The organism is Streptomyces sp. NPDC046122 (assembly GCF_056429965.1).
This window is the reverse complement of record NZ_JBWKLQ010000001.1, coordinates 884,280-941,950: the sequence shown is the minus strand read 5'-3', so window position 1 is coordinate 941,950 and position 57,671 is coordinate 884,280. Positions and strand designations below refer to the sequence as shown.

Below are 57,671 nucleotides of genomic sequence, written 5' to 3'. Positions count from 1 at the left end.
GCCGGCCTCGGCCCCGACACCGAGCTGCCCCCGCTGGTCACCGATCACCACCAGGCCGCGAGCCCCGAGCACGACGTGACCGACGCCTGCCGGCCGGTCGCGCTGCTGCCCGACCACGCGGCCTACATCATCTACACCTCCGGCTCCACCGGTCTGCCCAAGGGCGTCACCGTTCTGCACCGCGCCCTGACCAATCTGTGGACGTACCACGCCGACATCACGTTCCCGCCGCCGGCCGCCCCCGCCGACCGGGTGCGGGTGGCCCTGTCCGCCTCCCTGGCCTTCGACACCTCCTGGGAAGGCGTCCTGGCCATGGTCGCCGGCCACGAGCTGCACCTCCTGGACGAGCTGACGCGCCGCGACCCGCGCCTGCTCGTGGACTACGTCACCAGCCGCGGCATCGGCCAGCTCGACGTCACGCCGAGCTTCGCCGCCCAACTCCTCGCCGAAGGCGTCCTGGACGGCGACCGGGCCCCGCGCACCCTCATGCTGGGCGGCGAAGCCGTCAGCGAGACCCTCTGGAACGACCTGCGCAAGGCCCCCCACACCACCGTCTACAACTACTACGGGCCCAGCGAGTTCTGCGTCGAGGCCTCGGGCTGCGCCCTGCCCGAGTACCCGGCGGCCACCATCGGTCGACCCGTGTACAACAGCGCTGTCCACATCCTCGACGAGCACCTCCACCCCGTGCCTCCGGGCGTGCTGGGCGAGATCTACCTGGCGGGCGCCAACCTCGGCCGCGGCTACCTGGGCCGGGCCGCCCAGACCGCAGGCCGGTTCGTGGCCAACCCCTTCGGCGAGCCGGGGGAGAGGATGTACCGCAGCGGCGACCTGGGCCGCTGGACCTCGGACGGTTACCTGATCTTCGCCGGCCGCTCCGACGACCAGGTCAAACTGCGGGGTATCCGTATCGAGCTCGGTGAGATCCAGACCGCTGTCGCCTCGTACGCCGACGTGGCCGACGCGGCGGTCGTCGTCCGCGAGGACACCCCCGGAGACAAGCGGCTGGTCGCCTACCTGGTGCCGGGCAAGGGCGCCACCGTCGATGTGACCGAACTCCGGTCGGCCCTCGGCACGCGGCTGCCCGAGTACATGATCCCGTCCGCGTTCGTGCTGCTGGACGAACTGCCGCTGACCCGCAACGCCAAGCTGGACCGCCGGGCGCTGCCGGTGCCGGACTACGGCTCCCGCTCCGGCGGCCGGGCCCCGGAGACCGAGCGCGAGAAGCAGGTCGCCGCGCTCTTCGCGGAGATACTCAAGGTCGACTCGGTGTCGCTGGACGACAACTTCTTCGAACTCGGCGGGCATTCGCTCCTGGCCACCCGGCTGGTGAACCGCATCCGCAGCGTCATGGGCGTCGAGGTCAACCTGATGAAGCTGTTCGGCAGCCCCACCGTGGCCGGCGTCGTCGGCAGCCTCGGCGACGACGCGCCGGCCGCCGCCGCGGCCCGCCCGCAGCTGGTACGTCGCGGCGTCTGAGCCCCGGCCGTTCCCGAGCCCCCGCGGTCCGTCCAGGACCGGTCCCAGCCCGTACCGAACTCCCCGGGGGTGCCGCGCACCGCCACTCGCCGCGTCACCCCCGGACCCCCGCCCCAGGAGAGCTCACGCCATGACCCCCGAGATCGACGACTGCTTCGCCCGGCTGAAGGCCGAGCACGGCGCCGATTCCCTCGCCCGCGTCGAGGAGATGCTGGAACCCAAGCGCCGCAGCGACCAGCGCCACCCGCTCCAGCAGGCCGCCAAGTGGGTGCTCCCCGGCATCCCGCAGGTTGCCTGGCACGACCCGTACGCCTATCCCGAACTGCTGCCCCTGGTCACGTCACTGGAGGCCAACCACGCGCAGATCAAGGCCGAGCAGGAGCTCGCCTGGGAGCAGCGCCGGGCCGAGTTCTCGGACTACGAGCACTACCTGGTCCGCCAGCGCGACTGGCAGGCCCTGTACCTCTACCGGGACGGCGCCCTCAACGGCGAGGCCCAGGCCCTGGCCCCCACCGCGTACAAGGTGCTCGGGGAGCACGCCGTCGACACCGGCGTGATCTGCCCGCTCCTGGAGTCCCACTTCTCCACCCTGCTGCCGGGCGCCGCGATCAAGCCGCACTGCGACCTGTGGAACTTCAGCATCAACCTCCACCTGGCCATCGACATCCCCGAGGGCGCCGCGATCCGTGTCGCCGAGGAGACGCGGCAGTGGGAGGAGGGCAAGTGCCTGCTCTTCGACTACTCCTTCGAGCACGAGGCATGGAACGGCGGCGACCGCGCCCGGACCTGTCTGCTGGCCGACCTGTGGCACCCGGACACCACCCTGCCGGAGCGGGCCGCGCTCACCACGCTGATGAACGAGATCCAGAAGATGATGGCCGGCTGACCCGTCCCGCCGCCCCGCCCGTTCCCGCCCCGCGCTCCCGCCGCGCCCAGCCCGAAGAGGTCACGTTGCCCGCCGCCACCGCCGTCAAGAGCGCTCTCGACCACATCGATCTCGCCGACCCGCAGGTCTTCACCGACCCCGGCCACCACCGGGTCTTCCGCTACCTGCGCGACCACGCCCCGCTGCACTGGAACCCCGAGGGCACCGAACCGGGCTTCTGGTCGGTCACCCGCTACCAGGACTGCCTCGCCGTCCAGAAGGACGGAGCCACGTTCAGCTCGGCCGGCACCAACACCCTCGGAGCCCAGCGCTGGACCGGCGACGAGGGCTCGGGCCGCATGCTCACCCACGTGGACGGCCCCCGGCACACCGAGCTCCGCCAGCTGGTGAACCGCTCCTTCACGCCACGGGCCATCGGCCGCCTCGAGCCCTACATCCGCTCGGTCGTCACGGAGTCCCTCGACGAGGCCCTCCAGCAGGGCGAGGTCGACTTCGTCGACACGGTCGCCCTCCTGCCCGTCGCCTCCATCGCCGCACTCCTCGGCGTGCCCAAGGAGGACTGGACCCTGCTGCTGAGCCTGACCACCGCCGCCTTCGGCTCCGCCGACCAGGACCTCCAGCTCTCCCCGAGCGCCCGCGCCGCCGCCGCGGCCGCCCACGCGCAACTCCTGCTCTACTGCCAGGACCTGATGGACCAGCGGCGGATGGCGCCCCGGGACGACATCGTGACCCGCCTCGTCGAGGCCCAGCGCACCGGCAAGCTCACCGAAGAGGACGCGATGCTCTTCTTCGACCTGCTCCTCCTCGGCGGCAACGAGACCACCCGGCACGGCGCCGTCGGCGCCCTCCTCGCCCTCATGGACCACCCCGGCCAGTGGGCCGTGCTGCGTGCCGACCGCGGCCTGCTCACCCCGGCCGTCGGCGAAGTTCTCCGCCACGTCTCGCCGAGCAAGCACGTACTGCGCCGCGCCGAGCGGGACGTGGAACTCCACGGGCAGACCATCAAGGCCGGCCAGGACGTCGCCATCTGGCACTTCTCCGCCAACCGCGACCACCGGGCCTTTCCCGACCCCGACCTCTTCGACGTCGCCCGTACCAGCGATGTCCCGCACCTCGCGCTCGGCTCCGGACCGCACTACTGCATCGGCGCCGCCCTCGCCTCGCTGGAGCTGCGGCTCTTCCTCGACGAACTGTGCAACCGCGTCGGCTCCGCCGAGCTGTTGGACGAGCCGGTCCGCCTCGCCTCCACTGTCATCAGCGGCTTCAAGCAGGCTCGCGTCCGTCTCCTGCCCGCCTGAACGACCGCCCCCTCGTACCTCGCCTCCCAGAACAGGTGACCCCACCGATGCAAGAGACCACCCTGGCCCCGCAACCCGGCACGACGGCCGCGGACACCGAGGCGGCCGCGCCCCCCGTCCCGCCCGCGGGCCCCGCCCCGGCAGCCCTCGCGGGCCAGGACGGCCCCGCGGCAGGCGCTCAGGACCGTCCCTCCCTGTGGAGCAGCCGCAACTTCCTGCTGCTGTGGACCGGCCAGACCGTCGGTGAACTGGGGGCGCAGATCTCCGCGGTCGCCGTCCCGCTGCTCGCCGCCACCGTTCTCCGGGCGAGCGTCTTCGAGATCTCGCTGCTCACCTTCCTCGCCTGGCTGCCCTACCTGCTGTTCTCGCTGCCGGCCGGAGTGATCGCGGACCGGGTCGACCAGCGCCGGCTGATGATCTGGTGCGACCTGGGGCGGATGGTCCTGATGGGCTCGCTGCCGGTGGTCGCCGTGCTCTCCGACCTCACGCTGTGGCACCTGTACACGGTGGTCGGTCTGACCGGCGTGCTGACCGTCCTGTTCAACGTCGCCTACAAGGCGAAACTGCCCCGCATGGTCGAGGCGCACCAGCTCGTCGACGGCAACGCCAAGCTCTCCATGAGCAAGGACTTCGCCGAACTCATCGGCCCCACCCTCAGCGGCGTACTCATCGGACTCGTCGGCGCCACCCGCACCTTCCTGGGCAACGGCCTCGCCTTCCTGATCAGTGCCGTCACCCTGCTCCTCATCAAGGAGCCGCCCGTCACCGGCCCGGTGGAGGAGAAGGAGACCGACCGGGCTCCGCTGCGCGCCCAGATGACCGAGGGTCTCGCCTTCATCCGCGAGCAGCCCATCCTGCGCAAGATCCTCGCCTGCACCACCACCTCCAACTTCTTCGTCATGGCGGCCGGTTCCATCGAAGTGACCTTCATGGTCCGCGAACTCCATGCACCGTCCTGGATGGTCGGCCTGGTGTTCAGCGTCAGCGCGATCGGCGGCCTGGTCGTGGGCGCTCTCACCCAGCGCATCTCGCAGCGTGTGGGCACCGCCCGGATCATCTGGCTCTCCATGGCCGTCCCCGGCCCGCTGTACCTGCTGATGCCGCTGGCCCAGCCCGGCTGGGGCGTGCTCCTCTACGGCCTCGGCCTCGCCGCGTTCTCCGCCAACGCCGTGCTGTACAACGTCGCGGCCACCTCGTACCAGCAGTCCATCACCCCCACCCACCTGCTGGGCCGGGTCAACGCCTCCTTCCTGTGGATCTGCTACGGCGCCATCCCCCTCGGCGCCCTCACCGGTGGTGCGCTGGCCAGTCTGCTCGGCCTGCGTACGGCCCTGCTGATCTGCGTGCTCGGCACCTGGAGCGCGGCGCTCTTCGTCTACTTCTCGCCCCTGCGCCGCATGCGGGACATGCCGCAGACCCCGTCCCGGACCGACGGCTGATCCGGGCGTGTCCGGTGACGCCGACCACATCACCCTCTACGGCAGGGAGCGCGAGACGGCGGAGCTGTGCGCGGCCCTGACCGCAGGCGGGACGCGCACCGCGGAGGTCACCGGGTTCGCCGGCGTGGGCAAGACCGCGCTGGCCCGGTCGGTGGCCGGGCGGGTGGAGCGGGAGACGGGTCTGCCCGTGCACTGGGTCTCCGCCGGGCACCCCGCCCCGCCCGGGCGCCGGGGCGGGGACGACCCCGGCGCCCGGCCCGCCCTCGTCGTAATCGACGGCCGCCCGGCGACGGTGCCGGACACCGGGGACGGAGCGGTTCGGGCGGACAGGGGGGACACCGCCCGGCGGGCGCGTGCGGCAGAGCCCGCCGAGGCAGCCGCCGAACGCTGGCCCCGGGCCCGGATACTCGTCACCGGCCGCGCGCCCGGCCGTTTTCGCGCCGACCACCGCCTGAGTCTGGCCCCCCTCGGGCCGGCCGCCGACGGCGCTGATCCGGCATACGAGCTGCTGCTGGCGGCCGTGTGCCGGATCGACCCGTCTCTACCCGCCACCACCGCCGACGCGCCGCGCGTCGCCGAGATCGCCCGTCTCCTCGACGGCCTGCCACGGTCGTTGGAGTCCGCCGCCCACTGGTTCCCGCTCGCCCGGCCCGCCGACCTGCTGGCCGCCGCCCGCACCGATCCGCTGCTGCTGACCTCGCCCCCCTGGGCGCGGGGCGGCCGGCCCGACTGCGTCGAGGCCGCCGCCGCCGCGGTCGCCGCGCTGTCCCCGGCCCAGGAACGGCTACTGTCCTGGGCCGCCGTACGCACCGAGCCCTGGTCGGCCGCCGATGCCGAGGGTCTGGCCGTCCCCGGTGGCCGCGCGCTCTCCCGCTGGGAAGCAGGCCGAGTCGTCCGGGACCTGCTCGCCCGTGGCCTCGTCCGCCGGTCCGGTCCGTCCCGCGTCCGGCTGCTCAGCGCCGTATCGGCCGCGGTAACGGAATTCATGGAACGATAACTGCCGCAAATGTGCCCCCTCATATGCCTTACCGGTTCTGATGCTCTGAATAATCTCTGTGACGGCAGTGATTGATGGATGAGTAACAAGGAGAAACCGAGATGGTGAACCCCTTCGACAACGAGGACGGGACTTTCCTGGTGCTGGTGAACGGGGAGAACCAGCACTCGCTGTGGCCCGCCGCCCACCCCGTCCCGGCCGGTTGGAAGCAGGTTGTTTCCACTGGTACGCGCCAGAGTTGCGTCGACTACATCGAGCGGAACTGGACCGACCTGCGCCCCGAGCACCTGATCGCGCACGCCGCCGGCGCCCGCGTCGCCTGAATCCCCCGGGCGCATCCCAGAAACAGGAGTGAGAAGTGTCCGAATCGGTTGTCGACGCCCCCGTGTCGGCCCAGCTCATATTCGAGAGATCGCGTACGACCAAGCGCGACCAGACGGTATTCATTGGCAAACTGGCGCTTGTGGTGGGGTTGGGGGCGGCCGGTGTCGCGCTGGTCCTCGCCGGCCACCCGCTGACCCTCGTCGCCGGCATCTTCCTGCTCGGCGCCCTCTACACGCACATGGTGGAACTCCAGCACCAGTGCCTGCACCATTCCGCTTTCGTCAAGGGCCCGCCGCACCGCACCGCAGGTGTCCTGCTGGGCCTGCCCATGCTGGTCTCTTACAGCCACTACCGCGTCCGGCATCTCCAGCACCACCGGTTCCTCGGCACCGACCAGGACACTGAGTTCTTCGGCTTCGACACCCGCCAGCCGCTCACCGTGGGCGTGATGGCCCGGGGCATGTTCGACTACGCGCGGCTCGGCTCAGTCGCCCGTGACAGCTACCGCAGCTGGCGCGGTACCTGGGAGTACGACGCGGGCAAGATCTCCGACAGGATGCGCGCCGACGCCGTCGCCGAGCACCGGCTGATGGGCGTCGCCGTGGCGGCCGCGGCGGCCCTGTCGGTGTGCGGCTTCGGCGAGTACGTCCTGACCCTGTGGCTGCTGCCGATGCTGCTGGTGTCCACGCCCCTTCACTTCCTGGTCGAGCTGCCCGAGCACATCCGCTGCGACAACGACACCACCGACGTGCTGCGCAACACCCGCTCCATCAGCGGGAGCTGGTTCAGCACCTGGTACACCAACGGCAACAACCTGCACGTGGAGCATCACGCCGCGATGACCGTGCCGATCAACCGACTGCCCGAGCGGCACGGCGAAGTCCTCCGCCTCGCCAAGCACACTGACCGCAGCTACTGGACCTTCTACAGGGGCGTCGTGCGCGAGGTCATGGCCGGCACCCGCCGCTCCGCGCCCGCCCGTACGGAAGCCCCGTGATCACCGCCGCCGCACCCGCCGGCGCCCCGGCCGGGACACCGGTCGCCGTCCCGACGCCGGCCCGCCCCGTATCCGGCGCGGCCGGGGTCCCCGCGGGCGCCCGGCACCTCACCGACCTGGTCCACCGGCCCGGACCGGCGGAGAACGACTCCGCGCCCCCCGCCCTGCTCAGCGCGGACGGCGAGATCGGCTACGCCGAGCTGTGGCGCCGGATCGCCGCCGCCGAGGCCCTGCTCGCCACCCGCGCGGTGCGGGCCGGCGACCCGGTGGGCCTGTACTTCCACCGCTCCGCCGACTACGTCGTCGCCCTGCTCGCGACCTTCTCGCTCGGCGCCGTCGCCGTCCCCCTCGACCCGGAGTACCCGGCCGAACGGATCGACTGGATGCTCGCCTCGGCCCGTCCCGCCCTGGTGCTGCGGGGCCGGGACGCCGTACGCCACCCGGACGAGGACCTCAACCCGCACCGCTGGACGACGCTTCGGTCCTCCGCGTCCGCCGCCCCGGGGGCGACCGCGCGGCCCGAGCCCCCTGCCCGCGCCGGGCACGCCGCCGACGACGCCTGCGCGCATCCGGCGGTGATCCTGTTCACCTCCGGCTCCACCGGCCGCCCCAAGGGCGTCCGCCTGCACCACGCCGGCCTCGTGAACCGGATGCTGTGGGGCCAACGCCAGTACGCCTTCCACCCCGGCGACCGGGTCCTGCACAAGGCGTCCATCTCCTTCGACGCCTCGCTGCACGAGATCTTCGCGCCGCTCGTCGCCGGCGGCACCCTCGTCATCGCCCCGCCCGGCCTGCAGTACGACAGCCTCGGCCTGGTCCGCCTGATGCAGGAGGCCGGTGTCACCACCGCCCACTTCGTGCCCTCCCTGCTCCGCTACCTGCTCGCCGAGCCCGAACTCGCCGACTGCCTCGACCTGCGCCTGCTGTTCTGCGGGGGCGAGGCTCTGGGCATGGACCTGGTGCGGACGTTCCGTCGGACCCTCCCCGACTGCCTGCTGTTCAACCAGTACGGCCCCACCGAGGCCTCCGTCAACGTCTCCTACTGGGACGCCCGCGAGGGCCACGACGGCGCCGTCGCCCCCATCGGACGGCCCGTCGACGGCGCCGAACTCCACGTCCTGGCCCCCGACCTAACCCCTGTACCGCCGGGGGAGACGGGTGAATTGTGGGTCGGCGGCACGCCCGTCGCCCCCGGCTACCTCGACCCCGTCCTCACCGCCGAACGCTTCCTCCCCGCCCCCTGGGCCGACCCCGACGCGGGCCTCACGCTCTACCGCACCGGTGACCTGGTCCGCCTGCACCCCGCGGGGTTCCTGGAGTACCACGGCCGCACCGACGATCAGGTCAAGATCCGCGGCGTACGCGTGGAGCCCGGCGAAGTCGCTGCCGTCCTCGCCCGCCACGACCAGGTCCTCGATGTCCTCGTCCTCGCCGACCCCGACCCCGAACCGCACCTCGTCGCCTACGTGGTCCCCGCCGGACCCGACTGTGGCCTCACCGCCGACGGCCTGCGCGCCTGGGCCGCGCAGGCCCTTCCGCCGGCCCTGCGCCCCGAGCGGACGATCCTGCTGCCCGCACTGCCCCGGCTGGCCAACGGCAAGGTGGACCGCGCCGGCCTGGCCCGTTCCTCCGACCGGCCCGTGGCCACCGAGGAGACCCTCGCCGGCGCGGCCACCGGAGAGCGGCTGCGGGAGATCTGGCGCCGCACCCTCGGCGTCGCCGCCGTACGGGACGAGGACGACTTCCTGGCCCTCGGCGGCCACTCCCTCCTCGCCCTGCGCATCACCACGCGGGTACGCGAGGCCACCGGGCTGGAACTGCCGCCCAGCAGCCTGCTGCGCGCCCCCGACTTCGCCGGCTGGCTCCGCGCGGCCGGCCTGGAACCCCACTCGCCGGAGTTGTGACCCCATGACCGCCTCCCTGACCGCACCGCGCACCGTCGCAGCCGGGCACCGGAACCCGCTGTCCGACATGCAGCGGTCGATGCTCGCCCACGAGGCCCTCGAAGAGCTGCCGATCTACACCATGCCGCTCTGCTTCGAGATCACCGGCCCACTCGACCCGGGCCTCCTCGAACAGGCCCTGCACCACGTGGTCCGCCGCCATCCGGTGCTGTGCGCGCTCTACGACGGCACCGAGGCGAGCGTCCTGGGCGACGCCGCCCCGCTGCCGCCCCTGCGCCGCCCGGACACGGCCGGGGCCCCGCCCGGGACGCCCGGCATCGCCCCGGCCCTCGCCGCTCACCTCGACGTTCCGTTCGACCTGACCCGTGAGGTGCCGGTCAGGGCCGCCCTGACCGCCGCTGGACCGAACCGGAACCAGCTCGCCCTGGCCGTGCACCACGTCGCCGGCGACAGCGTGTCGCTGGCTCTCCTGCTGCGGGAACTCGGCGCGGCCTACTCCGCCCTCGTCCGCGAGGCACGGCTGCCGCAACTCCCGCCCGCCGCCGACTTCTTCAGCCACGCACGCGCCGAACTCCAGGACGCCGCAACAACCCCGGCGCCTCCGGAGACAGGCCCGACACCCGGGGCCGCGGTTCCGGCCGGGGACGCCGCATGGTGGGCCGCCCACCTGCGCGGCACCCGCCCGCAGCCCTACCCCCGGCGCGTCCCTCCGCCGGATGCGGACCGCTGCACCCGTATCTCCCTCGATCTGCGCCTGGACGCGGACGACACCGCCGGCGTGCGGGAACTGGCCCGCATCGCCCGGGTGTCACCTTCGACCGTCCTGTTCACGGCCGTCTCCCACACCGTCGCCGGCCCGGACGACCACGAGACCGTGATCGGCCTGCCCACGGCCCTGCGCGACCGGCCCGAACTCCGCTCGGCCATGGGCCCGCTGCTGAACACCCTGCCCGTCCGCACCCGCCTGCGCCCGGGCGCCGGCCCCGTAGAAGCCGCCCGCGCCCACTCCGCCGCCATGGAGCAGTCGCTGGCCCACAAGGAGCTGCCGTTCTCCCGGATCGTGCACGCGGCCGGAGTGCGACGTTCCTTCGACGCCGCCCCGCTCTTCCTGCACGTGGTCAACATCGACCAGCAGCCGCTGCGACTGCGCCTGGCCGACGCCCGGTGCACCCTTCTGCCGGTCCCGCGCAGCTGGGTGGTCTTCCCCGCCCAATGGGAGTTCGGCTGGGGCGCCGTCGGCAACATCCGCGGCGAACTGCGCCTTTCCGCCGACGCGTTCACCGCCCGCCACGCCGACGAGCTGGCCGGACGCTTCCGTCATGCCCTCACCCGGCTCCTCCAGGACATCCTCTAAGGACCCGCCATGACCACGCCCCAGTCCACCGCCCCGGCCGGAAACGTCACCGCCGCTCTCCGCTCCCTGTTCGAGGAGATCCTCGGCCGGTCGGGCATCGGCGACGACGACGACTTCTTCGACCTGGGCGGGGACTCCCTGTCCGCCATGCGCCTGGTCACCCGGTCCCGGCAGGTCCCCCACCTGAACCTGACGATCCGCACCCTCTTCCGCAACCCCTCCCCGGCCGCGCTGGCCGCAGCGCTGGACGCCGCCGCCCGGGCCGAAGCGGAGCAGACCGGCCCCGGCCGCACACCCGGCCTGCCCGCCCCCGACCTCGGTCGCATTCCGCGCCCCGAGCACACGCCGCTGTCCTTCGCCCAGGAGGGCCTGTGGTACCTCGCTCTCCTCCACGGCCCCAGCCCCACCTACAACATCCCGGTCGCCGTCCGTCTCTCCGGCACGCTCGACACCGGGGCCCTCGAAGCGGCCCTGGGCGACCTGGTCGCCCGCCACGAGTCCCTGCGTACCGTCTTCCCGGAAGTCCGCGGTGTCCCCTACCAGCACGTCCTCACCCCCGAGGAAGCACGCCCGGTCCTGCACAGCCTCAGCTGCCCCCGCGCGGGCCTCGACGAGGCCGAACGGGCCGCCGCCCGGGAGCCCTTCGACATCCTGACCGGCCCGCCGCTGCGCGCCACCCTCCTCACCGTCGAGGACGAGCCGGGCAGTTACGTCCTCATGCTCGTCGTGCACCACATCGTCGGCGACGGGTGGTCGGTCCGCCCCATGGTCCGCGACCTCTCCGACGCGTACGCGGCCCGTGTCGCCGGACGCGCTCCGCAGCTCGCCGAGCTGCCCGTCCAGTACGCCGACTTCGCCCTGTGGGAGCGCGAGACCGTAGCCCGTACGCTCGACGACCGCCTGGCCCACTGGCGCCCCGCCCTGGCCGGCCTGCCCGACGCGCTGCCGCTGCCCACCGACAGGCCCCGTCCCGCCGTCGCCTCCTCCCGGGGCGCGGCCGAGCCCGTCACCGTGGACGCCGCTCTCACCGGCCGTCTCAGGGCCCTCGCCCAGGAGACCGGCGCCACCGTCTTCATGCTGCTCCAGACGGCCTTGGCGGTGGCTCTCACCCGGGCCGGCGCGGGGGAGGACATCCCGGTCGGCACCCCGGTCAGCGGGCGCGGGCATGACGACCTCGACGACCTGGTCGGCTACTTCGTCAACATGCTGGTCCTGCGGACGGACACCTCCGGCGCCCCCACCCACCGGGAGCTCCTCGCCCGGGTGCGCGCCGCCGACCTGGCGGCCTACGCCCACCAGGACGTTCCCTTCGACAAGCTGGTCACCGCGCTCAACCCGCGCCGCAGCGCCGCTCACCACCCGCTGTTCCAGGTCGTCCTCGCCTTCGGGGGCGGCGCGCATCAGCCGGTGACGATGCCCGGCCTCCGGGGCCGGACGGATCAGGTTCCCCTGGCCGTGGCCAAGTTCGACCTGGGCCTCTACCTCGACGAGACCCCCGCCGGGGCGATCACGGGCCACCTCGCCTACGCCACCGACCTGTTCGCCCCGGCCACGGCCCGGGCTCTCGCCGGTTCCTTCCTGGCCGCCCTCACCACGCTGGCCACCGCACCGGACACCAGGATCGGCGGCTGATCGCGCACGAGCCGGCCACCGCGCGGCAGGACCGCGCTGGCGAGGCGGTGGCGCGGTCCGCTCGCCGTCGAGCGGGGTGCCCCGGCCCACGGTCGCTGTCCGGGCCGCGCGGACATGTCACCGCTCATCCCGTCCGTGTCGCTGTTGGGCCGAACGGGTGAGGCGCGGGAAGATGGTCCGATGCAGACACAGCACGTGAGCGGAGTGGTCCGGTGAGCAGGTACGACGTCACCGATGAACAGTGGGCCGGGCTCGCTCAGGTCGTGCCGCTGCGCAGCAGGAACGAGTGGCCCTCCCGGGTCGATCACCGCACCGTGCCGCAGGAGGAGGCGGCCGCCGAGCAGCGGCGGATGATCGTGCTGCGCGTGCAGGTGTTCTCCGACGCCCGTGAGGTCGCGGAGTACCTGATCGCGCACGTACCGGTGCTCCTGGACCTGACGGCGGCGGACGTCGATGTGGCCAAGCGCATCCTCGACTTCAGCAGCGGCGTAGTCTTCGGCCTCGGCAGCGGCATGCACCGGGTCGACCGGAACGTCTTCCTGCTGTCGCCGGCCGGCATGGAGGTCGAGGGGGCCGAGGCGGCCGCCGTCCCCCAAACGTAGGAAGGTGGGTCAGGCGTAACGGTTCGCCCGCCGAAGTGCTGCGTACCGTCCGGGCCATGACTGCCGTTGCCCCGGGGACGACCCCGGGACCCTCAGCGCCTCCGGCGCACTCCGCACCTCCATCGCCCGCGGCACCTCCAGGGCCCCCGGCCCGGGGCCGCGGGGCCCCGACGGTGACCGAACTGCGGCTCTCCGCCTTCCGGTCGCACCGCGGCGCCGTCGTCCCGCTCGGCCCGGTGACGCTGCTCGCGGGCCCGGCGGGCAGCGGCAAGTCGAGCGTGCTGGAGGCGTACGACGCGCTGGCCCGCCTCGGCGGGGGCGCCCAACTCGGGGAGGTGTTCCGGGACCCGGCCGGCTGCGTCCCGGAGCGGGCGGGCCCCGACGCCCAGGGGCGGCGGGGATTCCGGATCGGCTGCACGGTGGACGGGCCCGTCGGCCCGGTGCGTCTGGACCTCGCCGTACAGGCCGAGCCGGAACTGCGCGTCGTCGGTGAGCGGCTGACGTGCGACGGGCAGACGCTGCTGAGCACGGCGCTGCGCGATCCGGGGCGCAGTACGGTCCAGGCGGCCTGGTACACGGCCGGCAGCGCGCCGGTGACGAAGGCGCCGCTGCCCGACGACGTGCTGGGTACGGCGCTGCTTCCGCTGCGCGTGGCCGGCAAGACGGCGGGGCAGCTGCGGGTGCTGGCGGCGGCGGAACAGGTGGTTCTCGGGCTGCGCTCGGTGTTCGCGTGCGACCCGCAGCCCGCGCGGATGCGGGAGCCGGCGGCGCTGGGCGACGCCCGGCTGCGGCGCGGGTGCGACAACCTGGCCGAGGTGCTGTGGCGTACCCACCACCAGTGCGCGAAGCGCCACGCGCGGCTGGCGGCGACGGTCCGGTCGGGGTGCGCGGGCCCGGTGGAGGCGCTGACCGTGGAGGAGCTCGCGGACGGGCGGGTACGGGCGCTGGTGGCGCGGGGCGGGGCGTTGGCCACGCCCGTGGAACGGCTGAGCGACGGGGAACTGCGGTACCTGGCGCTCGCGCTGGTCCTGCTGACCGGACCGGGGGTGCTGGCCGTGGACACCGTGGCCGAAGTCCCCGCCGCCCTGCGGACGCTGACGGTGCTCGCGGACGGCTTCGACCGGTGCCTGGACGAGCGTCAGACGCGGGAACTGGTGGCGCTCGCGGCCTCCGTCTGCGCCGACCGGCACATCAGGCTGCTGGGGACGGTCACGGACACCTCCGCCGCGTACGCGCGTGAAGCGGGCGGGGTGGCGGTGGTAGACCTGGGCCCGTGACCGAACTCGATCTGGCGGGACTGCAACGGCGGCTGGCGGAATTCGCGTCGGCGCGGGGCTGGGAGCCGTACCACACGCCGAAGAACCTGGCCGTGGCGCTGAGCGTGGAGGCGTCCGAACTGGTGGAGATCTTCCAGTGGCTGACGCCCGAACAGTCGGCGCGGGTGATGGAGGATCCGCGCTCCGCGCACCGGGTGGCGGACGAGGTGGCCGATGTCCTGGCGTACTTGCTGCAGTTCAGTGAGGTGCTCGGGATCGATGTGCTGGAGGCGCTCGCCGCCAAGATCGACCGGAATGAGGTGCGCTTCCCGGTGCCGGAAAACAAGGATCGTCACTCTCCGGAGTGATGAAATTATCCAAATTCGCTTTTCTGTCCACAGATTTCGCCATAGCCCTGGCTTTCCGGGCCCCATGCCCTCACTCTGGGTAGTGAACGGGTGAACGGTGCGCGAAAGAAGCGGGCCATGGTGAGGACGGGGGGCGGCGCATGGACGCGGTGAGGCTCATCGGGCAGAGCCGGCACGCACTCGCGCGGAGCCGCACGGCACGGGACATCCTGGCGGAGGCGTGGCAGGCGCAGGCCCTGACCCAGGCGGTCGGCGGGCACCTGGCGCTGACCGGTCCGGCGGAGCTGAGAGGCGAGGCGCGCGGGCTCAGCGAAACGGGCGGGCGGGGCTGCGGGGCGCTCGACATCCCGGCGCTGTGGGCGGGGGCGGCGGCCGACGCCGGGGGTCCGCCGCCGGACGCTCGGCCACGGGCGGCGCAGATGACGCAGGTGGGAGACGCGCGGGGGACGTTGATCGGGCTGAGCGCGCTTCTCGGCGAGGTGGGCATCGCGCTCGTCGGCGTCGCGTGCGCCACCGACGAGGAGGCGCTCTACTGGCAGTGCATCGAGGGCATCGACGCCGCCGACGAGTCGAGTGACCGGGTGCGCGGGATATTACGCCGCCTCGCGGTGCGGGAGCAGGACAGGCGGCGCAGCGCTGCCTGGGACTCGGCGGCGGAGCCGTCGTGACGCCGTCAGCCGTCGGCGGCACTCGGGTCGGTGGCGTGCTGGTCGGCGGCGGACCGGCGATCGGCTGTGCACTGGAGTTCGGCGTCGAGCAGCGAGAGGTCGGCGTTCAGCGCCGCCATCAGTTCCTCCATCTGCTGAAGCAGGCCCGTGGGCGACCCCGTTGCGTGCCGGGTCGGCTGTCGCGGTACCGGCTGCACGGCTCTGCCGGTCTGTTCGGATGCGGCTTCCTGGGACATGACGGCCTCCTCGGCCCCGGCTCTCCCACGGGGGAGCGCGGTGCGCGTACGCGCACCGGCAGGGGCCGCCGGCGCGAGGACCGGGCGGTTCGGCTCCGCCCGAGCCAACGACCACTCCGGGTGGTGGTCACCGGGGAGGCCGTGTGCGGGCTGCCGGGTGGTGGAAGTTCACCCGGGAGGGCAGTGCGGGGCCGGATGCCGGAGGTGGGGTTGACGGCGGCGGCACGGTGCAGGATGGAGGCATGGATCTTCGAATCTTCACGGAGCCCCAGCAAGGGGCGAGCTACGACACCCTGCTCACCGTCGCCAAGGCCACCGAGGACCTCGGCTTCGACGCCTTCTACCGGTCCGACCACTACCTGCGCATGGGCTCGGGCGACGGCCTGCCGGGGCCGACCGACGCGTGGATCACGCTGGCCGGGCTCGCCCGCGAGACCAAGCGGATCAGGCTCGGCACGCTGATGACCGCCGGCACCTTCCGGCTGCCGGGTGTGCTGGCCATCCAGGTCGCGCAGGTCGACCAGATGTCGGGCGGCCGGGTCGAGCTGGGCCTGGGCGCCGGCTGGTTCGAGGAGGAGCACCGGGCGTACGGCATCCCGTTCCCCAAGGAGAAGTTCGGCCGACTGGAGGAGCAGCTCGCCATCGTCACGGGGCTCTGGGCCACGGAGCCCGGCAGCACCTTCAGCTACGACGGGACGTACTACCAGCTGACGGATTCGCCCGCGCTGCCCAAGCCCGCCCAGGTGAAGGTGCCGGTGCTCGTCGGCGGGCACGGCGCGGTCCGCACGCCGCGGCTCGCCGCGCAGTACGCCGACGAGTTCAACATCCCGTTCGCCTCACTGGAGGACAGCGAGCGGCAGTTCGGGCGGGTCAGGGAGGCGGCCGAGCGGGCCGGACGGCGGGCGGACGACCTGGTGTACTCCAACGCGCTGGTCGTGTGCGTCGGCAAGGACGACGCGGAGGTGGCGCGCCGGGCGGCGGTCATCGGGCGGGACGTGGAGGAGCTCAAGGCCAACGGGCTCGCCGGTTCGCCCGCCGAGGTGGTCGACAAGATCGGCCAGTACGAGGCGATCGGCGCGTCGCGGATCTACCTCCAGATGCTGGACCTGGACGACCTGGAACACCTGGAGCTGATCTCCTCGCAGGTCCAGTCGCAGCTGACCTGACCTGACCTGACCTGACCTGACCGCAGGCGCCCGGTGTTCCCGCGCCGGGCCCGCCCGCCGAGTGAAGGAGCCCGCCGTGAAGCCCGTCCGTCCGTTGGCCGCCGCGCTCGGCGGCGACGCGCCGGGGCCCGTCGTCCTCGACGGCGGCCTGTCCAACCAGCTGGAGGCGCAGGGCTGCGACCTGTCCGACGCGCTGTGGTCGGCGCGGCTGCTCGCCGACGGGCCGCAGCAGATCGAAGCGGCGCACGCGGCCTATGTGCGGGCGGGCGCCCAGGTGCTGATCACCGCCAGTTACCAGGCGACGTTCGAGGGCTTCGCGCGCCGGGGGCTCGGCCGAGGCGAGGCGGCGGAGCTGCTGGGGCGCAGTGTCGAACTGGCCCGTGCGGCGGGGGCGTCCGTGGACCGGGAGGTGTGGGTGGCGGCCTCGGTCGGGCCGTACGGGGCGATGCTGGCCGACGGCAGTGAGTACCGGGGGAGGTACGGGCTGTCGGTGCGGGAGCTCGAGCGGTTCCACCGGCCGCGCGTCGAGGCGCTGGTCGCGGCGGGGCCCGACGTGCTGGCACTGGAGACGGTGCCGGACACCGACGAGGCGCAGGCGCTGCTGCGGGCCGTCGAGGGGACCGGGATGCCGGTCTGGCTCTCGTACAGCGTCGCGGGCGGGCAGACCCGGGCCGGCCAGCCGCTGGACGCGGCCTTCGCCCTCGCGGCGGGCAACGACCAGGTGATCGCGGTGGGGGTCAACTGCTGCGAGCCGCGCGACGCGGACGCCGCCGTGGAGGTGGCGGCCTCCGTGACCGGGAAGCCGGTCGTGGTCTACCCGAACAGCGGTGAACGGTGGGACGCGGAGGGGAGGCGGTGGCGCGGCGGAAGCACGTACGACCCGAGGCGGGTGCGGCAGTGGCAGGCGTCCGGGGCCCGGCTGGTGGGCGGCTGCTGCCGGGTCGGGCCGGCGGAGATCGCGGAACTGGCCCGGCCGGCCGGACCGTTCGCTTAAACCCCTGGTCCAGGGCGGGGTGGGCCGACGATACTCGGACGCGTGTTCCTGACGATCAGCACTACCGGCAACCAGGAGCGTCCCGCGACCGACCTCGGCTTTCTGCTGCACAAGCACCCCGACAAGGCGCAGACGTTCTCCACTTCCCACGGCACGGCGCACGTCCTCTACCCCGAGGCGTCCGCCGAGCGGTGCACGGCCGCGCTCCTGCTGGAGGTGGATCCTGTGGCGCTCGTGCGGCGTGGCAAGGGCAAGGGGCGCGGCGGCTCACCCGACTCCGCGCTCGCGCAGTACGTCAACGACCGGCCGTACGCCGCGTCGTCGCTGCTGGCCGTCGCCCTGAGCACGGTCTTCAAGACCGCGCTGCAGGGCGTGTGCGCCGCGCTGCCCGAGCGTGCAGCGGCCCCGCTGCCGCTGCGCGTCGAGGTGCCCGCGCTGCCCGCCCGGGGCGGCGCGGAGCTGGTGACGAAGCTGTTCGCGCCGCTGGGCTGGACGACGGTCTCCGCGGAGCCGGTGCCGCTGGACGAACAGTTCCCGGAGTGGGGCGACTCGCGGTACGTACAGCTGGTGCTGGAGGGCGAGCTGCGGCTGGCCGACGCGCTGCGGCAGCTGTACGTCCTGCTGCCGGTCCTCGACGACGCGAAGCACTACTGGGTCGCGCCCGACGAGGTGGACAAACTGCTGCGCGCCGGTGAGGGCTGGCTGGCCGACCACCCCGAGCAGAAGCTGATCACCAGCCGCTACCTCTCGCGCCGCTGGAGCCTGACGCGGCAGGCCATGGAGCGTCTCGAACTGGTGCGTCTGGCCGAGGCCGACGACCTCGCGGTCGAGGAGATCGACAACGCGGTCGACGAGACGACGGACACCGACGAGCGGCCCGTGCCGCTGGCCGTGCGGCGCCGCGACGCGATCCTGCAGGCGCTGGACGCGGCCGGGGCGACCCGGGTGCTCGACCTGGGCTGCGGGCAGGGCCAGCTGGTGCAGGCGCTGCTCAAGAACGTGAAGTACACCGAGATCGTCGGCGTGGACGTGTCCATGCGCGCGCTCACCATCGCCTCCCGGCGGCTCAAGCTCGACCGGCTGGGTGAGCGGCAGGCCGAGCGTGTGAAGCTCATGCAGGGCTCGCTCACGTACACCGACAAGCGGCTCAAGGGGTACGACGCCGCCGTGCTCAGCGAGGTGATCGAGCACCTCGACCTGCCGCGGCTGCCCGCCCTGGAGTACGCCGTGTTCGGATCCGCGCGGCCGCTCACCGTCCTCGTGACGACGCCGAACGTCGAGTACAACGTGCGCTGGGAGAGCCTGCCCGCCGGGCACGTACGGCACGGCGACCACCGCTTCGAGTGGACGCGCGAGGAGTTCCGCGCGTGGGCCGGGCAGGTCGCCGAACGGCACGGCTACACGGTGGAGTTCGTGCCCGTCGGTCCCGAGGACCCCGAGGTCGGCCCGCCGACGCAGATGGCCGTGTTCACCCGGACCGCCCAGGGCGAGCAGGACCAGCGGGGCAAGGACCAGCGGGGCAAGGACGAGCGGGACGGCGGCAGGCGGGACCACGACGAGCAGGGCAAGGGCACGCAGGCCGCGCAGGACGAGAAGGAGGCGAAAGCCGCATGAGCACCACCACCCGCACGCTTCCCGTCACCGACCTGTCCCTCGTGGTCCTCGTGGGCGCCACCGGATCGGGCAAGTCCACCTTCGCCCGACGGCACTTCAAGCCCACCGAGGTCGTCTCCTCCGACTTCTGCCGCGGCCTCGTCGCCGACGACGAGAACGACCAGAGCGCGAGCCGCGACGCCTTCGACGTACTGCACTACATCGCGGGCAAGCGCCTGGAGGCCGGACGGCTGACCGTCGTCGACGCGACCAACGTGCAGCAGGAGAGCAGGAAGCAGCTCGTCCAGCTGGCCCGTAAGTACGACGTGCTGCCGATCGCCATCGTCCTCGACCTGCCGGAGGAGGTCTGCGCCGCGCGCAACGCCGGACGCCCCGACCGGGCCGGGATGCCCCGCCACGTCATCCAGCGGCACCGGCGCGAGCTGCGCCGTTCGCTGCGGAGCCTGGAACGCGAGGGCTTCCGCAAGGTGCACGTCCTGCGCGGCGTGGAGGAGGTCGACGCGGCCGAGGTCGTACTGGAGCGCCGTTACAACGACCTCACCCACCTCACCGGCCCCTTCGACATCATCGGTGACATCCACGGCTGCCGCTCCGAGCTGGAGACCCTGCTCGGCAAGCTCGGTTACGTCGACGGTTCGCACCCCGAGGGGCGTACGGCCGTCTTCGTCGGCGACCTGGTGGACCGCGGCCCGGACAGCCCCGGCGTGCTGCGCCGGGTGATGGGCATGGTCGCCTCCGGCGACGCCCTGTGCGTGCCCGGGAACCACGAGAACAAGCTGGGCCGTTACCTCAAGGGCAGGAACGTCCAGCACACCCACGGACTCGCCGAGACCGTCGAGCAGCTGGACAAGGAGGACGACGCCTTCAAGGAGCGGGTGCGGGAGTTCATCGACGGCCTCGTCAGCCACTACGTCCTCGACGGCGGCAACCTCGTCGTGTGCCACGCGGGCCTGCCGGAGAAGTACCACGGCCGCACCTCCGGCCGCGTCCGGTCGCACGCCCTGTACGGCGACACCACCGGCGAGACGGACGAGTTCGGCCTGCCGGTGCGGTACCCGTGGGCGGAGGAGTACCGGGGTCGCGCCGCCGTCGTCTACGGCCACACGCCCGTGCCCAACACCTCCTGGATCAACAACACCATCTGCCTGGACACCGGCGCGGTCTTCGGCGGAAAGATGACGGCGCTGCGCTGGCCCGAGCGCGAGCTCGTCGACGTACCGGCCGAGCGGGTCTGGTACGAGCCGGCCAAGCCGCTCACCACCGAGGCTCCGGGCGGACACGACGGCCGTCCGCTGGACCTCGCCGACGTGCACGGCCGCCGGGTCGTCGAGACGCGGCACATGGGGCGGGTCGCCGTGCGCGAGGAGAACGCAGCGGCGGCGCTCGAAGTGATGAGCCGCTTCGCCGTCGACCCGCGTCTGCTCACCTACCTGCCGCCGACGATGTCGCCGACCGCCACGTCGCACGTCGAGGGCTACCTGGAGCATCCGGCCGAAGCCTTCGCGACGTACCGGGCCGACGGTGTCGGCAGAGTCGTGTGCGAGGAGAAGCACATGGGCTCGCGTGCGGTGGCGCTGGTCTGCCGGAACGCGGACGTGGCGCGCGAGCGCTTCGGCGTGGACGGTCCCACGGGGGCTGTGCACACCCGCACCGGCCGCCCCTTCTTCGACGACCCGACCACCGCCGAACTGATCCTCGGCCGGCTGCGCACCGCCGTGACCGAGGCCGGTCTGTGGGAGGAGCTCGACACCGACTGGCTGCTGCTCGACGCGGAGCTGATGCCCTGGTCGCTCAAGGCGTCCGGGCTGCTGCGCCACCAGTACGCCGCCGTCGGCGCGGCCGCGCGTGCCGTCTTCCCCGGTGCGGTGGCGGCCCTCGAAGGAGCGGCCGGGCGCGGGGTCGACGTCAAGGAGCTGCTCGCGACGCAGCGCCGGCGGGCCGGCGACGCCGCCGCGTTCACGGACGCCTACCGGCGCTACTGCTGGCCGACCGAAGGGCTGGAGGGCGTGCGGCTCGCGCCGTTCCAGCTGCTCGCCGTCCAGGGGCGCTCGCTCGCGGGCGTACCGCACGACGAGCAGCTGGCGTGGCTGGACCGGCTGGTCGAGCACGACCCGACCGCGCTCCTGCAGACCACCCGCAGGCTGATCGTCGACACCGGCGACCCGGCGTCCGTCCAGTCGGGCATCGACTGGTGGCTGGAGATGACCAGCCGGGGCGGCGAGGGCATGGTCGTCAAGCCGGTCGAGGCGCTCGTACGGGACGGGAAGAACCGGCTCGTGCAGCCTGGTATCAAGGTCCGCGGCCGCGAGTACCTGCGGATCATCTACGGTCCCGAGTACACGCGCCCCGAGCAGCTCGGCAGGCTGCGCGAACGCTTCCTCGGCCACAAGCGCTCGCTCGCCCTGCGCGAGTACGCGCTCGGCCTGGAGGCGCTGGACCGGCTGGCCGGGGGAGAACCGCTCTGGCGGATCCACGAGGCCGTGTTCGCGGTCCTGGCGCTGGAGTCGGAGCCGGTCGACCCCCGGCTCTGATCCCCTCCGTCCACGGCGCCCCCGGTGAGAAAATGTGATCGCCTCGAACCGGGGGCGCCATACGCACGCGCCCGCGGCCGTGCTCGGCCAGGATGGAGCCATGGGATTCCACGTCGATTCCGAGACCGGGCGCCTGCGCCGCGTCATCCTCCACCGACCGGACCTGGAGCTGAAGCGCCTCACCCCCGGCAACAAGGACGCGCTGCTCTTCGACGACGTGCTGTGGGTGCGCCGCGCGCGCCAGGAGCACGACGGGTTCGCCGACGTCCTGCGCGACCGGGGCGTCGAGGTGCACCTCTTCGGTGATCTGCTGCGCGAGTCGCTGGAGATCCCGGAGGCCAGGAACCTCGTCATGGACCGGGTCTTCGACGAGAAGGAGTACGGTCCGCTCGCCACCGGGCACCTGCGCGAGACGTTCGACGAACTGCCCGTGGCCGAGCTGGTCGAGGCGCTCGTCGGCGGCATGACCAAGCGCGAGTACCTGGAGCGGCACCCCGAGCCCACCTCGGTCCGCTTCCACGTCATGGACCTCGACGACTTCCTGCTCGGGCCGCTGCCGAACCACCTGTTCACCCGGGACACCTCCGCGTGGATCTACGACGGTGTGGCCATCAACGCGATGCGCTGGCCGGCCCGGCAGCGCGAGACCGTGCACTTCGAGGCGATCTACAAGCACCATCCGCTGTTCAAGAGCCCGCAGGCGGGTGCGTTCCACCACTGGTCGGAGGGCCAGACCGACTACCCGTCCACCATCGAGGGGGGCGACGTCCTGGTCCTCGGGAACGGCGCCGTCCTGATCGGGATGAGCGAGCGCACCACCCCGCAGGCCGTGGAGATGCTCGCCCAGGGCATGTTCGCGGCGGGCTCGGCGACCACGATCGTGGCGCTCGACATGCCCAAGCACCGGGCGTTCATGCACCTCGACACGGTGATGACCATGGTCGACGGCGACACCTTCACGCAGTACGCCGGTCTCGGCATGCTCCGTTCGTACACGATCGAACCGGGCGTGGGGGAGAAGGAGCTGAAGGTCACCGACCACCCGCCGGAGCACATGCACAAGGCCATCGCGGCCGCCCTGGGCCTCAGCGGCATCCGGGTGCTGACCCCCACCCAGGACGTGCACGCGGCGCAGCGCGAGCAGTGGGACGACGGCTGCAACGTCCTGGCGGTCGAGCCGGGCGTCGTCGTGGCGTACGAGCGCAACGTCACCACCAACACCCACCTGCGCAAGGTGGGCATCGAGGTCATCGAGATCCGGGGCAACGAGCTGGGCAGGGGGCGCGGCGGCCCCCGGTGCATGAGCTGCCCGGTCGAACGGGACGCTGTATAGTGATGCGACCTTCTGTATATAGTTTCATCACTTCGCTTTCGTGACCGACCCAGGAGCAGCCACCATGGCGACAGACCTCGCAGGCCGCCACTTCCTCAAGGAGCTGGACTTCACCGCCGAGGAGTTCCGGAGTCTGCTCGACCTCGCCGCCGAGCTCAAGGCGGCCAAGAAGGCCGGTGCCGAGGTGCCGCGGCTGCGCGGCCGGAACATCGCGCTGATCTTCGAGAAGACGTCGACCCGTACGCGCTGCGCATTCGAGGTCGCCGCCGCCGACCAGGGGGCGTCGACGACGTTCCTGGACCCCTCCGGCTCGCAGATGGGGCACAAGGAGTCGGTGAAGGACACGGCGCGCGTACTGGGCCGGATGTTCGACGGGATCGAGTACCGCGGGGACAGCCAGGCCGCGGTCGAGGAGCTGGCGGCGTACGCCGGCGTGCCGGTCTTCAACGGGCTCACCGACGACTGGCACCCCACCCAGATGCTCGCCGACGTGCTGACCATGACCGAGCACTGCGCCAAGCCGCTGGAGCGGATCGCCTTCGCCTACCTGGGCGACGCCCGGTTCAACATGGGCAACTCCTACCTGGTCACCGGCGCGCTGCTCGGCATGGACGTACGCATCGTCGCGCCCAAGGCGTACTGGCCGGCCGAGGAGATCGTGGCGCGCGCCCGGGAGGCCGCCGAGGTGAGCGGCGCGCGCGTCACCCTCACCGAGGACGTCGCCGAGGGAGTCCTGGGCGCCGACTTCGTCGCCACCGACGTCTGGGTGTCGATGGGCGAGCCCAAGCAGGTCTGGGCCGAGCGCATCGAGGCGCTCGGCCCGTACACCGTCACCATGGACGTCCTGCGGGCCACCGGGAACGCGGACGTGAAGTTCCTGCACTGTCTGCCGGCCTTCCACGACCTCGGCACGAAGGTCGGCGCCGAGATCCACGAGCGGTACGGCCTCGCCGAGCTGGAGGTCACGGACGAGGTGTTCGAATCCGCGCACTCGGTGGTCTTCGACGAGGCCGAGAACCGCATGCACACGATCAAGGCGGTGCTGGTCGCCACCATGGCCGGGGGCGACGGCGCGGTGTGACGCGGGCGCCCCAGGGCGGCCCGCCCAGCACGGACCGGCGGGCGCCGCGACGCGCCAGGAGGCGCGGTGCGGTGTCTCCGTTTCCCGCACGGCGTGATGCCCCTTTCCAGGGAGAGCGGACGGGCGGTCTTCAACCGTACGAACTTCACCATGCCGGGCGAAGAGCCGCCCGCCCGTCGGACGCGGGTCGTCCGGCACCCCGCGAGGGGACCTGCGCCCTTTATCGCGCGATCCTGACGACAGTCACGCATCGGTGATACCTTCGAGAGGCAGGCACCAGCCGCACGGCTGAAGGAGGCCCCGCCCCGATGAGCCCCTTTCCCAGTTCCGCACCGCGCACCGAGCAGTGGCACCACCTGCGGGTGACCGTCGAGGACGGTGTCGCCACCGTCACCCTGGCCCGCCCCGAGAAACTCAACGCGCTCACCTTCGGCGCGTACGCGGACCTGCGCGACCTCCTCGCCGAGCTGGCCCGCGAGCGCGCGGTGCGCGCCCTCGTCCTCGGCGGCGAGGGACGCGGTTTCTGTTCCGGCGGCGACGTCGACGAGATCATCGGCGCCACGCTCTCCATGGACACCGCCCAGCTCCTCGACTTCAACCGGATGACCGGGCAGGTCGTACGGGCGCTGCGCGAGTGCCCCTTCCCCGTCGTCGCCGCCGTGCACGGGGTGGCCGCCGGGGCGGGCGCGGTGCTGGCCCTCGCGGCCGACTTCCGGGTCGCGGACCCCTCCGCCCGCTTCGCGTTCCTCTTCACCAAGGTCGGCCTCTCGGGCGGCGACATGGGCGCGGCCTATCTGCTGCCGCGCGTCGTGGGGCTCGGGCACGCCACGAGGCTGCTGATGCTCGGTGAGCCGGTGCGCGCGCCCGAGGCCGAACGGATCGGCCTGATCAGCGAACTGACGGACGAGGGGCGGGCCGACGCCCGCGCGGCCGAGCTGGCCCGGCGTCTCGCGGACGGACCGGCCCTGGCGTACGCGCAGACGAAGGCCCTCCTCACCGCGGAGCTGGACATGCCGCTCGCCGCCGCCGTCGAAATGGACGCCGCCACCCAGGCGCTGCTGATGAACGGCGACGACTACGCCGAGTTCCACGCGGCCTTCACCGAGAAGCGTCCGCCGAAGTGGCGGGGGCGCTGACGATGCGCCGCCCCGGGCAGGACGGTCGAGGCGGCCCACAGGGGCCGCGCGGGCGCGCGCTGCGGGTCGCCGTCGTGGGCGGGGGCCCCGGAGGTCTCTACGCCGCCGCGCTGCTCAAGCGGCTCGACCCCGCGCGCGAGGTCACCGTCTGGGAGCGCGGCGCGCCCGACGACACCTTCGGCTTCGGAGTCGTCCTCTCCGACGAGACCCTCGGCGGCATCCAGCACGCCGACCCCGTCGTCCACCGGGCCCTCCAGGACGAGTTCGTGCGGTGGGACGACATCGACATCGTCCACCGCGGCCGGACACTGACCTCCGGCGGCCACGGCTTCGCCGCCCTCGGCCGCCGCCGGCTCCTGGAGATCCTGCACGAGCGCTGCCGCTCCCTCGGCGTCGGCCTGCGCGTCCGCGAGGAGGCGCCGCCCGCCGCCGAGCTCTCCGCGGCGTACGACCTGGTCGTCGCCGCGGACGGCGTGCACAGCCTCACCAGGGCGGCGTACGCCGATGTCTTCGGCCCCCGCGTCACCGCCCACCGCTGCCGCTACATCTGGCTCGCCGCCGACTTCGCCTTCGACGCCTTCCGCTTCGAGATCGCCGAGACCGAGCACGGCGTCATGCAGCTGCACGGCTACCCGTACGCCAAGAACGCGTCGACCGTCATCGTCGAGATGCGCGAAGAGGTCTGGCGGGCCGCCGGTCTCGACCGCTGCGACGAGGCGCAGTCGACCGAACGCTGCGCCAAGGTCTTCGCCGACGCGCTCGGCGGGAGGGCGCTGCGCGGCAACAACTCGTCCTGGATCGCGTTCCGCACGGTCGTCAACGACCGCTGGAGTCACGGCAACACGGTCCTGCTCGGCGACGCCGCCCACACCGCCCACTTCTCCATCGGGTCGGGCACCAAGCTGGCCGTCGAGGACGCCCTGGCGCTGGCGGCGTGCGTCGACGAGCAGCCCGACCTGCCGGCCGCGCTGGCCGCGTACGAGGCCGAGCGGCGTCCCGTCGTCGCGTCCACGCAGCGCGCGGCCGCCGCCAGTCTGCGCTGGTTCGAGGACCTCGCGACGTACCTCGACCAGCCGCCGCGGCAGTTCGCCTTCAACCTGCTCACCCGCAGCCGCCGCGTCACCCACGACAACCTGCGGCTGCGCGACCCCGGCTTCACCGGCGCGGTGGAGGAGGACTTCGGCTGCCCGTCCGGTACACCGCCGATGTTCACCCCCTTCCGGCTGCGGGGCCTGACCCTGCGCAACCGGGTGGTCGTCTCACCGATGGACATGTACTCGGCGGTCGACGGCGTCCCCGGCGACTTCCACCTCGTCCACCTGGGCGCGCGGGCGCTCGGGGGAGCCGGTCTGGTCATGACCGAGATGGTGTGCGTCAGCCCGGAGGGCCGCATCACGCCGGGCTGCGCCGGCCTCTACACACCGCGGCAGGCCGCCGTCTGGCGCCGGATCACCGACTTCGTCCACCAGCAGTCACCGGGCACGGCCGTCGGCGTGCAGCTCGGCCACTCCGGACGCAAGGGCTCGACGCGCCTGATGTGGGACGGCATCGACGAGCCGCTGGACGACGGGAACTGGCCCGTCGAGGCGGCGTCCGCGCTGCCGTACCGCGAGGGCGTCAACCAGGTCCCGCGCGAACTCGACACGGACGGACTCGCCCGCGTCCGCGAGCAGTTCGCGTCGGCGGCGCGGCGCGCGGCCGACTGCGGCTTCGACCTCCTGGAACTGCACTGCGCCCACGGCTACCTGCTGTCCGGCTTCCTCTCCCCGCTCACCAACCGGCGGACGGACGCGTACGGCGGTTCCCTCGCCGGACGGCTGCGCTTCCCGCTGGAGGTCTTCGACGCCGTGCGCGCGGTCTGGCCGGACGACCGGCCGATGACGGTCCGGATCTCCGCGACGGACTGGGCGCAGGGCGGTACGACGGCCGAGGACGCGGTCGGGATCGCGCGCGCGTTCGCCGCGCGCGGGGCCGACGCGATCGACGTGTCGACCGGCCAGGTCGTGGCCGACGAGGCCCCCGAGTACGGACGTTCGTACCAGACGCCGTACGCCGACCGCATCCGCAACGCGCTGGGGGTGCCGGTGGTGGCGGTCGGTGCGATCTCGTCCTGGGACGACGTGAACTCACTCCTGCTCGCCGGGCGCGCGGACCTGTGCGCGCTGGCGCGGCCGCACCTGTACGACCCGCACTGGACGCTGCACGCGGCGGCGGAACAGGACTACTCGGGGCCGGGCGCGCCGTGGCCCCTGCCGTACCGGGCGGGCAGCCGCACCCCGCCGACGGGCCGGACCGACGCGCCGAAGCCGCGGCTGAGTCTGGGGTAGGGCGCGCCGTGGGGCCGGGCCCGTCCCGGTCCGCGAGCGGCACGGGAGGCAGCGCCCGCCACAGCCGCCCCCGGGGTGTCAGCCCTTCGGGGCGATCTCCACGCGGTCCGCCACCGGGCGGTAGCCGATGCGCCGGTACACCCCGTTGCTCGTCGGGTTCGCGAGGTCCGTGAACAGCAGCACCTCGGCCGCCCCCGCCCCCCGCGCCGCCCCGCTCACCACCGCCGTGACCGCCGCCGCGTACCCCCGGCCCCGCCACCTCGGCGGCGTGTAGACCGGTGCCACCCGCACCGTGCCCGCCGCCGGACGCGAGACGCCCGCCATGGACACCGGGACGCCGTCGTGCTCCCACAGGGTCAGACCGCCGTACGCGATGCGGTCGTCGACCGCCCGCCCCGCCCCCGGCCCGGGGTGGCCGGCTTCCCGCCGGAAGGCGTTCACCCACTCCACCAGCAGGGCCCGGTCGGCCGCCGTCGCCACCCGGGCGCGGCCCGCCGGAGCGGGGTCCGGCGGGGTCAGCCTGCCCAGCCGGTACAGGCGCTGCTCGACGACCGTCGTGACCTCCGCGCCGGTACGCCGCCACCGCGCCGCCAGCGCCTGCGCGGTGCCCCGCTCCGCGCTGACCGCCGGGCCGCCCCACTCCGCGCACACCTCCGCCAGCGGTCCCACCGCCTCCGCCGGCACCGTCCCCACCAGCACCGCGTGCGGCGGCGTCCACAGCAGCGCGCCCGTCACGCGGCCGTCCGCGCCGCGCCACCAGCCGTAGCGCGGGACGCCTTCGCCGTACGCGTCGTTCCCGCGCCGCCGCAGCGTGTCGGCGACGGTCAGCAGCAGGGTGTTCTCCACGGGCCGCGCGCCGACAGCGGCGCCCGCGACGGCCAGGTACGCGTCGAGGTCTTCGGTGAGTGTCCAGGGCATGCCACATGCTGCCCGCGACGCCCCGGCCCCGTCACGCGTTTTTTCGGTTCAGCCGTCGCCGTTGCGGTCGCCGCCGTCCCTGCCGCCGTCGCCGCCCCCGCGCACGAACTCCGCCCCCGCGTCCCGCAGCCGCGCGTGCAGCCGCGCGAAGACCGCCGCCGAGCGCGCCCCGGGCCAGTCCGCCGGCAGCAGCTCGGCGGGCAGGCCGGGGTCGGCGTACGGAAGGCGGCGCCAGGAGTCGAGCGCCAGGAGGTAGTCCCGGTAGGCGTGCTCGGGGTCCGGCGACGGCGGACCGCCGGCCCCCGCCTTCTCCCGCGCAACCCACGACCGCAGCACCGGCTCGTGCAGGTCCAGGAACTCCTCGTGCTGCTTGGCGATCGACGTCAGGTCCCACCAGCGCGCCACCGCCTCCTCCGTCGCCGCGAAGCCGAGGTGCTCCCCGCGGAACAGGTCGACGTACGAGGACAGCTGGAGGCGCTCCATCGTGTGGCGGGTCTCCTCGTACAGCCGCGCCGGAGCGATCCACACCCCCGGCGCGGCCGACCCGAAGCCGAGGCGGGCGAGGCGGGAGCGCAGGACGTGCCGCTTGGCACGCTCGGCCTCGGGAACGGAGAAGACCGCCAGCACCCAGCCGTCGGACAGCCGCGGCGCGGGGCGGTCGTAGATGCGCCGGTCGCCGTCGTCCAGGAGCTGGTGGGCGTCGTCGGACAGCGCGTATCCGGCCGCGCCCCGGGGCGTACGGGCGGCCACCAGCAGGCCGCGGCGCTTGAGCCGCGACACCGACGAGCGCACCGACGGGGCGTCGACCCCGACCGCCGCCAGCAACCGGATCAGCTCGGCGACCGGCATGGGGTCCCCGCCTCCGCCGGGAACGCGTCCGTACGCGCCGTAGAGGGAGACGATCAGGGAACGAGGGGTGTGCTGCTCGGCCACGTGATCACTCTACGGCCGCCCGCAGCCGGAAGCGCTGGAGCTTGCCGGTCGGCGTACGGGGAAGGGCGTCCAGGAAGACGACGGCGCGCGGGCACTTGTACGGCGCCAGCTCGGCCTTGACGAAATCCCGCAGCAGCGCCTCCGTCGCCCCGTCGCGCGCCACCCCGTCGCGCAGGACGGCGTACGCCACCACGACCTGCCCGCGCCGCTCGTCGGTCCGCCCCACGACCGCCGCCTCGACCACGTCCGGATGGCGCAGCAGGGCGTCCTCGACTTCGGGGCCGGCGATGTTGTACCCGGCGGAAATGATCATGTCGTCGGCGCGGGCCACATACCGGAAGTAGCCGTCGGGCTCCCGGACGTACGTGTCACCGGTGACGTTCCAGCCGTCCCGCGCGTACTCCGTCTGGCGGTCGTCCCCCAGGTAGCGGCAGCCCACCGGTCCGCGCACCGCGAGGAGCCCCGGTTCGCCGTCGGGGACCGGCAGGCCCGCCGCGTCCACCACCCGCGCCTGCCAGCCCGGCACCGGCACGCCCGTGGTCCCCGGTCTGGCCGCCTCGTCCGCCGCCGAGATGAAGATGTGCAGCAGCTCGGTCGCGCCGATGCCGTTGATGATGCGCACGCCGGTGCGCTCGTGCCAGGCCCGCCAGGTCGCGGCGGGCAGGTTCTCACCGGCCGACACACAGCGGCGCAGGGCGCTCAGGTCGTGGCCGTCGAGATGGTCGAGCATCACCCGGTACGCCGTCGGGGCGGTGAACAGCACCGACACCCGGTGCTCGGCCAGGGCGGGCAGCAACTGCTTCGGTCCCGCCTGTTCGAGCAGCAGCGCCGACGCCCCCGCCCGCAGGGGGAAGATCACCAGTCCGCCGAGTCCGAAGGTGAAACCGAGCGGCGGACTACCGGTGAAGACGTCGTCGGGCCGGGGTTTGAGCACATGACGCGAGAAGGTGTCGGCGACGGCCAGCACGTCCCGGTGGAAGTGCATGCAGCCCTTGGGCCGCCCCGTCGTCCCCGACGTGAAGGCGATCAGCGCGACGTCGTCGGCGGAGGTCTCCACGGCGGTGTACCGCGACGGCTTGCCGGCCGCCGCCCGCAGCAGGTCGTCGGGCGCGTCGCCGCCGTACGCCGTGACGCGCAGCCCAGGCACCTCGGCCTTCACCAGGTCGTCGACGGCCCGTACGTCGCACAGGGCGTGGCCGACCCGGGCGATCTCGCACATGGTCGCCAGCTCGGATGCCCGCTGCTGCGCCAGCACCGTCACCGCCACCGCGCCCGCCTTCATCACCGCGAGCCAGCAGGCCGCGAGCCACGGCGTGGTGGGCCCGCGCAGCAGCACGCGGTTGCCGGGCACGATGCCCAGGTCGGTGGTGAGGACGTGCGCGATCCGGTCGGCGCGTGCGAGCAGTTCGCCGTACGTCCACACCTCGCCGGAGGCGGTGCGGAAGGCGGGCCGGTGCGCGCCGAAGCGTTCGATCGTACGGTCCAGGAGCTCCGCGCCGCAGTTGAGGCGGTCGGGATAGCGCAGCTCCGGACGGTCGAAGAGCAGCTGCGGCCACTGATGTGCGGGCGGAAGCTGGTCGCGGGGAAAGGTATCGATGTGCGCTGAGGTCTTCAGCTCCATGACGGGATCGCCCCCTTGTCGCCTCTTGAGCGTATCGTTTGGGTGACGACAGTCAACGGTTCGCGATAAGAGTGAGGCGAGGACATGCCGCAATTCGCGCTGGAACCCCGGCAACAGGAGTGGTGCGAGCGGCTTCGCGCCCTGGCCGCGAACCATCTGCGCCCTCTCGCCGAGAAGGGGGAACCGGGGCGGGTGAACCGCCCGTTGGTCGCCGCGCTCGGTGAACACGGCCTGCTGGCGCGGCTGTTCGACTCGGGGGCGCTCGACCTCTGCCTGATGCGGGAATCCCTCGCCCGGGCCTGCACCGAGGCCGAGACCGCCCTCGCCCTGCAGGGGCTCGGCGCCAGTCCCGTGGCCAGGGCGGGCACGGACGAACAGCGGGCGCGCTGGCTGCCCGAAGTGACCGCGGGGCGGGCGGTCGCCGCCTTCGCGCTCAGCGAGCCGGGCGCGGGATCGGACGCCGCGGCGCTCTCGCTCAAGACCGTACCGGAGGGTGACGGATGGCGCCTGTCCGGTGAGAAGCTCTGGATCTCCAACGCGCCGGAGGCCGACTTCTACACGGTGTTCGCCCTGACCGCCGAGGGCGCGGGCGCCCGCGGCGTCACCGCGTTCCTGGTCCCCGCCGGCCGCCCCGGTCTGACCGGCACGGCGCTCGACATGCTCTCGCCGCACCCCATCGGCGCCCTCGCCTTCGACGGCGTGCCGGTCACCCGCGCCGATGTCATCGGTGAGGTGGACCGCGGCTTCCGTGTCGCGATGGACACCCTGAACCTCTTCCGCCCCAGCGTCGGCGCCTTCGCCGTCGGCATGGCCCAGGCCGCGCTCGACGCGACCCTCGCGCACACCGCGAACCGCACTGCCTTCGGCGGCCTCCTCAAGGACCTCCAGTCGGTGGCCCACCAGGTCGCGGAGATGGCGACCCGCACGGAGGCCGCGCGCCTGCTCGTGTACGCCGCCGCCTGCGCGTACGACGCGGGCGAGCCCGGCGTCCCCCGCCGCGCCGCGATGGCCAAGCTCTTCGCCACCGAGACCGCCCAGTACGTCGTCGACGCCGCGGTCCAGCTGCACGGCGCCCGCGCCCTCCAGCGCGGCCACCTGCTCGAACACCTCTACCGGGAGGTACGGGCGCCCCGGATCTACGAAGGCGCGACCGAGGTCCAGCGCACGATCATCGCGAAGGAGCTGTACCGATGACCACGCACCACCCGGAGCACCCGCACCGTCCGCACCAGCTGCACCGCGTCAACCCGGCCGAACTCTCGCCGCCCTCCGGGTTCTCGCACGCCGTCACCGCCACCGGCTCCCACCTGGTCTTCCTGGCGGGCCAGACGGCACTCGACACGGACGGCAAGGTCGTCGGGGACTCGCTCCCCGCCCAGTTCGAGAAGGCGCTCGGCAACCTCCTCGCGGCGCTGCACGCCGCCGGCGGCGCCCCCGCCGACCTGGCCCGCGTCACGGTCTACGCCACCGATGTCGCCGACTACCGCGCCCACGCCGCCGAACTGGGCAGGATCTGGGGCCGGTTGGCGGGCCGTGACTACCCCGCCATGGCGGTGATCGGCGCGGTCCGCCTGTGGGACGAGCAGGCCCTGGTCGAGCTGGACGGGGTGGCCGTACTGCCGTGAACGCGCCGGGCGCCCTCCACCGGCCCGGGTCACGCCCGGCCGGTGGAGGGACGGGGGCCCGTTACCGCCCGCCGTCCGCCACGTCGCCGAACGTCAGTCCCGTACCGGCCAGGTCGGCCCGTACGCCCTCACGTTCCACGCTGATGCCGCGCAGTCGCAGCCCGGCCGGCTCGCCGGGCAGCCGGAAGTCCAGCGACAGCCGCTCGGACACCTCCGGCGGGCGCAGGCTGAGCAGCGCGCCGACCAGCCGGGGGTCGACGCCGGCCTTCTCCAGCAGCCAGGGGTGGTCCCTGACCACGTCCACGAGGTTGAGCCTCATCAGCTGCCGCAGGAAGCGGGGCGAACCGGTGAGTTCGTTCAGCGCCTTCTCGCTGCGCAGCGCCCGCTCGACCCATTCCTTGCGTACGCCGAGCCGGTCGACCACCGCCGGAACGGCCAGCAGGGCCTTGATCTGCGCCGCTTCCTCGCTGATCCGGGCGGCGGCCTCCGGGTGCAGCCGCAGACCGGAGTGTTCGCGGTCCTTGCCCGGCCGGTAGGTGACGAGGCCCGGGATGTCGAGCCGCATCCGGTCGACGGTGGTGGACACCGCCCGGTCGCCGTCGCGGCGGATGTGCGCCTCGGCGGTCACGCGCACGTCGTGACCGGCGACGGGCAGCGAGCCCGCCACGCGCACCCGGTCGTCGCCGTCCTTGGTGAACTTCGCCTGCGAGGCGCCCAGTTCGCGGTTCAGGTCGTCGAAGGACAGCAGGACGTCGCCGTCCACGCTGCCGACGACCGCGCCCCGGATCGATGTGGGGAGGTCGCCGACGACGCGGATGTCCCTGGCGGTGGCCCGTACCTGTGCGAGGGACACCCGGTCGGCGGCCACGTCGGGAACGGAGACCTCGACCTCCTCGAGCCGCCGGTTCGCGACCTGGGTGAGGAAGGGGAAGCCGCGGATCTCCACCTCGGGCGCGGTGCCCGTCCCCAGCGACTGCTGGAGTTTCTCCTCCGCCTTGTCCTGCGCGTACAGCACGGCGAAACGGTCGCAGGCCAGCAGGAGCGAGGCGAGAACGAGGCCGGTGGTGGCCAGTTTCAGTACGAAGGGGACAGCGGCGAGCCTGCTCCTGCCGCGGTGGTTGGGCGGCTTCCACTCCTCTTCGGCACGGCCGTCGCCGCCGGGCCGGTCGTCGGGCACGAGCCCGAGCGGGTCGTCCTCGCCGCCCGTCCGCGGGGGATCGGCGCAGTCCGGCTCCGGCGAGGCGAGCAGGGCCAGTTCGTCGTAGGGATTGGGGGGATGTGAGGCTATGCGTGTGGGGGGTCGCATCGGCTCATCCCACCATGTGTACCGCACTCGTACGCAAGCGCGATGGGCGGTACTTCGCGATTTGGTCCCCTATGTGACTGGGAATGAGAGATCCCCCATGAGCGATGCCTGGTTCGAACGCCCCACCCTGACCGGTCGTTTCGTCCGCCTGGAGCCCCTGACCACGGCTCACGCCGACGGCCTCTTCGAGGCGTTGAAGGATCCGTCGGTCTGGCCGTGGCTGTCGAAGGAGCAGCCCGCCGATGCGGCCGGGATGCGCCGGATCGTCGAAGGGCTGCTGGCGCGCCAGGAGGAGGGCGACAGCATCGCGCTCGCGCAGATCGACGTCGCGACGGGCGAGGTGGCCGGTTCCACCTCGTACTACGAGCTGGAACCGGCCGATCGCGGCATCGCCATCGGCTCCACCTGGCTCGGCAGCCGCTTCCAGCGCACCGGCATCAACACCGAGGCCAAGCTGCTGCTCCTCGGCCGGGCCTTCGACGTGCTCGGCGCGCTGCGCGTCACCTGGCACACCGACCACCGCAACGAGCGCTCGCAGCGGGCCATCGAGCGCCTCGGGGCGCGGCGCGAAGGTGTACTGCGCAGCCACCGGATCCGGCCGGACGGCACCGTGCGCGACACGGTCGTCTACTCCATGCTGGCCGACGAGTGGCCCGCGGCCCGTGAGGCCCTGACCGCCCGCCTCACGCGCTCGTGACCGCCGGCCTCACGCGCCCCTGAGGCGTACCGCTGATCGAGTGGTGGCCGTCAGAACCCAGGTTTACGGTCGAATGGTGGGCAAAACAGCCCACGGTCCCTGCCGTGAGGGCGCGCGCCATGACGACCCCACAACCGACGCCGGCGAAAACGGGAGCCGCTCCGGGCACGGAAGGCAAGAACGGCCTCGCGCTGCTGGTCATCGCTTCGTGCCAGTTGATGGTGGTCCTCGACATCACCATCGTGAACATCGCTCTGCCGCACATCCAGAGCGACCTGGCGTTCTCCACGACGAGTCTGTCCTGGGTGGTCAACGCCTACACGCTGACGTTCGGCGGGCTGCTCCTCCTCGGCGGCCGGGCCGGTGACATCCTCGGCCGCCGCAGGGTCTTCGTCTTCGGCGTCCTGCTGTTCGTCCTGGCGTCCCTGCTCGGCGCCCTCGCGCAGGACGCCGGACAACTCCTCGCCGCACGCGCCCTCCAGGGCGTCGGCGGCGCCATCGCCTCACCCACGTCGCTCGCGCTGATCGCGACCACCTTCACCGAAGGCCCGGCGCGCAACCGCGCCTTCGGTGTCTTCGCCGCGGTCTCGGCGGGCGGCGGCGCCATCGGCCTGCTGGCCGGCGGCATGCTCGTGGAGTGGCTGGACTGGCGCTGGGTGTTCTTCGTCAACGTGCCGATCGGACTGCTCATCGCCGTCGCGACCCCCCGCGTCATCAAGGAGTCCGAGCGCCATCCCGGCCACTTCGACATCGCCGGCGCGCTCACCTCCACCCTCGGCATGGTGTGCCTGGTCTACGGCTTCATCCGCGCGGCGCAGGAAGGCTGGAGCGACGGCCTGACGCTGGCGTCGTTCGGCGCGGCCGTGGTGCTGCTCGCGCTGTTCGTCCTGGTGGAGCGGCGGTCGAGGCAGCCGATCACCCCACTGCACATGTTCGCCGACCGCAACCGCGCGGGCACGTACGGCATCATGCTCGCTCTCGCCGCCGCCATCTTCGGCATGTTCTTCTTCCTCACGCTGTTCGTCCAGGGCGTCCTGGACTTCAGCCCGCTCGAAGCCGGGCTCGCCTTCCTGCCGGTCAGCGCCGTCATCGCGGTGGGCGCGGGCATCACCTCCCATTTCCTGCCGAAGTACGGTCCCAAGCCCTTCATGGTGACCGGAGCGGTCCTGGCGGCGGCGGGACTGTCCTGGCTGACCCTGACGGACGTCGACTCGACGTATCTGGGCAGCATCCTCGGACCGATGCTGGTCTTCAGCCTCGGCATGGGCATGAACTTCGTCGCCCTGACGCTGATGGCGGTCTCCAACGTGCCCACGCACGAGACGGGCGCGGCGTCCGGACTGCTCAACGTCACCCAGCAGGTGGGCGGCTCGCTGGGCCTGTCCATCCTGGTCACGATGTTCGGCACGGCGAGCCGCAACGAGACGAAGGACCAGATCCCGGCGTTCATGGCGCAGGCCACACCGGGCGAGCGGCTGGCCTTCGAGCGTTCGGGCCAGCTCCCGCCGCCCTGGGGCGACCAGGTGCTCACCTCGGGCGTCTCCGCCGCGTTCATCGTGGCCGCCGCCTTCACGATCGCTGCGGCGATCATCGCGCTCTTCGCCATCCAGGTCCGCCCGTCCGACCTGGAACGCCTCAAGGGCGGGGGGCTGCCCGGCCCCTGAGGCCGGAGCTCCGGCAGTTTGCCGACGGGAGGACCGGCAAGACGTGAGGGGACAGGCGGCGGCAGGACATTGAGGAGCAGCAGTGATCACCCAGGAGCAGCTCGGCACGCTGACCGGCCGCCCCGTGCACGACGCGGACGGCCACGACATCGGCCACGTGGAACGCCTCCTGCTCGACGACACCACCGGCCGCCCCGAGTGGGCGCTGGTGCGGAGCGGCCCGTCGGGCCCCGGCGACGCCTTCGTCCCGCTGCGGGAGGCCGTGCTGGCCGGAGACCACGTGGAGGTGGCGTTCACGGCCGCCACCGTCGAGGCGGCGCCCACCCCCGGCCCGTCCGGGAAGGACGACGTCCTCTCCGTGGTCGAGGAGCGGACGCTGTTCGCCCACTACGGGATCAGGGACGTCCGGGAACAGATCAACGCCGACGAGGGCACGGGCTGGTCCGCGATGGACCGCGCCCAGCACATACGCGACGGCGCGAGCGGCGCGGAGGACACCCGCAGCCGCCTGCGCGCCTACGACCCGGCCTGACGCACGCAGGGGGCGGCCGGGCCGGCACCTGGCCGCCCCCGCGCCGGCCGGAGCCGGAGCCGCGGTCGTCACCGCCGGCCGGGTCAGATGTCGCGGAAGATCTCGATCTGCGCGCCGACCGAGTTGAGGCGTTCCGCCAGGTCCTCGTACCCCCGGTTGATGACGTAGACGTTGCGCAGGACGGACGTTCCCTCCGCCGCCATCATCGCCAGCAGGACGACCACCGCGGGCCGCAGGGCCGGCGGGCACATCATCTCGGCGGCGCGCCAGCGGGTCGGGCCCTCCACCAGCACGCGGTGCGGGTCGAGGAGCTGCAGGCGGCCGCCGAGGCGGTTGAGGTCCGTCAGGTAGATGGCGCGGTTGTCGTACACCCAGTCGTGGATCAGGGTCTGACCCTGGGCGACGGCCGCGATCGCCGCGAAGAACGGCACGTTGTCGATGTTGAGCCCGGGGAACGGCATCGGGTGGATCTTGTCGATGGGCGCCTCCAGCTTGGAGGGCCGCACCGTCAGGTCCACCAGCCGCGTGCGCCCGTTGTCGGCTTCGTACTCACCGCTGCGGTCGTGGTCGAGGCCCATCTCCTCCAGCACCGCGAGCTCGATCTCCAGGAACTCGATCGGCACCCGGCGGATCGTCAGCTCGGAGCCCGTCACCACGGCAGCCGCGAGCAGGCTCATCGCCTCGACCGGGTCCTCGGACGGCGAGTAGTCGACGTCCACGTCGATGTTCGGTACGCCGTGCACGGTCAGCGTGGTCGTGCCGACGCCGTCGACGCGTACGCCGAGCGCCTCCAGGAAGAAGCACAGGTCCTGGACCATGTAGTTGGACGAGGCGTTGCGGATGACGCTCACGCCGGCGTGGCGGGCCGCCGCCAGCAGCGCGTTCTCGGTCACCGTGTCGCCGCGCTCGGTCAGCACGATCGGCCGGTCTGGGCCGGCCGACGGCTCCACCACCGCGTGGTAGATGCCCTCGGTGGCGGTGATGTCCAGCCCGAAGCGCCGCAGCGCGATCATGTGCGGCTCGATGGTGCGCGTGCCGAGGTCGCAGCCGCCCGCGTACGGCAGTTTGAAGTGGTCCATGCGGTGCAGCAGCGGGCCGAGGAACATGATGATGCTCCGCGTCCGGCGGGCCGCCTCCGCGTCCATGGAGTCCATGTCCAGCTGCGCGGGCGGGACGATCTCCAGGTCCTTCCCGTCGTTGATCCAACGGGTGCGCACGCCGATGGAGTTGAGCACCTCCAGCAGGCGGTAGACCTCCTCGATGCGCGCGACGCGCCGCAGCACGGTGCGGCCCTTGTTGAGCAGTGAGGCGCAAAGCAGCGCCACGCAGGCGTTCTTGCTCGTCTTCACGTCGATCGAGCCGGAGAGACGACGGCCGCCGACGACACGTAGGTGCATCGGTCCCGCGTACCCCAGCGAGACGATTTCACTGTCGAGAGCCTCGCCGATGCGCGCGATCATCTCAAGGCTGATGTTCTGGTTGCCGCGCTCGATGCGGTTGACGGCACTCTGGCTGGTGCCCAGCGCTTCGGCGAGTTGAGTCTGCGTCCAGCCCCTGTGCTGCCGGGCGTCACGGATGAGCTTGCCGATGCGTACGAGGTAGTCGTCTGCCATGGCGGCAGGTTATCTCAGATATGAGATGCCGCACTCCGAGGGGCGCATGGGGCGGCCGGTGCGCGAGAGCGCGCGGGCGTCGCCGCGGGGAAAGGGGGGAGTCGGCGGCGGTCCGGGCATGACCGATCGGCGGTCATGTACTAGAGTTATCTCGACATCGAGATATCTGCCGAAGGCGTACCGCAGCCGCCGACCGGTAAGGGTGACCTAACTAAGTCTTACCTTAGCGGATGGCCAGGGGGTCGTGGCGGCAGGATGCGGTAGGAAACGCGCACATTGAAGAAGGAGACTGTCGTGTCGGCGAACAGCTTCGACGCCCGCAGCACGCTGCGCGTGGGCGACGAGTCGTACGAGATCTTCAAGCTGGACAAGGTCGAGGGCTCCGCGCGCCTCCCTTACAGCCTGAAGGTGCTGCTGGAGAACCTGCTCCGCACCGAGGACGGCGCGAACATCACCGCCGACCACATCCGGGCGATCGGCGGCTGGGACTCGCAGGCCCAGCCCAGCCAGGAGATCCAGTTCACGCCCGCCCGCGTGATCATGCAGGACTTCACCGGCGTGCCCTGTGTCGTCGACCTCGCCACCATGCGTGAGGCCGTCAAGGAGCTCGGCGGCGACCCGGCGAAGATCAACCCGCTGGCCCCGGCCGAGCTGGTCATCGACCACTCCGTCATCGCCGACAAGTTCGGCACCGCCGGCGCCTTCCAGCAGAACGTGGAGCTGGAGTACGGCCGCAACAAGGAGCGCTACCAGTTCCTGCGCTGGGGCCAGACCGCCTTCGACGAGTTCAAGGTCGTCCCCCCGGGCACCGGCATCGTCCACCAGGTCAACATCGAGCACCTGGCCCGCACGGTCATGGTCCGTAACGGCCAGGCGTACCCCGACACCCTCGTCGGCACCGACTCGCACACCACCATGGTCAACGGCCTCGGCGTGCTCGGCTGGGGCGTCGGCGGCATCGAGGCCGAGGCCGCGATGCTCGGCCAGCCGGTCTCCATGCTCATCCCGCGCGTCGTCGGCTTCAAGCTGACCGGCGAGCTGCCGGCCGGCACCACCGCCACCGACCTCGTGCTCACGATCACCGAGATGCTGCGCAAGCACGGCGTCGTCGGCAAGTTCGTCGAGTTCTACGGTGAGGGCGTCGCCGCCACCTCCCTTGCGAACCGCGCCACCATCGGCAACATGTCGCCGGAGTTCGGCTCCACCGCCGCGATCTTCCCGATCGACGACGAGACGCTGAAGTACCTGCGCCTGACCGGCCGCGACGCGCAGCAGGTCGCGCTCGTCGAGGCGTACGCCAAGGAGCAGGGCCTCTGGCTGGACCCGGCCGCCGAGCCCGACTTCTCCGAGAAGCTGGAGCTGGACCTCTCCACGGTCGTCCCGTCGATCGCCGGCCCGAAGCGCCCGCAGGACCGTATCGTCCTCGCCAACGCCGCCGAGCAGTTCGCCAAGGACGTCCTCAACTACGTCGAGGTCCCGGCCGTGCAGGCCGGCACCGCCGCCTCCCCGGTGGACGAGGCGAGCGACGAGTCCTTCCCGGCCTCCGACGCCCCGGCCTACGGCAGCCAGGAGAACGGCGCGGGCGCCCCGCAGCACGCCGAGGGCACCGGTGCCGCCGTCCCGTCCAACCCGGTCACCGTGACCGCCCCCGACGGTTCGACGTACGAGATCGACCACGGCGCCGTCACCGTCGCCGCGATCACCTCGTGCACCAACACCTCGAACCCGTACGTCATGGTCGCCGCCGCGCTGGTGGCCAAGAAGGCGGTCGAGAAGGGCCTGACCCGCAAGCCGTGGGTCAAGACCACCCTCGCCCCGGGCTCGAAGGTAGTCACCGACTACTTCGACAAGGCGGGCCTGACCCCGTACCTCGACAAGGTCGGCTTCAACCTCGTCGGCTACGGCTGCACCACCTGCATCGGCAACTCGGGCCCGCTGCCCGAGGAGGTCTCCAAGGCCGTCAACGACAACGACCTCGCGGTCACGTCGGTCCTCTCGGGCAACCGCAACTTCGAGGGCCGCATCAACCCCGACGTCAAGATGAACTACCTGGCCTCCCCGCCGCTGGTCGTCGCGTACGCCATCGCGGGCTCCATGAAGGTGGACATCACCAAGGACGCCCTGGGCACCGACCAGGACGGCAAGCCGGTCTTCCTGGCGGACATCTGGCCCACCGAGGCCGAGGTCAACGACGTCGTCGCCAACTCCATCGGTGAGGACATGTTCAACAAGTCCTACTCCGACGTCTTCGCGGGTGACGCCCAGTGGCAGGCGCTGGAGATCCCCACCGGCAACACCTTCGAGTGGGACAACGAGTCGACGTACGTCAGGAAGCCCCCGTACTTCGAGGGCATGACGATGGAGACGACCCCGGTCGCCGACATCTCCGGCGCGCGCGTTCTCGCCAAGCTGGGCGACTCGGTCACCACCGACCACATCTCCCCGGCCGGCGCCATCAAGGCCGACACCCCGGCCGGCAAGTACCTCACGGAGCACGGCGTCGAGCGCCGTGACTTCAACTCCTACGGCTCGCGCCGTGGCAACCACGAGGTCATGATCCGCGGCACCTTCGCCAACATCCGCCTGCGCAACCAGATCGCGCCGGGCACTGAGGGCGGCTTCACCCGCGACTTCACCCAGCCCGACGCGCCGGTGTCGTACATCTACGACGCCTCGCAGAACTACCAGGCCGCCGGCACCCCGCTGGTCATCCTGGCGGGCAAGGAGTACGGCTCGGGCTCGTCCCGCGACTGGGCGGCCAAGGGCACCGCGCTGCTCGGCGTCAAGGCCGTCATCGCCGAGTCGTACGAGCGCATCCACCGCTCGAACCTGATCGGCATGGGCGTCCTCCCGCTCCAGTACCCCGAGGGCGCGTCGGCGGAGTCGCTGGGCCTGACCGGCGAGGAGACCTTCGAGATCACCGGCGTCACCGGTCTGAACGACGGCGGCATCCCGGACACGCTGAAGGTCAAGGCCGTCAAGGACGGCGGCGAGACCGTCGAGTTCGACGCGAAGCTGCGCATCGACACGCCGGGCGAGGCGGACTACTACCGCAACGGCGGCATCCTGCAGTACGTGCTGCGGTCGCTGATCCGCAACTAGTCCTCACAGCAGGACGCCGAAGGGCCGCATCCCGGCGACGGGGTGCGGCCCTTCACGCGTGCCCCGTGCGGTCAGAGCGCGCCGTTCTTGACGGCGCTGAGGAAGGGCGCCCAGCCCGCGGCCCGGAACACGAGCGCGGGGCCCCCGGGTGCGGTCTTGCTGTCGCGGACGGGTATGACGCCGCCGGGGCAGTCGTCGGCGACCTCGACGCAGTCACCGCCGTCGCCGTTGCTGTACGAGGACTTGCGCCACGCGGCTGTGCTCAGGTCAGGTGTGGTGATCATGTGTCGTGTAGTCCTTCGCCGCCGACTCGATCAGGGCCAGGGACGCCTCCGGCGACAGCGCGGCGGCCCTGGCCAGATCGTAGGCCGATCGGAACTGGGCGACCAGGGCGGGTTCTTCGACGAGCTGGCCGGTATAGGAGCCTTCGGTGTAAACCACGGGCGGCTCGTCGGTGAAGTCCATCAGAGACACGTTGGTGTTGAGGAACGGATGCGGTCCGGCACTGAAGGGCATGACCTGGAGCACGACATGGGGCCGTGCGTGCGCCGCCTTGAGGAGATGGGTGAGCTGGCCGTGCATGACGGCGGGACCGCCGACCGGCACACGGAGCATGGCCTCGTGGGTGATCACCCAGAACACCGGCGCTGTGGGCGAGTCGAGCAGCTCCGCCCGTTCCATCCGGGTGCTGACGTGCCCCTCGATCACCGACTGCGCGGCGAACGGGTGGGCGCCACGGGTCAGTGCCCGCGCGTAGCCCTCCGTCTGCAACAGCCCCGGAACCAGCATCGACCCGAACTGGTTGATCGCCGTGGCCCGCTGCTGCAAGTCCGCCGCGTCGGCGAAGTATTCAGCGACCTTCGACTTGCGTGCGAGGCGGCACAGGCGCTGAAGGTGCTCACCGCTTCCCAGCACGCCGTCGAGCATCCTCGACAGGTCGAGTTGGGGCCGGCGCGTCGCGCCCTCCAACTGGCCGATGTACGCGCCGGAGCAGAAGACCTGCTCTCCGAGCTGCTCCTGCGAGTGCCCACCGGCTTCGCGCAGGCGGCGCAGTTCCGAGCCGTAGAACGACCTCGGGTCGGTGTACGGGTCGAGGTCCTTGGGCTGAGGCATGGGCAACGCTCCTTCCGCGCACACCGAGCGTAGCCGTCAGCGGTGACACTGCGCACACGAACGGTTACAGTGATTCGTTGGACGCGTGACAGGGAGGACCGGCCGCCGGGCCGGTCCTCCCCACACCCCGGGGTTACCCGAGGAGCTCCACCTCGGCGAGGGTCGCCGGTCCGTCCGTTACCACCAGCCGGTACTTCTCGTACCGCTGCGGGCGGGCGACGCTGAAGGCGCGGGTCTGGTGGTCCCAGGCGAAGGACTCTCCCGTACGCCGGTCGAGGTCCCGCCACTCCGCACCGTCCCGCGAGCCCTGGAGCACCCAGCCCCGGGGTGCCTTCGCGCGCTCCGAGGAGGTGAGGGTGTACTGGAGCGCGCGGGTGTCCGGCTTCACCGCCAGGTCGAGGCTCTCGAACTGCGCGTCCGTGGCCGACGAGTTGTCGAACAGCGGACCGGAGCCCGTGATCGCGTCCCCGCGCGGCGACGGCACCTCGTCGTCCCGCGTGATGGACACGGGCGCGGCCTTTTCGCCCGTTCCCCATGAGGACGGCTCGGGCCCCATGTCGAACTCCAGCGTGCCGCCACGCGCGAGCACGCTGTGCGGCAGCGCGGTGGACTTCCACGGTTTGCCGTTGACCTTCAGGCCCTGGACGTAGACGTTCTTCGCGCTGTTCTCCGGCGCCTCGACCACCAGGTCGCGGCCGTTCTCCAGGTGGACGGTCGTCTTCGTGAAGAGCGGCGAGCCGATCGCGTACTCGCCGCTGCCCATGACCAGCGGATAGAAGCCGAGCGAGGAGAAGAGGTACCAGGCGGACTGCTCGCCGTTGTCCTCGTCGCCGTGGTAGCCCTGGCCGATCTCACTGCCGGTGTAGAGGCGGGACAGGACCTCGCGGACCTTCTCCTGCGTCTTCCACGGCTGCGAGGCGGCGTTGTACATGTACGTCGCGTGGTGGGCGACCTGGTTGCTGTGCCCGTACATGCCCATCCGTACGTCGCGCGCCTCCGTCATCTCGTGGATGACGCCGCCGTACGAGCCGGCGAACGCGGGGTCGGCCGTCTCCGGCGTGGAGAAGTACCGGTCGAGCTTGTCGCCGAGACCGGCCCGGCCGCCGTAGAGGTTGGCGAGGCCGCGGGAGTCCTGGGGGGCGGTGAAGGCGTAGCCCCAGCCGTTGGTCTCGGTGTAGTCGTAACCCCAGACACGCGGGTCGAACTTCTCCGACGGGACCCGCCAGTCGCCCTTGAGGTCGCGGCCCTGGAAGAAGCCGGCCTTGTCGTCGAAGAGCTTGACGTAGTTGCGGGCGCGGTTGAGGAAGTACGCGGACTCCTCCTCGTAGCGCGCCTTCTTCGTCTTCCTGTGGAGCGCCTCGCCCATCTTCGCGAGGCCGTAGTCGTTGAGGTAGCCCTCCAGGGACCAGGAGAGCCCTTCGTGGGTCTCGGTGGAGGCGTACCCGAGGAAGGGGGACGTCTTCATGCCCTTGCGTCCCACGCCGGAGGAGGGCGGCACGACGGTGGCGTTCTTGAGCGCCGCCTCGTACGCCGCCTCCGCGTCGAAGCCGACGCCCTTGACGTACGCGTCGGCGAACGCCACGTCGGAGCTCGTGCCGGTCATCAGGTCGGCGTAACCGGGCGAGGACCAGCGGGAGATCCAGCCGCCGTCCTTGTACTGCTGGACGAAACCGTCGACGAGCCTGCCCGCCTTCTCCGGGGTGAGGAAGGAGTACGCCGGCCAGGTCGTCCGGTAGGTGTCCCAGAAGCCGTTGTTGACGTACACCTCGCCGTCGACGATCTTCGCGCCGGTGTGGGTGGGCGTGTCCGGTCCCGTCTGCTTGGAGAAGGGGCTCGCGTACTGCTGCTTCGGGCGGGCCCTTGTTCCGGTGTTCTCGAAGCCGGAGTTCGGATAGAGGTACAGCCGGTAGAGGCTGGAGTAGAGCGTCGTGAGCTGGTCGCGGCTCGCGCCCTCCACCTCGACGCGGCCGAGGAGGTCGTCCCAGGCGTCCCGCGCCCGGTTCTTGACCCGCTCGAACGAGGCGCCCGCCGGGATCTCGTCGGCGAGGTTCTTCTTCGCCTGGTCCACACTGATGAGTGAGGTCGCGAGCCGCAGGGTCACCTGGCGGTCGTCACCGGGTTCGAAACGCAGATAGCCGGTCACATCATCGGCGCTGCCGCCCCCGCCGCCGCTCAGCTTGCCGCTCCCGGTGACCGGCGCGTCGAAGACGCCGTACACGAAGAGCCTGGTGGCGCCGGTGGACAGGCCGCTCTTGACGTCGGAGAAGCCGGTGAAGGAGCGGGTGGCGGGGTCGAGGGTGAGGCCGCCGTCGTTCGACACGTTGTCGAATATGACGCTCGCGTCCTCGCCCGGATAGGTGAACCGCATCATCGCCGCGTGGTCGGTCGGGGTCATCTCGGCCTTCAGGCCGTTCTCGAAGGTGACCGCGTACTCGTGCGGCTTCGCCGTCTCGTTCTCGTGGCGGAAGGGCAGGGCGCGCGCCGTGCGGCCGGCGTCCGGGACGCCGGCCGTGAGGGACGGCATCAGCTGGAACGTCTGCCGGTCGCCCATCCAGGGGCTCGGCTCGTGGCTCGCGCTGAACGCCTGGAGGGTGGGCAGGTTGTCGCTGTTGTTGCCGCGGGCGTAGTCGTAGAGCCAGCTCGTGGAGGCGGCGTTGGTCACCGGCGTCCAGAAGTTGAAGCCGTGCGGGACGGCGGTGGCGGGGATGTTGTTGCCCCGCGAGAACGCGCCGCTGGAGTGGGTGCCGCGCGTGGTGGAGACGTAGTCGGCCAAGTGCGCGAGGCGCTTCTCGGGGGCCTTGGGGGTGAGGGTGATGTCGTCGACCCAGCCGCTGAACTTCGCCGGGCCCTTCGGCGAGTCGTACGCCACCAGCACCCGGTCGACCGTCCTGCCGGCCGCCACCGCGCCGATCCGCGACGCCTTGTGGTTCCACTGGTTGACGTACAGCGTCTTGGAGGCGCCCTGGCCCCGCGGGGACAGGACCGCGCCGTGCTGGTCGAGGGCGCGCAGCTCACTCAGATAGGTGCCGTCCGTGAAGGCCAGGTCGACCGACACGTGGGTGGCGGGGTAGTCGAGGTCGGTCTCCGGGAGGGACGGGAAGACCCGGTACGACAGCTCGGTGTTCCGCGTGACGCGCGTGTTGACGTCGAAGACCTTGTTGTACGAGTACGCCCGGCCGGCCGCCCGGTGCGTGCCGGCGTACCGCAGCGCGCGCTTGCCCGTGAAGCCCGCGCCCGACTTGGCGGTGGGGGAGCCGGAGGGTCCGCGGTCGACCTGGCTGCGCATGTCCTGGGGAGCGGGCGTGGAGGTGTCACCGTTCGAGAACTGAACGTCCGCCAGCTGGGTGGCGCCGGACGCGCCGTTGTTGCGGGTGATCTCCAGCCGGTAGTGGGCGTACGCTGTCGGGTTCTCGAAGCTGAAACTCCTGGTCTCGAACCGCGTGGCGAAGGCCTGCCCCTCGCGCGCGTCGAGGACCGTCCACTCCTTGCCGTCGGCCGAACCCTTGAGCGTCCAGTCCTTCGGGTCGCGCTCGGCGTGGTCATTGGCGGAAGTGAGAGCGTATGTCACGACCTTGACGGGTTCGTCGAGATCGAACTCGATCCAGCCGGCGGGCCTGAAGGTCAGCCACTTGGTGGCGGGCTGGACGTCGACGAGGTTCTCCTTGGTCTCGCCGCCGCCGGTGTTCTCGCCGTCGGCGCGCAGCCCGACGACCCGGTCGGTCACATTGCCCGGGATCCCGGAGCTGTAGCCGCCGTCGACGCCCGAGGCGCGCTTCTCGCCGCCGGGGGCGACTTCCACCGTATTGCGCCAGTCTGGCTGGGGTTCGTCCGCTTCGAAGGAGGAGCTGAAGGTCCGTTCCGGCGGCGCCGGCCGGTGCGGCTGGGCGACGGCCGCGGAGGGTGCCGTCACGATCAGCAGGAGGGCGGTCGCCGCGACAGCGGCGGCGGTGGGGCCTTGTGCGTACCGAGGTCTGTACTGCATCCCGGACATTTCCTCCCCTGGACAACGTTGTCATGAGCGGTGCAACGGGGTCCAGTAGGAAGCCAAGTCACCGATGGTGTCAAGGGTGTTGTATGCGTCGGGGGAGGCGAAGGGGGCGCGCCGTGTTTATGGAGCCGTACGGATGACCGCGTGCGTGTTCCAGATGTCCGCGAGGTCTCAACTCGGGAAAGCTTGCCGTCCAACCTTGCTTTCGATCTTGCTCAGTTGACCGGAAGTGGACTATACCTGTCGGCGTCCGCAACGCAGCTTTGCGGAAGCGGACCAGGGGGACCGGGAACAGTGGGGGAGGCCGCGTGACGGCTGCCGAACCCCGTGGCCGTATCTTCTGCAACTCAGCACGACCCAGCGTCATTTGACTGCGGTGGCGGGGCCCTTCGCCTAGGCGACGAGTACGGGCGACCGGTACACCGCCTGAGTCCTGGAGAAGGCGAGGACTTGAGCATGGGATCCACCTCCGCCCACAACAATGAGGGCCTTGGCCGTCGCGATCTGATCAAGCGGTCGGCCGCACTCGGCCTGATCGCCGTTCCGACGATGAGCTTCCTGTCGGCCTGCGCGAGCGGCGACAGCGGCGGCGAGGACAAGGTCGACAAGGGCAAGAAGACCGAGAAGAACCCGCTGGGCGTCAACGAGAGCGCTCCGCTCGAAATTGTTATTTTCGACGGCGGGTTCGGCACCAAGTACGCGGAAGACGCCAAGGCCGTCTATGAGAAGACCTATCCCAAGGCGAAGATCAAGTTCTCTTCCACGCAGAAGATCAGGTCTCAGCTGCAGCCGAGGTTCAACGGCGGAACGCCCCCGGACCTCATCGACAACTCGGGCGCCGAGCAGATGGACATGGGTGTCCTGGTCGGCAAGAAGCAGCTGACCGACCTCACGCCGCTGCTGGACGCCGCGTCCGTCGACGACCCGAGCAAGAAGGTCCGCGACACGCTGCGGCCCGGCATCGTCGAAATGGGCCAGTTCGACGGCGACCCCGTCTGGATCATGTACTACGCGTACACGGTCTACGGCGTCTGGTACTCCGAGACCGCCCTGGAGAAGCTGGACGCGACGTACCCGGAGAACTGGGACGACATGCTCGCCCTCTGCGCCAAGGCGAAGAAGAAGGGCATCGCGGGCTGGACGTACGCGGGCAAGCACCCGTACTACCTGCCGTTCTCGCTCTACCCGTTCATCGCCAAGATCGGTGGCCGGGAGGTTCTCGACAAGATCGACAACCTGGAGCCGAACGCCTGGTCCGACCCGGCCGTCAAGGCCGCGTTCGAGGCGTACTACGAGCTCTTCAAGAAGGGCTACATCCTCAAGGGCACGCCCGGCATCGACCACATCCAGTCGCAGACCGCCTGGACCCAGGGCAAGGCGCTCTTCATCCCGAACGGTTCATGGGTGGAGAACGAGGCCGCCAAGACGATGCCGGCCGACTTCAAGCTCGCCGTGGGCGCGCCGTCCGGCCTCGACAGCTCGGACAAGATGCCGTTCGGCACCATCTGGGCCTCCGGCGGCGAGCCGTTCATCGTCCCGAAGTCGGCGAAGAACCCCGACGGCGGCATGGAGCAGCTGCGCATCATGCTGAGCGAGGCGTCGTCGAAGAACTTCACCGAGAGCGTGAAGTCCCTGACCGCCTTCAACGGCGGCACCGACGGCATCGAGCTGACGCCCGGCCTGAAGTCCGCCACCGCCGCGCTGGAGAAGGCCGGCGACAACGTGGTCAACCCGCGCCTGCAGGACTGGTACGTGAAGCTCCAGAAGGAGCAGATCGGCGTCGCCGGTCTGGGCGAGATGATGGCCGGCCGAGCGACCCCGGCTGAGACCATCAAGAAGATCCAGGGCTTCGCCGACGCGGCGGCCAAGGACCAGTCCATCAAGCACTACAAGCACCAGTGAGCAGCCCGGGGGTCCGGGGGCGGACCCCCGGGAGATCGCGGAACCAGCGGCGGCACACGCCGGAAGATCGGGGTCGGTGACCATGCAACACGGCAAGTACCGGTTCATCGTGGGGTTCTTGGCCGCCCCACTGGCGTTGTACGCACTCTTCGTCATCTGGCCGTTCATCCAGTCCATCTACTACTCGTTCACGGACTGGACCGGCCTGAGCCCGGACTTCAAGATGGTCGGCTTCGACAACTACAGCCGGATGCTGGAAGACCAGATCTTCTGGGATTCGCTGGGGCACAGCCTGATCTTCGCGCTGCTGCTGCCGCTGGTGACGCTCGGACTCGCGCTCTTCTTCGCCTTCATGCTCAACGTCGGCGGACGCCGCCGGAAGGGCGCCGCGATCGCGGGAGTCCGCGGCTCCGGCTTCTACAAGATCGCGTATTTCTTCCCGCAGGTGCTCTCGATCGCCATCGTGGCGGTGCTCTTCGCCTTCGCGTACAACCCGAACGAGGGCGCGATCAACGGGCTGCTGCGGGCGATCGGTCTCGACAGCGTCCAGCCGCAGTGGCTGGGCGACCCGGACACCGCGCTCTGGGCCGTCATGGCGGTGCTCGTCTGGAGCACCGTGGGCTTCTTCGTGGTGCTGTTCTCGGCGGGCATGGCGACCATCCCCAAGGATTTCTACGAGGCCGCCCTGCTGGACGGCGCGAGCCGCTTCACCACGTTCTTCCGGATCACCATCCCGCTGCTCTGGGACACCGTGCAGTCGGGCTGGGTCTACATGGGGATCCTCGCGCTCGGCGCGGAGTCCTTCGCGGTCGTCCAGATCATGACTGTGGGCCCCGGCGGCCCCGACTACTCGACGACCGTCCTGGTGCTGTACGTCTACCAGACGGCGTTCCGGGACGGCCAGGCAGGCTATGCGACAACGATCGGCGTGGCCCTGCTCGTCATCACCCTGGCCCTCGCGGCCCTGGTGATGCGCGTGGGCCGGCGCGAGCGGCTGGAGTTCTGATGAAGACCACTGACACCGCGCCCGCGGGCGTCGCCGAGGACCGCCCGCCGGTCGCGAAGACGCCCGGCACCCAGGCGCCCGCGAAGCCCAGGAGGGACGTGAGCGGCAGCACGCTCAACGTCTTCTCGCACGGCATCCTGATCCTGTGGGCCTTCATGGTCGTGATGCCGCTGCTCTGGGCGGTGATGACGTCGTTCAAGGACGACGCGTCGATCTTCGAGTCGCCGTTCTCGCTGCCGGACCGGCTGCACTTCGAGAACTGGTCGCGGGCCTGGTCCGAGGCCCATATGAGCGACTACTTCTTCAACACCATCGTCGTGGTCGGCTGCTCGCTCGTCGGCACGCTGCTGCTGGGCTCCATGGCGGCGTACGTCCTCGCGCGCTTCGACTTCCCCGGGAACCGCTTCATCTACTTCCTCTTCGTCGGAGGAATGAGCTTCCCGATCATGCTGGCGCTGGTGCCGCTGTTCTACGTACTGAAGAACATGGGGATGCTGGAGACGCTCCCGGGCCTGATCCTCGTCTACATCGCGTACTCGCTGCCCTTCACCGTCTTCTTCCTCACCTCCTTCTTCCGTACGCTGCCGAGCTCGGTGGCGGAGGCGGCGATGATCGACGGCGCCTCGCACACCCGGACGTTCTTCCAGGTGATGCTGCCGATGGCCAAGCCCGGCCTCATCAGCGTCGGGATCTTCAACTTCCTGGGGCAGTGGAACCAGTACATGCTGCCGACCGTGCTCAACAACGACCCGGAGCACCGGGTGCTCTCCCAGGGCCTGGTCGAGCTCGCGACCAGTCAGGGCTACAAGGGCGACTGGTCGGGGCTCTTCGCGGGCCTGGTGATGGCGATGCTGCCCGTCCTCGCGGCGTACATCGTCTTCCAGCGCCAGGTCGTGCAGGGGCTGACCGCGGGCGCCGTGAAGTAGCGCCGGGGCCTCCGCTCCCACCCCCGTACGAACCGCCCGTCGGCGCCCCGCCGACGGGCGGTTCGGCGTGCTCCGCCACCCTCGCGCCAGACTCAAGGTCTTGACGGGGGGCAACCCGAAAGGCTCATCTTAGAGTTCACATGTTGGAGAAAGAGGAGAGTCAATGGAGACTCCGGGGTCGCAGACGTCACTGCACCGGGCCAATCTTGAGCGAGTCGTACGAGCCGTCCGGATGGCGGGCTCGCTCACCCAGGCAGAGATCGCCAGGGCCACAGGGCTCTCGGCAGCCACGGTCTCCAATATCGTCCGCGAGCTGAAGGACGGCGGGACCGTCGAGGTCACCCCCACCTCGGCCGGCGGACGCCGGGCCCGCAGCGTCTCGCTCAGCGGTGACGCGGGCATCGTCATCGGGGTCGATTTCGGGCATACGCACCTGCGCGTGGCCGTCGGCAACCTCGCCCACCAGGTGCTCGCCGAAGAGGCCGAGCCGCTGGACGTGGACGGCTCGGCCGCCGAGGGATTCGACCGGGCCGAACAGCTGGTCAAGCGGCTGGTCGCGGCGAGCGGCATCAGCCAGGACAAGGTGATCGGCATCGGCCTCGGCGTGCCGGGGCCCATCGACGTCGAGTCCGGAACACTCGGCTCGACGTCCATCCTGCCGGGCTGGAAGGGCATCAACCCCAGCGACGAGCTGTCCGGGCGCCTGGGCGTGCCCGTGTACGTCGACAACGACGCCAACCTGGGCGCGCTCGGCGAGCTGGTCTGGGGCAGCGGGCGCGGGGTCAAGGACCTGGCGTACATCAAGGTCGCGAGCGGCGTCGGCGCCGGCCTCGTGATCAGCGGCCAGATCTACCGGGGACCCGGCGGCACGGCGGGCGAGATCGGCCACATCACGCTCGACGAGTCCGGCCCGGTCTGCCGCTGCGGCAACCGCGGCTGCCTGGAGACCTTCACCGCCGCCCGGTACGTCCTGCCCCTGCTCCAGCCCAGTCACGGCCCCGATCTGACCATGGAGCGCGTGGTGCAGCTCGCCCGCGAGGGCGATCCGGGCTGCCGTCGGGTGGTCGGCGACGTGGGCCGCCACATCGGCAGCGGCGTGGCGAGCCTGTGCAACCTGCTCAACCCCAGTCGGGTGGTGCTCGGAGGCGACCTGGCGGAGGCTGGAGAACTGGTACTGGGTCCCATTCGGGAGTCCGTCTCCCGCTATGCCATCCCCAGTGCCGCCAGACAGCTGTCGGTGGCTCCCGGCGCGCTCGGCGGAAGGGCCGAAGTGCTGGGTGCTCTGGCCCTCGCGCTGAGCGAAATGGGCGATTCGACCCTTCTCGACAGCGCGGTTCCGGAGAGCGCGCCGTCTTCAATTAGATAACGAATGGCACCGTTGTCATCTCGTTAAGGATTTACTCCTTGACGCTGACAGCGGGGCCGAGTTGACTTCCAGCCACCTCGGCCGCAATGTCGCGGCCTCGTCAGGGAGGTTTCAAGGAATGAACACGCGTATGCGTCGTGCCGCCGTGGCCGTGGCCGCCACCGCAATGGCCGTCTCGCTCGCCGCCTGTGGCAGTGCCGAAGAGGCCGACTCCGCCAAGGAGACCGGCGCCAAGAAGGGCGACGATCTCAAGATCGGCCTGCTCCTTCCGGAGAACCAGACCGCGCGTTACGAGAAGTTCGACAAGCCGCTGATCGAGAAGAAGATCAGCGAGCTGACCAACGGCAAGGCGGAGCTCGTCTACGCCAACGCCAAGCAGGACGCCACCACCCAGACGCAGCAGATCGACACGATGATCACCAACAAGGTGGACGCGCTCATCGTGGACGCGGTGGACTCCAAGGCCATCGCGGGCGGCGTGAAGAAGGCGAAGGACCAGGGCATTCCGGTCGTCGCCTTCGACCGCCTCGCCGAGGGTCCGATCGACGCCTACACCTCCTTCGACAACGAAGAGGTCGGCCACGTCCAGGGCAAGGCGCTCCTGGAGGCCCTCGGCGACAAGGCCAAGGACGGCCAGATCGTCATGATGAACGGCGCGATCACGGACCCGAACGCCGCGCTGTTCAAGAAGGGCGCCCTCGCCGAGCTCAAGGGCAAGGTGAACATCGGCAAGTCCTACGACACCAAGGAGTGGAAGCCGGAGAACGCCAACGCCAACATGGAGGCCGCGATCTCGGCCCTCGGCAAGGACAAGATCATCGGCGTCTACTCCGCCAACGACGGCATGGCGGGCGGCATCATCACCGCCCTCAAGTCGGGCGGCTTCAGCAAGCTCCCGCCGGTCACCGGCCAGGACGCCGAGCTCGCCGGTGTGCAGCGCATCGTCGCGGGTGAGCAGTTCATGAGCGTCTACAAGCCGTACGCGCCGGAGGCCGCCGCCGCCGCCGAGATGGCCGTGGCGCTCGCCCGTGGCGAGAAGCTCGACTCCATCGCCAAGGAGAAGACGGACAGCCCGACCAACAAGGGCATCCCGTCGGTCCTGGTCCCGGTCGTCTCGCTGACCAAGGACAACATCAAGGACACCGTCGTCAAGGACGGCGTCTACACGGTCGCCGAGATCTGCACCCCGAAGTACAAGGCCGCGTGCGACAAGCTCGGCCTGAAGTAGGCGCGTAAGGTCCCGGGCCCCATGCCCCGCGCCTTACCCCCGAAGCCTGTCCGGCGCCCCGCCCGCTCTCTGCCCCCGCTGTCGGGCGGAGCGCCGGACAGAAACGCTTCTTCACCCCAGTTCGCTTCTGCTCAACCGTCGCGCCCTCCTCCCGGCGCGGCATCCCGCCGGTCAGGCGGCGAAGGAGATGGTTCACGTGTCCGCTACGCCCGTGCTGGCGTTGCGCGGGGTCTCCAAGCGGTTCGGTGCCGTTCAGGCGCTCACCGACGTAGAGCTTGAGGTCCACGCCGGTGAAGTGGTCGCCCTGGTGGGCGACAACGGAGCCGGAAAGTCCACGCTGGTCAAGACGATCGCCGGCGTGCACCCCATCGATGACGGCGTCATCGAGTGGGAAGGAAACACCGTACGGATCAACCGGCCGCACGACGCCCAGAACCTGGGCATCGCGACCGTCTATCAGGACCTCGCGCTGTGCGACAACATCGACGTCGTCGGCAACCTCTACCTCGGCCGGGAGATCCGCAGGCGCGGAGTCCTCAACGAGGTCGAGATGGAGCGCCGCGCGCTCGAACTGCTCACCACGCTGTCGATCCGCATCCCCAGCGTGCGCATCCCGATCGCCTCGCTCTCCGGCGGTCAGCGCCAGACCGTGGCCATCGCACGCTCGATGCTCGGCGAGCCGAAGCTCGTCATCCTCGACGAGCCGACCGCGGCCCTCGGCGTCGAGCAGACCGCCCAGGTCCTCGACCTCGTCGAGCGGCTGCGCGAGCGCGGCCACGCGGTGATCCTCATCAGCCACAACATGGCGGACGTCAAGGCCGTCGCGGACAAGGTGGCAGTGCTCCGGCTCGGCCGGAACAACGGCGTCTTCGACGTGAAGACCACCTCGCAGGAAGAGATCATCTCCGCCATCACCGGCGCCACGGACAACGCCGTGACCCGCCGTGCGGCGCGCAACGGGGAGGCTCAGAAGTGAGCACCGACAAGTCCTCCACCCCCGGCGGCGGCCCCGCCGTCGAGAACCCCGAGGCGGCCCAGGACGCGGTCACCGTCGTGGACCCCCGGCTGCTCGTCCGCGAGCGCGGCTTCGCGGGCTACGTGTCCGAGTTCAAGCGCAAGCTGCACGCCGGTGACCTGGGCTCGATCCCGGTCGTCATCGGTCTGATCCTCATCTGCGCGATCTTCCAGGGTCTGAACTCGAACTTCCTGTCCGCGCAGAACCTCAGCAACATCGCCGTCACGATGGTCGCCACCGGCATGATGGCCGTCGGCATCATCTTCGTGCTGCTGCTCGGCGAGATCGACCTGTCGGTCGGTTCCGTCAGCGGTGTGTCCGGTGCGATCGTCGCCGTGCTGAGCGTCACGCACGGCATGAACGAGTGGCTCGCGGTGCTCGTCGCGATCGTCAGCGGCGCCGCCATGGGCGCGCTGCACGGCTTCTTCTTCGCACGGGTCGGCGCGCCCGCGTTCGCCGTCACCCTGGCCGGCCTGCTGTTCTGGCTCGGCTTCATGCTCCAGCTACTCGGCGACCAGGGCACCATCAACCTGGACAGCGACGGCGTGGTGGGGCACCTGACCACGTACTACTTCTCCGACGTGGCCGCCGCCTACGGTCTGGCCGCCCTGGCCGTGGCGGGCTTCTTCCTCTCGTCCTTCCTGGACAACCGCCGCCGCGAGGCCGCGGGCATTCCGTCCAGGCCGCTCGTCGACACGGTGCTGCGCACGGTGCTGCTCGCCGTGGTCGCCTTCGCCGCCGCCACCATGTTCAACCAGTACAAGGGCCTGCCGCTGGCGCTCGTCCTCTTCCTGGTCGTCCTGGTCGTGACGGACTTCGTGCTCCGCCGCACGGCGTACGGACGCAAGATCTTCGCCCTCGGCGGCAGCGTCGAGGCGTCCCGCCGGGCCGGCATCAACGTCACGGCGATCCGCATCTCGGTCTTCGCGATCGCGGGCACGTTCGCCGCGATCGGCGGTCTGTTCTGGGCCTCGAAGATCGCCGCCGCCAACCAGAGCGCCGGCGCCGGCGACCTGCTGATGAACGTCATCGCGGCGGCCGTCATCGGCGGCACCAGCCTCTTCGGCGGCCGCGGCCGCACCTGGAACGCGCTGCTCGGCGTCATGGTGATCGTCTCGATCCAGTACGGCCTGGCTCTCGAAGGCATCGCCACCCCGATCCAGTACATGATCACCGGTGGTGTCCTGCTGGCGACCGTGGTGATCGACTCCGTCACCCGGAAGACGCAGAAGACCGCGGGCCGCGCCTGACCGTGCCTGTCCAGCCGTGCCCGGCACCGGATTCCGGTGCCGGGCACGGCTGTGCGCGCGCCCGGCCGCCACCGGCGCGCCCCGGCCGTAACCGAGGCGTGACGCGGAACGCACCGCCCGATGACCAACCCCGCGGGCGGAACATTAGACTCGACAGACCGGCAAGCAGACAGTTCAACTGCAAGGAGGCACGGGTGGCGCTGCTGACCCGCATTACGGGACCGCGCGATCTGGACGGGCTCACCCCGGAGCAGCTGGACCGGCTGGCCGCCGAGATCCGGACGTTTCTCGTGGACGAGGTCTCCAAGACCGGCGGACACCTGGGGCCCAACCTCGGTGTCGTCGAGCTGACGATCGCTCTCCACCGTGTCTTCGAGTCGCCGAAGGACAAGGTCCTCTTCGACACCGGACACCAGAGCTATGTGCACAAGCTGCTCACTGGCCGCCAGGACTTCTCGAAGCTGAAGATGAAGGGCGGCCTCTCCGGCTACCCCTCGCGCGCCGAGTCCGAGCACGACGTCATCGAGAACTCGCACGCCTCGACCGTCCTCGGCTGGGCCGACGGCCTCGCCAAGGCCAACGAGGTCCTCAGGAAGGAGGACCACCACGTCGTCGCGGTCATCGGTGACGGAGCCCTCACCGGCGGCATGGCCTGGGAGGCGCTGAACAACATCGCCGTGGCCAAGGACCGCCCGCTCGTCATCGTCGTCAACGACAACGAGCGCTCGTACGCCCCGACCATCGGCGGCCTCGCGAACCACCTCGCCACCCTGCGCACCACCGACGGCTACGAGCGCTTCCTCGCCCGCGGCAAGGACATCCTGGAGCGCACGCCCGTCGTCGGGAAGCCGCTCTACGAGACCCTGCACGGCGCCAAGAAGGGCCTCAAGGACTTCATCGCCCCGCAGGGCATGTTCGAGGACCTCGGGCTGAAGTACGTCGGCCCGATCGACGGCCACGACATCGAGGCCCTGGAGTCCGCGCTCCAGCGCGCCAAGCGCTTCGGCGGCCCGGTCATCGTGCACTGCCTCACCGAGAAGGGCCGCGGCTACCAGCCGGCCCTCGCCGACGAGGCGGACCGCTTCCACGCCGTCGGCAAGATCCACCCCGACACCGGCCTGCCGATCGCCTCCTCGGGCGTCGACTGGACCTCGGTGTTCGGCGAGGAGATGGTCAAGCTCGGCAAGGAGCGCGAGGACATCGTCGCGATCACCGCCGCCATGCTCCAGCCGGTCGGCCTCGACAAGTTCGCGAAGACGTTCCCCGACCGGGTGTACGACGTGGGCATCGCCGAGCAGCACGGCGCGGTCTCCGCGGCGGGCCTGGCCACCGGCGGTCTGCACCCCGTGTTCGCCGTGTACGCGACCTTCCTCAACCGGGCCTTCGACCAGGTCCTGATGGACGTCGCCCTGCACGACTGCGGCGTCACCTTCGTCCTGGACCGCGCCGGCGTCACCGGCACCGACGGCGCGTCGCACAACGGCATGTGGGACATGTCGATCCTCCAGTGCGTCCCGAACCTGCGCATCGCCGCGCCGCGCGACGCCGACCAGGTCCGCGCGCAGCTGCGCGAGGCCGTCGAGGTCGACGACGCGCCCACCGTCGTCCGCTTCTCCAAGGGCGCGGTCGGCCCGGCCGTCAAGGCCGTGGGCAAGGTCGGCGGCATGGACGTCCTGCGCAGGCCGTCCGAGGGCGCGGCGGACGTCCTGCTCGTCTCCGTCGGCGCGCTGGCGCCGATGTGCCTGGAGATCGCCGACCTCCTCGACAAGCAGGGCATCACGACGACCGTCGTCGACCCCCGCTGGGTCAAGCCGGTCGACGAGGCGCTCGCGCCGCTCGCCGAGCAGCACCGCGTCGTCGTCACCGTCGAGGACAACAGCCGCGCCGGCGGCGTCGGCTCCGCGATCGCCCAGGCGCTGCGCGACGCGGGCGTCGACGTACCGCTGCGCGACTTCGGCATCCCGCCGCGCTTCCTCGACCACGCCTCCCGCAAGGAGGTCATGGCCGAGATCGGACTGACGGCGCCGGACATCGCCCGGCAGGTGACGGGCCTGGTCGCCAAGCTGGACGGCCGTCTGGAGGACACGCCGGCCGAGGCCGCGCGCGACTGACCGCAGCCGTACAGCAGGTGAGGAGGCCCGGAGGGAGGGGAAGACCCCAGGGGGGGGGGCCCTCGTGGGGATTCCAAAAAGGGAAAAAAGCGCGGAGATTCGCACACCCGAATTTTTCTCCCCCCCGGTGGAA

At 71.3% G+C, this 57,671-nt stretch carries 45 protein-coding genes (1 of these 45 only partly in view); 36 read left to right on the top strand and 9 right to left on the bottom strand.

The features are described 5' to 3' along the window. The 14 genes from AC07FK_RS04075 to AC07FK_RS04010 form a co-directional block, all read left to right on the top strand. Positions 1–1,479: the 3' end of a non-ribosomal peptide synthetase gene (locus AC07FK_RS04075; protein WP_479102292.1), read on the top strand. Its footprint begins 1,746 nt before the window's first position; only the last 1,479 of its 3,225 coding nucleotides appear in the window; its start codon lies off the left edge, out of view; its stop codon occupies positions 1,477–1,479. 130 nt (positions 1,480–1,609) lie between these two features. Further along, complete coding sequence (locus AC07FK_RS04070; RefSeq protein WP_479102291.1) at positions 1,610–2,365, top strand: aspartyl/asparaginyl beta-hydroxylase domain-containing protein; 756 nt, start codon at positions 1,610–1,612, stop codon at positions 2,363–2,365. A 65-nt stretch (positions 2,366–2,430) separates the two neighbouring features. Continuing rightward, positions 2,431–3,663, top strand: coding sequence for a cytochrome P450 (locus AC07FK_RS04065; RefSeq protein WP_479102289.1), 1,233 nt, complete (start codon positions 2,431–2,433; stop codon positions 3,661–3,663). Between the two features lie 47 nt (positions 3,664–3,710). After that, on the top strand, positions 3,711–5,102 hold the full coding sequence (locus AC07FK_RS04060; RefSeq protein WP_479102287.1) for an MFS transporter: 1,392 nt from the start codon (positions 3,711–3,713) through the stop codon (positions 5,100–5,102). Positions 5,103–5,109: 7 nt separating this feature from the next. Further along, a complete protein-coding gene (locus tag AC07FK_RS04055) occupies positions 5,110–6,099 on the top strand; it encodes an ATP-binding protein (protein WP_479102285.1) in 990 nt (329 codons plus the stop codon). A 101-nt stretch (positions 6,100–6,200) separates the two neighbouring features. Beyond that, positions 6,201–6,422, top strand: a complete 222-nt coding sequence (locus tag AC07FK_RS04050; protein WP_479102283.1) for an MbtH family protein — start codon at positions 6,201–6,203, stop codon at positions 6,420–6,422. A gap of 35 nt (positions 6,423–6,457) precedes the next feature. Further along, complete coding sequence (locus tag AC07FK_RS04045; protein WP_479102281.1) at positions 6,458–7,420, top strand: fatty acid desaturase family protein; 963 nt, start codon at positions 6,458–6,460, stop codon at positions 7,418–7,420. Continuing rightward, positions 7,417–9,324: a non-ribosomal peptide synthetase gene (locus tag AC07FK_RS04040; protein ID WP_479102279.1), complete on the top strand. Its 1,908-nt coding sequence runs from the start codon at positions 7,417–7,419 to the stop codon at positions 9,322–9,324. Before AC07FK_RS04045 ends, AC07FK_RS04040 begins: the two co-directional genes overlap by 4 nt. 4 nt (positions 9,325–9,328) lie before the next feature. After that, complete coding sequence (locus AC07FK_RS04035; protein ID WP_479102277.1) at positions 9,329–10,678, top strand: condensation domain-containing protein; 1,350 nt, start codon at positions 9,329–9,331, stop codon at positions 10,676–10,678. 9 nt (positions 10,679–10,687) lie between these two features. Further along, the gene (locus tag AC07FK_RS04030) at positions 10,688–12,310 is read left to right on the top strand and encodes a condensation domain-containing protein (protein WP_479102275.1); all 1,623 of its coding nucleotides are present in this window, start codon (positions 10,688–10,690) and stop codon (positions 12,308–12,310) included. A 212-nt stretch (positions 12,311–12,522) separates the two neighbouring features. Then, positions 12,523–12,912, top strand: a complete 390-nt coding sequence (locus AC07FK_RS04025; RefSeq protein WP_479102273.1) for a cell division protein SepF — start codon at positions 12,523–12,525, stop codon at positions 12,910–12,912. A 56-nt stretch (positions 12,913–12,968) separates the two neighbouring features. Then, the gene (locus AC07FK_RS04020; RefSeq protein WP_479102271.1) at positions 12,969–14,189 is read left to right on the top strand and encodes an AAA family ATPase; all 1,221 of its coding nucleotides are present in this window, start codon (positions 12,969–12,971) and stop codon (positions 14,187–14,189) included. Beyond that, on the top strand, positions 14,186–14,536 hold the full coding sequence (locus AC07FK_RS04015) for a nucleotide pyrophosphohydrolase (protein WP_479102269.1): 351 nt from the start codon (positions 14,186–14,188) through the stop codon (positions 14,534–14,536). The genes AC07FK_RS04020 and AC07FK_RS04015 overlap by 4 nt, the downstream gene beginning before the upstream one ends. Positions 14,537–14,676: 140 nt before the next feature. Continuing rightward, a complete protein-coding gene (locus AC07FK_RS04010) occupies positions 14,677–15,204 on the top strand; it encodes a DUF6099 family protein (protein ID WP_479102267.1) in 528 nt (175 codons plus the stop codon). A gap of 5 nt (positions 15,205–15,209) precedes the next feature. Here the strand turns inward: AC07FK_RS04010 and AC07FK_RS04005 are convergent, their stop codons facing one another. Next, positions 15,210–15,440, bottom strand: coding sequence for a hypothetical protein (locus tag AC07FK_RS04005; RefSeq protein WP_479102265.1), 231 nt, complete (start codon positions 15,438–15,440; stop codon positions 15,210–15,212). 242 nt (positions 15,441–15,682) lie between these two features. Here AC07FK_RS04005 and AC07FK_RS04000 point away from each other — a divergent pair, with 242 nt between their 5' ends. From AC07FK_RS04000 to AC07FK_RS03965, 8 genes are all read left to right on the top strand, one after another. After that, positions 15,683–16,606, top strand: coding sequence for an LLM class F420-dependent oxidoreductase (locus AC07FK_RS04000; RefSeq protein WP_479102263.1), 924 nt, complete (start codon positions 15,683–15,685; stop codon positions 16,604–16,606). A gap of 76 nt (positions 16,607–16,682) precedes the next feature. Then, the gene (gene mmuM, locus AC07FK_RS03995) at positions 16,683–17,600 is read left to right on the top strand and encodes a homocysteine S-methyltransferase (RefSeq protein ID WP_479102261.1); all 918 of its coding nucleotides are present in this window, start codon (positions 16,683–16,685) and stop codon (positions 17,598–17,600) included. 42 nt (positions 17,601–17,642) lie between these two features. After that, positions 17,643–19,214 carry a 3' terminal RNA ribose 2'-O-methyltransferase Hen1 gene (locus AC07FK_RS03990; RefSeq protein WP_479102259.1) on the top strand — a complete coding sequence of 524 codons (1,572 nt, stop codon included), beginning with the start codon at positions 17,643–17,645 and terminating at the stop codon, positions 19,212–19,214. Continuing rightward, complete coding sequence (locus tag AC07FK_RS03985) at positions 19,211–21,745, top strand: polynucleotide kinase-phosphatase (RefSeq protein ID WP_479102257.1); 2,535 nt, start codon at positions 19,211–19,213, stop codon at positions 21,743–21,745. The genes AC07FK_RS03990 and AC07FK_RS03985 overlap by 4 nt, the downstream gene beginning before the upstream one ends. Positions 21,746–21,845: 100 nt before the next feature. Beyond that, positions 21,846–23,078: an arginine deiminase gene (locus AC07FK_RS03980; RefSeq protein ID WP_479102255.1), complete on the top strand. Its 1,233-nt coding sequence runs from the start codon at positions 21,846–21,848 to the stop codon at positions 23,076–23,078. A 64-nt stretch (positions 23,079–23,142) separates the two neighbouring features. Then, positions 23,143–24,159 carry an ornithine carbamoyltransferase gene (argF, locus tag AC07FK_RS03975; protein WP_479102254.1) on the top strand — a complete coding sequence of 339 codons (1,017 nt, stop codon included), beginning with the start codon at positions 23,143–23,145 and terminating at the stop codon, positions 24,157–24,159. 308 nt (positions 24,160–24,467) lie between these two features. Beyond that, positions 24,468–25,295 (top strand): enoyl-CoA hydratase family protein, encoded by an 828-nt coding sequence (locus AC07FK_RS03970; RefSeq protein ID WP_479102252.1) that lies wholly within the window; start codon positions 24,468–24,470, stop codon positions 25,293–25,295. A gap of 2 nt (positions 25,296–25,297) precedes the next feature. Next, positions 25,298–27,622 (top strand): bifunctional salicylyl-CoA 5-hydroxylase/oxidoreductase, encoded by a 2,325-nt coding sequence (locus AC07FK_RS03965; protein ID WP_479102583.1) that lies wholly within the window; start codon positions 25,298–25,300, stop codon positions 27,620–27,622. A 78-nt stretch (positions 27,623–27,700) separates the two neighbouring features. On the opposite strand, the gene AC07FK_RS03960 is transcribed toward AC07FK_RS03965, so the two are convergent. Genes AC07FK_RS03960 through AC07FK_RS03950 form a run of 3 tightly spaced genes read right to left on the bottom strand, consistent with a single transcriptional unit; the run spans position 27,701 to position 31,094 of the window. Further along, the gene (locus AC07FK_RS03960) at positions 27,701–28,540 is read right to left on the bottom strand and encodes a GNAT family N-acetyltransferase (RefSeq protein WP_479102250.1); all 840 of its coding nucleotides are present in this window, start codon (positions 28,538–28,540) and stop codon (positions 27,701–27,703) included. 48 nt (positions 28,541–28,588) lie between these two features. Beyond that, positions 28,589–29,473 (bottom strand): PaaX family transcriptional regulator, encoded by an 885-nt coding sequence (locus AC07FK_RS03955; protein ID WP_479102249.1) that lies wholly within the window; start codon positions 29,471–29,473, stop codon positions 28,589–28,591. A gap of 4 nt (positions 29,474–29,477) precedes the next feature. Then, complete coding sequence (locus AC07FK_RS03950; protein WP_479102247.1) at positions 29,478–31,094, bottom strand: AMP-binding protein; 1,617 nt, start codon at positions 31,092–31,094, stop codon at positions 29,478–29,480. 84 nt (positions 31,095–31,178) lie between these two features. On the opposite strand from AC07FK_RS03950, the gene AC07FK_RS03945 reads away from it, so the two are divergent. After that, entirely contained in the window at positions 31,179–32,288 is a 1,110-nt protein-coding gene (locus tag AC07FK_RS03945; protein WP_479102246.1) for an acyl-CoA dehydrogenase family protein, read from the top strand. Then, entirely contained in the window at positions 32,285–32,719 is a 435-nt protein-coding gene (locus tag AC07FK_RS03940; protein WP_479102244.1) for a RidA family protein, read from the top strand. Before AC07FK_RS03945 ends, AC07FK_RS03940 begins: the two co-directional genes overlap by 4 nt. Positions 32,720–32,780: 61 nt before the next feature. Here the strand turns inward: AC07FK_RS03940 and AC07FK_RS03935 are convergent, their stop codons facing one another. Beyond that, on the bottom strand, positions 32,781–34,025 hold the full coding sequence (locus tag AC07FK_RS03935; RefSeq protein WP_479102242.1) for an LmeA family phospholipid-binding protein: 1,245 nt from the start codon (positions 34,023–34,025) through the stop codon (positions 32,781–32,783). A gap of 97 nt (positions 34,026–34,122) precedes the next feature. Between AC07FK_RS03935 and AC07FK_RS03930 the strand changes: the two genes are divergently transcribed. The 3 genes from AC07FK_RS03930 to AC07FK_RS03920 all read left to right on the top strand — a co-directional run bounded on the left by AC07FK_RS03930 (position 34,123) and on the right by AC07FK_RS03920 (position 36,918). Further along, positions 34,123–34,722 carry a GNAT family N-acetyltransferase gene (locus AC07FK_RS03930; protein WP_479102240.1) on the top strand — a complete coding sequence of 200 codons (600 nt, stop codon included), beginning with the start codon at positions 34,123–34,125 and terminating at the stop codon, positions 34,720–34,722. Between the two features lie 119 nt (positions 34,723–34,841). Continuing rightward, positions 34,842–36,386 carry an MFS transporter gene (locus AC07FK_RS03925; protein ID WP_479102239.1) on the top strand — a complete coding sequence of 515 codons (1,545 nt, stop codon included), beginning with the start codon at positions 34,842–34,844 and terminating at the stop codon, positions 36,384–36,386. Positions 36,387–36,468: 82 nt separating this feature from the next. Further along, the gene (locus AC07FK_RS03920) at positions 36,469–36,918 is read left to right on the top strand and encodes a PRC-barrel domain-containing protein (protein ID WP_479102237.1); all 450 of its coding nucleotides are present in this window, start codon (positions 36,469–36,471) and stop codon (positions 36,916–36,918) included. Positions 36,919–37,001: 83 nt separating this feature from the next. On the opposite strand, the gene AC07FK_RS03915 is transcribed toward AC07FK_RS03920, so the two are convergent. Then, positions 37,002–38,531 (bottom strand): helix-turn-helix domain-containing protein, encoded by a 1,530-nt coding sequence (locus tag AC07FK_RS03915; RefSeq protein ID WP_479102236.1) that lies wholly within the window; start codon positions 38,529–38,531, stop codon positions 37,002–37,004. Between the two features lie 294 nt (positions 38,532–38,825). Between AC07FK_RS03915 and AC07FK_RS03910 the strand changes: the two genes are divergently transcribed. After that, complete coding sequence (locus AC07FK_RS03910) at positions 38,826–41,633, top strand: aconitate hydratase (RefSeq protein WP_479102234.1); 2,808 nt, start codon at positions 38,826–38,828, stop codon at positions 41,631–41,633. A gap of 71 nt (positions 41,634–41,704) precedes the next feature. Here the strand turns inward: AC07FK_RS03910 and AC07FK_RS03905 are convergent, their stop codons facing one another. From AC07FK_RS03905 to AC07FK_RS03895, 3 genes are all read right to left on the bottom strand, one after another. Next, positions 41,705–41,917: a DUF397 domain-containing protein gene (locus tag AC07FK_RS03905; protein WP_479102232.1), complete on the bottom strand. Its 213-nt coding sequence runs from the start codon at positions 41,915–41,917 to the stop codon at positions 41,705–41,707. Then, on the bottom strand, positions 41,901–42,746 hold the full coding sequence (locus tag AC07FK_RS03900) for a helix-turn-helix domain-containing protein (RefSeq protein ID WP_479102230.1): 846 nt from the start codon (positions 42,744–42,746) through the stop codon (positions 41,901–41,903). The genes AC07FK_RS03905 and AC07FK_RS03900 overlap by 17 nt, the downstream gene beginning before the upstream one ends. 133 nt (positions 42,747–42,879) lie before the next feature. After that, positions 42,880–46,728 carry a GH92 family glycosyl hydrolase gene (locus tag AC07FK_RS03895; protein ID WP_479102229.1) on the bottom strand — a complete coding sequence of 1,283 codons (3,849 nt, stop codon included), beginning with the start codon at positions 46,726–46,728 and terminating at the stop codon, positions 42,880–42,882. 462 nt (positions 46,729–47,190) lie between these two features. Here AC07FK_RS03895 and ngcE point away from each other — a divergent pair, with 462 nt between their 5' ends. The 8 genes from ngcE to dxs all read left to right on the top strand — a co-directional run bounded on the left by ngcE (position 47,191) and on the right by dxs (position 57,538). Next, on the top strand, positions 47,191–48,636 hold the full coding sequence (gene ngcE / locus AC07FK_RS03890) for an N-acetylglucosamine/diacetylchitobiose ABC transporter substrate-binding protein (protein WP_479102228.1): 1,446 nt from the start codon (positions 47,191–47,193) through the stop codon (positions 48,634–48,636). 82 nt (positions 48,637–48,718) lie between these two features. Beyond that, positions 48,719–49,642 carry a carbohydrate ABC transporter permease gene (locus tag AC07FK_RS03885; RefSeq protein ID WP_479102581.1) on the top strand — a complete coding sequence of 308 codons (924 nt, stop codon included), beginning with the start codon at positions 48,719–48,721 and terminating at the stop codon, positions 49,640–49,642. Then, on the top strand, positions 49,642–50,568 hold the full coding sequence (locus AC07FK_RS03880) for a carbohydrate ABC transporter permease (protein WP_479102226.1): 927 nt from the start codon (positions 49,642–49,644) through the stop codon (positions 50,566–50,568). The genes AC07FK_RS03885 and AC07FK_RS03880 overlap by 1 nt, the downstream gene beginning before the upstream one ends. Before the next feature lie 163 nt (positions 50,569–50,731). Next, positions 50,732–51,934: an ROK family transcriptional regulator gene (locus AC07FK_RS03875; protein WP_479102224.1), complete on the top strand. Its 1,203-nt coding sequence runs from the start codon at positions 50,732–50,734 to the stop codon at positions 51,932–51,934. A 118-nt stretch (positions 51,935–52,052) separates the two neighbouring features. Next, positions 52,053–53,162: a sugar ABC transporter substrate-binding protein gene (locus AC07FK_RS03870; protein WP_479102222.1), complete on the top strand. Its 1,110-nt coding sequence runs from the start codon at positions 52,053–52,055 to the stop codon at positions 53,160–53,162. A 187-nt stretch (positions 53,163–53,349) separates the two neighbouring features. Continuing rightward, the gene (locus AC07FK_RS03865; RefSeq protein ID WP_453402246.1) at positions 53,350–54,138 is read left to right on the top strand and encodes an ATP-binding cassette domain-containing protein; all 789 of its coding nucleotides are present in this window, start codon (positions 53,350–53,352) and stop codon (positions 54,136–54,138) included. Further along, a complete protein-coding gene (locus tag AC07FK_RS03860) occupies positions 54,135–55,427 on the top strand; it encodes a sugar ABC transporter permease (protein WP_479102221.1) in 1,293 nt (430 codons plus the stop codon). The genes AC07FK_RS03865 and AC07FK_RS03860 overlap by 4 nt, the downstream gene beginning before the upstream one ends. Before the next feature lie 194 nt (positions 55,428–55,621). Next, a complete protein-coding gene (gene dxs, locus AC07FK_RS03855) occupies positions 55,622–57,538 on the top strand; it encodes a 1-deoxy-D-xylulose-5-phosphate synthase (RefSeq protein WP_479102219.1) in 1,917 nt (638 codons plus the stop codon). Positions 57,539–57,671 lie beyond the last annotated feature (133 nt).

Bases quoted from the DNA above. Each gene is read 5' to 3' on its own strand.
- AC07FK_RS04070 (WP_479102291.1), top strand. From the start codon at position 1,610: ATGACCCCCGAGATCGACGACTGCTTCGCCCGGCTGAAGGCCGAGCAC.
- AC07FK_RS04060 (WP_479102287.1), top strand. From the start codon at position 3,711: ATGCAAGAGACCACCCTGGCCCCGCAACCCGGCACGACGGCCGCGGAC.
- AC07FK_RS04050 (WP_479102283.1), top strand. From the start codon at position 6,201: ATGGTGAACCCCTTCGACAACGAGGACGGGACTTTCCTGGTGCTGGTG.
- AC07FK_RS04035 (WP_479102277.1), top strand. From the start codon at position 9,329: ATGACCGCCTCCCTGACCGCACCGCGCACCGTCGCAGCCGGGCACCGG.
- AC07FK_RS04030 (WP_479102275.1), top strand. From the start codon at position 10,688: ATGACCACGCCCCAGTCCACCGCCCCGGCCGGAAACGTCACCGCCGCT.
- AC07FK_RS04020 (WP_479102271.1), top strand. From the start codon at position 12,969: ATGACTGCCGTTGCCCCGGGGACGACCCCGGGACCCTCAGCGCCTCCG.
- AC07FK_RS04010 (WP_479102267.1), top strand. From the start codon at position 14,677: ATGGACGCGGTGAGGCTCATCGGGCAGAGCCGGCACGCACTCGCGCGG.
- AC07FK_RS04005 (WP_479102265.1), bottom strand. From the start codon at position 15,440: ATGTCCCAGGAAGCCGCATCCGAACAGACCGGCAGAGCCGTGCAGCCG.
- AC07FK_RS04000 (WP_479102263.1), top strand. From the start codon at position 15,683: ATGGATCTTCGAATCTTCACGGAGCCCCAGCAAGGGGCGAGCTACGAC.
- AC07FK_RS03985 (WP_479102257.1), top strand. From the start codon at position 19,211: ATGAGCACCACCACCCGCACGCTTCCCGTCACCGACCTGTCCCTCGTG.
- AC07FK_RS03980 (WP_479102255.1), top strand. From the start codon at position 21,846: ATGGGATTCCACGTCGATTCCGAGACCGGGCGCCTGCGCCGCGTCATC.
- argF (WP_479102254.1), top strand. From the start codon at position 23,143: ATGGCGACAGACCTCGCAGGCCGCCACTTCCTCAAGGAGCTGGACTTC.
- AC07FK_RS03970 (WP_479102252.1), top strand. From the start codon at position 24,468: ATGAGCCCCTTTCCCAGTTCCGCACCGCGCACCGAGCAGTGGCACCAC.
- AC07FK_RS03965 (WP_479102583.1), top strand. From the start codon at position 25,298: ATGCGCCGCCCCGGGCAGGACGGTCGAGGCGGCCCACAGGGGCCGCGC.
- AC07FK_RS03960 (WP_479102250.1), bottom strand. From the start codon at position 28,540: ATGCCCTGGACACTCACCGAAGACCTCGACGCGTACCTGGCCGTCGCG.
- AC07FK_RS03950 (WP_479102247.1), bottom strand. From the start codon at position 31,094: ATGGAGCTGAAGACCTCAGCGCACATCGATACCTTTCCCCGCGACCAG.
- AC07FK_RS03945 (WP_479102246.1), top strand. From the start codon at position 31,179: ATGCCGCAATTCGCGCTGGAACCCCGGCAACAGGAGTGGTGCGAGCGG.
- AC07FK_RS03940 (WP_479102244.1), top strand. From the start codon at position 32,285: ATGACCACGCACCACCCGGAGCACCCGCACCGTCCGCACCAGCTGCAC.
- AC07FK_RS03935 (WP_479102242.1), bottom strand. From the start codon at position 34,025: ATGCGACCCCCCACACGCATAGCCTCACATCCCCCCAATCCCTACGAC.
- AC07FK_RS03930 (WP_479102240.1), top strand. From the start codon at position 34,123: ATGAGCGATGCCTGGTTCGAACGCCCCACCCTGACCGGTCGTTTCGTC.
- AC07FK_RS03925 (WP_479102239.1), top strand. From the start codon at position 34,842: ATGACGACCCCACAACCGACGCCGGCGAAAACGGGAGCCGCTCCGGGC.
- AC07FK_RS03915 (WP_479102236.1), bottom strand. From the start codon at position 38,531: ATGGCAGACGACTACCTCGTACGCATCGGCAAGCTCATCCGTGACGCC.
- AC07FK_RS03905 (WP_479102232.1), bottom strand. From the start codon at position 41,917: ATGATCACCACACCTGACCTGAGCACAGCCGCGTGGCGCAAGTCCTCG.
- AC07FK_RS03900 (WP_479102230.1), bottom strand. From the start codon at position 42,746: ATGCCTCAGCCCAAGGACCTCGACCCGTACACCGACCCGAGGTCGTTC.
- AC07FK_RS03895 (WP_479102229.1), bottom strand. From the start codon at position 46,728: ATGCAGTACAGACCTCGGTACGCACAAGGCCCCACCGCCGCCGCTGTC.
- ngcE (WP_479102228.1), top strand. From the start codon at position 47,191: ATGGGATCCACCTCCGCCCACAACAATGAGGGCCTTGGCCGTCGCGAT.
- AC07FK_RS03885 (WP_479102581.1), top strand. From the start codon at position 48,719: ATGCAACACGGCAAGTACCGGTTCATCGTGGGGTTCTTGGCCGCCCCA.
- AC07FK_RS03880 (WP_479102226.1), top strand. From the start codon at position 49,642: ATGAAGACCACTGACACCGCGCCCGCGGGCGTCGCCGAGGACCGCCCG.
- AC07FK_RS03875 (WP_479102224.1), top strand. From the start codon at position 50,732: ATGGAGACTCCGGGGTCGCAGACGTCACTGCACCGGGCCAATCTTGAG.
- AC07FK_RS03870 (WP_479102222.1), top strand. From the start codon at position 52,053: ATGAACACGCGTATGCGTCGTGCCGCCGTGGCCGTGGCCGCCACCGCA.
- AC07FK_RS03865 (WP_453402246.1), top strand. From the start codon at position 53,350: ATGGTTCACGTGTCCGCTACGCCCGTGCTGGCGTTGCGCGGGGTCTCC.